The 56,379-nt window shown below is 63.5% G+C and carries 57 protein-coding genes and 2 pseudogenes (2 of these 59 only partly in view); 26 read left to right on the top strand and 33 right to left on the bottom strand.

What is annotated here, in order from left to right:
* Both glpK (JGU71_RS04050) and JGU71_RS04045 read right to left on the bottom strand, forming a co-directional pair.
* Positions 1-1,313, bottom strand: the 5' portion of a protein-coding gene (glpK, locus tag JGU71_RS04050) for a glycerol kinase GlpK (RefSeq protein WP_199702447.1). Its footprint begins 223 nt before the window's first position; 1,313 of the gene's 1,536 nt are visible here — the first part of the coding sequence; the start codon lies at positions 1,311-1,313; its stop codon lies beyond the left edge, outside the window.
* Positions 1,310-2,080 (bottom strand): IclR family transcriptional regulator, encoded by a 771-nt coding sequence (locus JGU71_RS04045; protein ID WP_199702431.1) that lies wholly within the window; start codon positions 2,078-2,080, stop codon positions 1,310-1,312. Before JGU71_RS04045 ends, glpK (JGU71_RS04050) begins: the two co-directional genes overlap by 4 nt.
* 273 nt (positions 2,081-2,353) lie before the next feature.
* On the opposite strand from JGU71_RS04045, the gene JGU71_RS04040 reads away from it, so the two are divergent.
* Genes JGU71_RS04040 through JGU71_RS04030 form a run of 3 tightly spaced genes read left to right on the top strand, consistent with a single transcriptional unit; the run spans position 2,354 to position 6,484 of the window.
* Positions 2,354-3,199, top strand: a complete 846-nt coding sequence (locus JGU71_RS04040) for an MIP/aquaporin family protein (protein WP_199702428.1) — start codon at positions 2,354-2,356, stop codon at positions 3,197-3,199.
* Between the two features lie 23 nt (positions 3,200-3,222).
* Complete coding sequence (gene glpK / locus JGU71_RS04035) at positions 3,223-4,737, top strand: glycerol kinase GlpK (protein ID WP_199702426.1); 1,515 nt, start codon at positions 3,223-3,225, stop codon at positions 4,735-4,737.
* 46 nt (positions 4,738-4,783) lie between these two features.
* Positions 4,784-6,484: a glycerol-3-phosphate dehydrogenase/oxidase gene (locus JGU71_RS04030; RefSeq protein WP_199702424.1), complete on the top strand. Its 1,701-nt coding sequence runs from the start codon at positions 4,784-4,786 to the stop codon at positions 6,482-6,484.
* Here the strand turns inward: JGU71_RS04030 and JGU71_RS04025 are convergent.
* From JGU71_RS04025 to JGU71_RS04010, 4 genes are all read right to left on the bottom strand, one after another.
* Positions 6,481-7,824 carry an MFS transporter gene (locus tag JGU71_RS04025; protein WP_199702422.1) on the bottom strand — a complete coding sequence of 448 codons (1,344 nt, stop codon included), beginning with the start codon at positions 7,822-7,824 and terminating at the stop codon, positions 6,481-6,483. The genes JGU71_RS04030 and JGU71_RS04025 overlap by 4 nt on opposite strands.
* Before the next feature lie 51 nt (positions 7,825-7,875).
* On the bottom strand, positions 7,876-8,394 hold the full coding sequence (locus JGU71_RS04020) for a DUF5698 domain-containing protein (protein ID WP_199702419.1): 519 nt from the start codon (positions 8,392-8,394) through the stop codon (positions 7,876-7,878).
* 95 nt (positions 8,395-8,489) lie between these two features.
* Positions 8,490-9,626: an FAD-dependent oxidoreductase gene (locus tag JGU71_RS04015; protein ID WP_199702416.1), complete on the bottom strand. Its 1,137-nt coding sequence runs from the start codon at positions 9,624-9,626 to the stop codon at positions 8,490-8,492.
* Positions 9,623-10,513 (bottom strand): DUF1295 domain-containing protein, encoded by an 891-nt coding sequence (locus JGU71_RS04010; protein ID WP_372433088.1) that lies wholly within the window; start codon positions 10,511-10,513, stop codon positions 9,623-9,625. The genes JGU71_RS04015 and JGU71_RS04010 overlap by 4 nt, the downstream gene beginning before the upstream one ends.
* A gap of 57 nt (positions 10,514-10,570) precedes the next feature.
* Between JGU71_RS04010 and JGU71_RS04005 the strand changes: the two genes are divergently transcribed.
* The 3 genes and pseudogenes from JGU71_RS04005 to JGU71_RS03995 all read left to right on the top strand — a co-directional run bounded on the left by JGU71_RS04005 (position 10,571) and on the right by JGU71_RS03995 (position 13,375).
* Positions 10,571-12,148 (top strand): HD domain-containing phosphohydrolase, encoded by a 1,578-nt coding sequence (locus JGU71_RS04005; protein ID WP_233528605.1) that lies wholly within the window; start codon positions 10,571-10,573, stop codon positions 12,146-12,148.
* Positions 12,149-12,226: 78 nt separating this feature from the next.
* Positions 12,227-12,593, top strand: a pseudogene (locus tag JGU71_RS04000) (DsrE family protein).
* An 8-nt stretch (positions 12,594-12,601) separates the two neighbouring features.
* On the top strand, positions 12,602-13,375 hold the full coding sequence (locus JGU71_RS03995) for a hypothetical protein (RefSeq protein ID WP_199702407.1): 774 nt from the start codon (positions 12,602-12,604) through the stop codon (positions 13,373-13,375).
* Here JGU71_RS03995 and JGU71_RS03990 read toward each other — a convergent pair.
* From JGU71_RS03990 to JGU71_RS03980, 3 genes are read right to left on the bottom strand one after another with little or no spacing between them, the layout of a single operon-like run.
* Complete coding sequence (locus JGU71_RS03990) at positions 13,331-13,825, bottom strand: glutathione peroxidase (RefSeq protein ID WP_199702404.1); 495 nt, start codon at positions 13,823-13,825, stop codon at positions 13,331-13,333. The two genes, JGU71_RS03995 and JGU71_RS03990, sit on opposite strands and share 45 nt — an antisense overlap.
* A gap of 35 nt (positions 13,826-13,860) precedes the next feature.
* Positions 13,861-14,259 carry a low affinity iron permease family protein gene (locus JGU71_RS03985; protein ID WP_199702401.1) on the bottom strand — a complete coding sequence of 133 codons (399 nt, stop codon included), beginning with the start codon at positions 14,257-14,259 and terminating at the stop codon, positions 13,861-13,863.
* Positions 14,260-14,298: 39 nt separating this feature from the next.
* A complete protein-coding gene (locus JGU71_RS03980; protein WP_233528604.1) occupies positions 14,299-15,039 on the bottom strand; it encodes a HemK2/MTQ2 family protein methyltransferase in 741 nt (246 codons plus the stop codon).
* 227 nt (positions 15,040-15,266) lie between these two features.
* Between JGU71_RS03980 and JGU71_RS03975 the strand changes: the two genes are divergently transcribed.
* A complete protein-coding gene (locus JGU71_RS03975) occupies positions 15,267-16,256 on the top strand; it encodes an iron-containing redox enzyme family protein (RefSeq protein WP_372433097.1) in 990 nt (329 codons plus the stop codon).
* Here the strand turns inward: JGU71_RS03975 and JGU71_RS03970 are convergent.
* Positions 16,253-16,441, bottom strand: coding sequence for a CDGSH iron-sulfur domain-containing protein (locus JGU71_RS03970; protein WP_199702395.1), 189 nt, complete (start codon positions 16,439-16,441; stop codon positions 16,253-16,255). The genes JGU71_RS03975 and JGU71_RS03970 overlap by 4 nt on opposite strands.
* Positions 16,442-16,604: 163 nt before the next feature.
* Positions 16,605-17,024, bottom strand: a complete 420-nt coding sequence (locus JGU71_RS03965) for an Hsp20/alpha crystallin family protein (protein WP_199702392.1) — start codon at positions 17,022-17,024, stop codon at positions 16,605-16,607.
* 200 nt (positions 17,025-17,224) lie between these two features.
* Here JGU71_RS03965 and JGU71_RS03960 point away from each other — a divergent pair, with 200 nt between their 5' ends.
* A complete protein-coding gene (locus tag JGU71_RS03960; protein ID WP_199702376.1) occupies positions 17,225-17,419 on the top strand; it encodes a hypothetical protein in 195 nt (64 codons plus the stop codon).
* Between the two features lie 6 nt (positions 17,420-17,425).
* Here JGU71_RS03960 and JGU71_RS03955 read toward each other — a convergent pair whose 3' ends face one another.
* From JGU71_RS03955 to JGU71_RS03915, 9 genes and pseudogenes are all read right to left on the bottom strand, one after another.
* The gene (locus tag JGU71_RS03955) at positions 17,426-17,974 is read right to left on the bottom strand and encodes a transglycosylase SLT domain-containing protein (RefSeq protein ID WP_199702372.1); all 549 of its coding nucleotides are present in this window, start codon (positions 17,972-17,974) and stop codon (positions 17,426-17,428) included.
* A 431-nt stretch (positions 17,975-18,405) separates the two neighbouring features.
* Positions 18,406-19,780 (bottom strand): annotated as a pseudogene (locus JGU71_RS03950) (FAD-binding oxidoreductase).
* 24 nt (positions 19,781-19,804) lie between these two features.
* A complete protein-coding gene (locus JGU71_RS03945; RefSeq protein WP_199702356.1) occupies positions 19,805-21,208 on the bottom strand; it encodes a lipase family protein in 1,404 nt (467 codons plus the stop codon).
* Positions 21,209-21,268: 60 nt separating this feature from the next.
* Positions 21,269-23,401, bottom strand: coding sequence for an HNH endonuclease signature motif containing protein (locus JGU71_RS03940; RefSeq protein ID WP_199702353.1), 2,133 nt, complete (start codon positions 23,399-23,401; stop codon positions 21,269-21,271).
* 169 nt (positions 23,402-23,570) lie between these two features.
* Positions 23,571-24,074 (bottom strand): L,D-transpeptidase, encoded by a 504-nt coding sequence (locus tag JGU71_RS03935; protein ID WP_199702350.1) that lies wholly within the window; start codon positions 24,072-24,074, stop codon positions 23,571-23,573.
* Between the two features lie 138 nt (positions 24,075-24,212).
* A complete protein-coding gene (gene rffA / locus JGU71_RS03930) occupies positions 24,213-25,352 on the bottom strand; it encodes a dTDP-4-amino-4,6-dideoxygalactose transaminase (RefSeq protein ID WP_199702870.1) in 1,140 nt (379 codons plus the stop codon).
* A complete protein-coding gene (locus JGU71_RS03925; protein WP_372433096.1) occupies positions 25,348-26,325 on the bottom strand; it encodes a glycosyltransferase in 978 nt (325 codons plus the stop codon). Before JGU71_RS03925 ends, rffA begins: the two co-directional genes overlap by 5 nt.
* A gap of 210 nt (positions 26,326-26,535) precedes the next feature.
* Positions 26,536-28,752, bottom strand: a complete 2,217-nt coding sequence (locus tag JGU71_RS03920) for a hypothetical protein (protein WP_307829484.1) — start codon at positions 28,750-28,752, stop codon at positions 26,536-26,538.
* Positions 28,745-29,254, bottom strand: coding sequence for a GtrA family protein (locus tag JGU71_RS03915; protein WP_199702344.1), 510 nt, complete (start codon positions 29,252-29,254; stop codon positions 28,745-28,747). Before JGU71_RS03915 ends, JGU71_RS03920 begins: the two co-directional genes overlap by 8 nt.
* Position 29,255: 1 nt before the next feature.
* Here JGU71_RS03915 and JGU71_RS03910 point away from each other — a divergent pair, with 1 nt between their 5' ends.
* On the top strand, positions 29,256-29,591 hold the full coding sequence (locus tag JGU71_RS03910; protein ID WP_199702341.1) for a hypothetical protein: 336 nt from the start codon (positions 29,256-29,258) through the stop codon (positions 29,589-29,591).
* 9 nt (positions 29,592-29,600) lie between these two features.
* On the opposite strand, the gene JGU71_RS03905 is transcribed toward JGU71_RS03910, so the two are convergent.
* Both JGU71_RS03905 and JGU71_RS03900 read right to left on the bottom strand, forming a co-directional pair.
* A complete protein-coding gene (locus JGU71_RS03905; protein WP_233528602.1) occupies positions 29,601-30,185 on the bottom strand; it encodes a 1-acyl-sn-glycerol-3-phosphate acyltransferase in 585 nt (194 codons plus the stop codon).
* Positions 30,182-30,895 carry a hypothetical protein gene (locus JGU71_RS03900; protein WP_199702338.1) on the bottom strand — a complete coding sequence of 238 codons (714 nt, stop codon included), beginning with the start codon at positions 30,893-30,895 and terminating at the stop codon, positions 30,182-30,184. The genes JGU71_RS03905 and JGU71_RS03900 overlap by 4 nt, the downstream gene beginning before the upstream one ends.
* A 113-nt stretch (positions 30,896-31,008) precedes the next feature.
* Between JGU71_RS03900 and JGU71_RS03895 the strand changes: the two genes are divergently transcribed.
* Both JGU71_RS03895 and JGU71_RS03890 read left to right on the top strand, forming a co-directional pair.
* A complete protein-coding gene (locus tag JGU71_RS03895; protein WP_307829482.1) occupies positions 31,009-31,767 on the top strand; it encodes a DUF2334 domain-containing protein in 759 nt (252 codons plus the stop codon).
* The gene (locus JGU71_RS03890; protein WP_199702335.1) at positions 31,764-32,885 is read left to right on the top strand and encodes a glycosyltransferase; all 1,122 of its coding nucleotides are present in this window, start codon (positions 31,764-31,766) and stop codon (positions 32,883-32,885) included. Before JGU71_RS03895 ends, JGU71_RS03890 begins: the two co-directional genes overlap by 4 nt.
* On the opposite strand, the gene JGU71_RS03885 is transcribed toward JGU71_RS03890, so the two are convergent.
* Positions 32,852-33,739, bottom strand: coding sequence for a DMT family transporter (locus JGU71_RS03885; protein WP_199702332.1), 888 nt, complete (start codon positions 33,737-33,739; stop codon positions 32,852-32,854). The two genes, JGU71_RS03890 and JGU71_RS03885, sit on opposite strands and share 34 nt — an antisense overlap.
* A gap of 124 nt (positions 33,740-33,863) precedes the next feature.
* On the opposite strand from JGU71_RS03885, the gene JGU71_RS03880 reads away from it, so the two are divergent.
* Positions 33,864-35,492, top strand: coding sequence for a D-alanyl-D-alanine carboxypeptidase/D-alanyl-D-alanine-endopeptidase (locus JGU71_RS03880; protein WP_199702330.1), 1,629 nt, complete (start codon positions 33,864-33,866; stop codon positions 35,490-35,492).
* Between the two features lie 17 nt (positions 35,493-35,509).
* Complete coding sequence (locus tag JGU71_RS03875; protein WP_199702327.1) at positions 35,510-36,337, top strand: adenylate/guanylate cyclase domain-containing protein; 828 nt, start codon at positions 35,510-35,512, stop codon at positions 36,335-36,337.
* A gap of 2 nt (positions 36,338-36,339) precedes the next feature.
* On the opposite strand, the gene JGU71_RS03870 is transcribed toward JGU71_RS03875, so the two are convergent.
* The 8 genes from JGU71_RS03870 to uraH form a co-directional block, all read right to left on the bottom strand.
* Positions 36,340-37,575, bottom strand: a complete 1,236-nt coding sequence (locus tag JGU71_RS03870; protein ID WP_233528601.1) for an MFS transporter — start codon at positions 37,573-37,575, stop codon at positions 36,340-36,342.
* A gap of 74 nt (positions 37,576-37,649) precedes the next feature.
* A complete protein-coding gene (locus tag JGU71_RS03865; protein ID WP_199702321.1) occupies positions 37,650-38,384 on the bottom strand; it encodes a L,D-transpeptidase in 735 nt (244 codons plus the stop codon).
* A 114-nt stretch (positions 38,385-38,498) separates the two neighbouring features.
* Positions 38,499-39,464, bottom strand: a complete 966-nt coding sequence (locus tag JGU71_RS03860) for an antibiotic biosynthesis monooxygenase (RefSeq protein ID WP_307829480.1) — start codon at positions 39,462-39,464, stop codon at positions 38,499-38,501.
* Positions 39,465-39,466: 2 nt separating this feature from the next.
* Positions 39,467-40,879, bottom strand: coding sequence for an amidohydrolase family protein (locus JGU71_RS03855; protein WP_199702318.1), 1,413 nt, complete (start codon positions 40,877-40,879; stop codon positions 39,467-39,469).
* Positions 40,876-43,611, bottom strand: coding sequence for a molybdopterin-dependent oxidoreductase (locus tag JGU71_RS03850; protein WP_199702297.1), 2,736 nt, complete (start codon positions 43,609-43,611; stop codon positions 40,876-40,878). Before JGU71_RS03850 ends, JGU71_RS03855 begins: the two co-directional genes overlap by 4 nt.
* Positions 43,608-44,432 (bottom strand): FAD binding domain-containing protein, encoded by an 825-nt coding sequence (locus tag JGU71_RS03845; RefSeq protein WP_199702276.1) that lies wholly within the window; start codon positions 44,430-44,432, stop codon positions 43,608-43,610. The genes JGU71_RS03850 and JGU71_RS03845 overlap by 4 nt, the downstream gene beginning before the upstream one ends.
* Before the next feature lie 19 nt (positions 44,433-44,451).
* The gene (pucL, locus tag JGU71_RS03840) at positions 44,452-45,375 is read right to left on the bottom strand and encodes a factor-independent urate hydroxylase (protein ID WP_199702273.1); all 924 of its coding nucleotides are present in this window, start codon (positions 45,373-45,375) and stop codon (positions 44,452-44,454) included.
* Between the two features lie 16 nt (positions 45,376-45,391).
* Positions 45,392-45,718: a hydroxyisourate hydrolase gene (gene uraH, locus JGU71_RS03835; protein WP_199702270.1), complete on the bottom strand. Its 327-nt coding sequence runs from the start codon at positions 45,716-45,718 to the stop codon at positions 45,392-45,394.
* A 135-nt stretch (positions 45,719-45,853) separates the two neighbouring features.
* Between uraH and JGU71_RS03830 the strand changes: the two genes are divergently transcribed.
* Complete coding sequence (locus JGU71_RS03830; RefSeq protein ID WP_199702254.1) at positions 45,854-46,984, top strand: XdhC family protein; 1,131 nt, start codon at positions 45,854-45,856, stop codon at positions 46,982-46,984.
* The gene (locus tag JGU71_RS03825; RefSeq protein ID WP_307829479.1) at positions 46,981-47,601 is read left to right on the top strand and encodes a nucleotidyltransferase family protein; all 621 of its coding nucleotides are present in this window, start codon (positions 46,981-46,983) and stop codon (positions 47,599-47,601) included. Before JGU71_RS03830 ends, JGU71_RS03825 begins: the two co-directional genes overlap by 4 nt.
* Here JGU71_RS03825 and JGU71_RS03820 read toward each other — a convergent pair.
* Entirely contained in the window at positions 47,588-48,268 is a 681-nt protein-coding gene (locus JGU71_RS03820; protein ID WP_199702251.1) for a DUF998 domain-containing protein, read from the bottom strand. The genes JGU71_RS03825 and JGU71_RS03820 overlap by 14 nt on opposite strands.
* Before the next feature lie 251 nt (positions 48,269-48,519).
* Here JGU71_RS03820 and JGU71_RS03815 point away from each other — a divergent pair, with 251 nt between their 5' ends.
* Positions 48,520-48,897 (top strand): STAS domain-containing protein, encoded by a 378-nt coding sequence (locus tag JGU71_RS03815; RefSeq protein WP_199702247.1) that lies wholly within the window; start codon positions 48,520-48,522, stop codon positions 48,895-48,897.
* A gap of 77 nt (positions 48,898-48,974) precedes the next feature.
* The gene (locus JGU71_RS03810) at positions 48,975-49,433 is read left to right on the top strand and encodes an ATP-binding protein (RefSeq protein ID WP_199702244.1); all 459 of its coding nucleotides are present in this window, start codon (positions 48,975-48,977) and stop codon (positions 49,431-49,433) included.
* Here the strand turns inward: JGU71_RS03810 and JGU71_RS03805 are convergent.
* On the bottom strand, positions 49,421-50,806 hold the full coding sequence (locus JGU71_RS03805) for a DUF2252 domain-containing protein (RefSeq protein WP_372433095.1): 1,386 nt from the start codon (positions 50,804-50,806) through the stop codon (positions 49,421-49,423). The genes JGU71_RS03810 and JGU71_RS03805 overlap by 13 nt on opposite strands.
* Positions 50,807-50,922: 116 nt before the next feature.
* On the opposite strand from JGU71_RS03805, the gene JGU71_RS03800 reads away from it, so the two are divergent.
* The 9 genes from JGU71_RS03800 to JGU71_RS03760 all read left to right on the top strand — a co-directional run.
* Positions 50,923-51,573: an NUDIX hydrolase gene (locus JGU71_RS03800; RefSeq protein ID WP_199702241.1), complete on the top strand. Its 651-nt coding sequence runs from the start codon at positions 50,923-50,925 to the stop codon at positions 51,571-51,573.
* A gap of 56 nt (positions 51,574-51,629) precedes the next feature.
* Positions 51,630-52,223 carry a CDP-alcohol phosphatidyltransferase family protein gene (locus JGU71_RS03795; protein WP_199702238.1) on the top strand — a complete coding sequence of 198 codons (594 nt, stop codon included), beginning with the start codon at positions 51,630-51,632 and terminating at the stop codon, positions 52,221-52,223.
* A 10-nt stretch (positions 52,224-52,233) separates the two neighbouring features.
* On the top strand, positions 52,234-53,019 hold the full coding sequence (locus JGU71_RS03790; protein ID WP_199702235.1) for a DUF881 domain-containing protein: 786 nt from the start codon (positions 52,234-52,236) through the stop codon (positions 53,017-53,019).
* The gene (locus JGU71_RS03785) at positions 53,016-53,366 is read left to right on the top strand and encodes a small basic family protein (protein ID WP_199702232.1); all 351 of its coding nucleotides are present in this window, start codon (positions 53,016-53,018) and stop codon (positions 53,364-53,366) included. Before JGU71_RS03790 ends, JGU71_RS03785 begins: the two co-directional genes overlap by 4 nt.
* 5 nt (positions 53,367-53,371) lie before the next feature.
* Positions 53,372-54,115 (top strand): DUF881 domain-containing protein, encoded by a 744-nt coding sequence (locus JGU71_RS03780; RefSeq protein ID WP_199702863.1) that lies wholly within the window; start codon positions 53,372-53,374, stop codon positions 54,113-54,115.
* A gap of 18 nt (positions 54,116-54,133) precedes the next feature.
* Positions 54,134-54,538 (top strand): glycine cleavage system protein GcvH, encoded by a 405-nt coding sequence (gene gcvH, locus JGU71_RS03775; RefSeq protein ID WP_199702229.1) that lies wholly within the window; start codon positions 54,134-54,136, stop codon positions 54,536-54,538.
* Positions 54,539-54,652: 114 nt separating this feature from the next.
* Positions 54,653-55,117 (top strand): glycogen accumulation regulator GarA, encoded by a 465-nt coding sequence (gene garA, locus JGU71_RS03770; protein WP_199702226.1) that lies wholly within the window; start codon positions 54,653-54,655, stop codon positions 55,115-55,117.
* Positions 55,114-55,848 carry a transcriptional regulator FtsR gene (gene ftsR, locus JGU71_RS03765; RefSeq protein WP_199702223.1) on the top strand — a complete coding sequence of 245 codons (735 nt, stop codon included), beginning with the start codon at positions 55,114-55,116 and terminating at the stop codon, positions 55,846-55,848. The genes garA and ftsR overlap by 4 nt, the downstream gene beginning before the upstream one ends.
* A gap of 78 nt (positions 55,849-55,926) precedes the next feature.
* Positions 55,927-56,379: the 5' portion of a bifunctional nuclease family protein gene (locus tag JGU71_RS03760; RefSeq protein ID WP_199702220.1), read on the top strand. Its footprint extends 21 nt past the window's final position; the window shows 453 of its 474 coding nt (coding positions 1-453); it begins with the start codon at positions 55,927-55,929; its stop codon lies off the right edge, out of view.

Raw genomic sequence — 56,379 nt, 5'->3', positions numbered from 1 at the left:
TCGCTCATCATCGGCCGCAGTACCGGAATGTCGAGCAGATCCGACACCGTCTGCATCAGCAGGTTGTTCGAGGTCATGCCGCCGTCGACCGCGAGCGATCGAACATCCAAGCCTGCATCCGAGTTCATGGCACCTACGACATCGCACGTTTGGAAGGCAGTTGCTTCGAGGATCGCTCGCGCGATATGCCCTCTGCTCGTGTAGCCGGTCAGGCCGACGACCAACCCCTGTGCGGCGTTGTCCCAATGGGGTGACAGCAGCCCCGAGAACGCAGGCACGATGTAGCAGCCGCCGTTGTCGGTGACGGTGCGTGCGACCGTCTCGATCTCGGGCGAGGTTCGAATGAGTCCGAGCGTCGTGCGACACCAATCGACAAGTGCCCCTGCGATAGCGACCGAACCTTCGAGCGCATACACCGGTGGCTCGCCTTCGATGGCGTACGCGACCGTCGTGATCAGTCCGTTGTTCGAGCGCACGGCCTTGGTGCCCGTGTTGAGGAGCAAGAAGCTGCCTGTGCCGAAAGTGCATTTCGCGGCACCGGCGTCGAATGCGGTCTGTCCGAACAGCGCAGCTTGCTGGTCGCCGATCATGGCCGTGATGGCGATGCCGTTCACCGGGTCCTTCGTGGTGCCGAACCTCGCGACGGTGGACCGTATCCGAGGCAGCATCTTTCGAGGAACGTCGAAGGTTGCCAGCAGTTCGTCGTCCCAGTCGAGGGTCGCCACGTTCATGAGCATCGTGCGACTTGCATTGGTCGCGTCGGTGGCATGCACACCCCCGTTCACCCCACCCGTGAGGTTCCACAGCAACCAGGTGTCGATGGTTCCGAACAGGATGTCGCCACGTTCTGCTCGCGGTCGAAGGCTGGGGTCGTTCTCGAACAACCAGCGCAATCGCGGACCCGAGAAGTAGGTCGACAACGGCAGGCCGGTGCGTGCGGTCAGGTCGGCGACGTCGGTCTCTGCTGCGATCGTGTTCACAATGTCTGCGGTGCGTGTGTCCTGCCACACGATGGCGCGGTGCACCGGTCGCCCCGTGTGTCTGTCCCACAGGACGGTTGTCTCGCGCTGGTTGGTGAGTCCGATCCCGACGACCTGACTTGGCTCGATGTCCGCGTCGGCGATCGCCTCGGGCAGGATGGCGCGGACCGTCTGCCAAATCTGCTCGGCGTCGTGCTCGACCCACCCGGGACGCGGGAAGAACTGTTCGTGCGCGCGTTGCGATATCGCGATCATGCGGCCCTGGCGGTCGAAGATCATGCAACGACTCGACGTCGTCCCCTGGTCGAGCGCGGCCACGTAGCGCTGGGTCACCGGCTTCTTCCGTGACCTAGTTCGCGTGAGATCGAGCGTCCGGCGCGAACAACGTGGGCGATCAGTACCTGACGCGGACGGCCGCGGGTGTCACAGATCTGTTCGGGTCTGCCGTGGACGCCGACCGCGGCGACTACCGATCCACCCTTGTCGCGGATGGGAGCTGCAATGGCAGCCCTGTCGGGTTCGCATTCGTCGACCTCGGTTGCCCAGCCTTCGTCGCGCACCCTCGCGAGTTCGCGGTCGAGCTGAACCCTGTTCGTGATGGTGTGAAAGGTCAAGCTGTCCAAGTTGATCGCATCGATACTGCGGTATGCACCCGGGTCGTGTGCGAGCAGAATCTTGCCGAGGGCGGTCGTGTGCAGGGGGACTTCCGAGTCGTCCGTGGTGACCGTTGCGGGTCCGTCCGGCCTGAAGACGTCGTGGACTGTCACCACTCGACCGTCGCGGTACGCCACAACCCTGGTCGCCGCGCCGGACCGCGCTGCCAACGCGTCCGTCCAGTTGATTGCCCGCGAACGAAGTTCGTTGAGGTCGATCCGCGACGCGCCGAGTCTGAAGAGCGCAGGAGCTATGCGATAGCCCGTGGATTGGGGCGCTTGTTCGGCGAATCCCACCGACACCAGAGTCTGCAGCAGACCGTGCGCAGTTCCTTTCGCGAGACCGAGAGTTTCCGCGATGCGGCTCAGTGCGACAGGCTCCGCGTCTTCGGCCAACAGGCGCAGGATGGCAGCCGCGCGTTCCACAGATTGCACCGATCCCGGCATTTTCCCAGGCTACATGGGCCGCTCGCATCGTTCGGCATTGTCGAACGGCACGGTGTTCGACAATGCCGAACGCGGGCGGTTGGCGGGTGAGCCGCGAGCCAATAACGTCCGGTTCACGTCCTATTGGAGACCCAGGTCACACCGGCAGGGCGATCGCGACTCGATTCACAACTATCGGGTCGACCGTTTCTCGCAACCAAGGGGACAGACCATGGCCGACAACATCGGCGGCAAAGATCGACATCTCACCAGCCCACAGGCTGGGGGCACCAAATGACCGCAACCGTCGTCGACCCGACAGATGTCGACCTGCCGTCGACGAAGAGGCGAATTCCTCCGATCGCGGGTGAAGTCGCGGCCGAATTCTTCGGCACCTTGATCCTCGTGTTGTTCGGCGTCGGTGTCGTCGCGCAGGTCGTCGCAGGCGGACTCGGTGATCACGACAGCATCGCGTGGGCATGGGGATTCGGAGTGACGCTGGGCATCTACGTTGCGGCGCGTGTCAGCGGAGCACACCTCAACCCCGCGGTAACTGTTGCGCTCGCACTGTTTCAAGGGTTCTCCTGGCGAAAGGTGGCGCCGTACATCGCCGCGCAGACTGCCGGCGCATTCATCGCGGCCCTGCTGGTCAGATGGAACTATTCGGAAGCTCTCGCGCTTGTGGACCCTGGACACACCATCAAGAGTCAGAGTGTGTTTTCCACACTTCCCGGCAACGGCTTGCTGCCGGTGAGTGAGTTCGGCGCGCTCCGCGATCAGATCATCGGTACCGCGATCCTGGTCTTTCTCATCTTCGTGATCACCGACGCACGCAATTCTGTGGAGTTCGCGAACCTCACCCCGTTGATCATCGGGCTTGTCGTCGTGGGTATCGGAATGGCATGGGGTACGGACGCCGGATACGCAATCAACCCCGCTCGCGATTTCGGGCCTCGGCTGGCGTCGTACCTGACGGGGTACGGGACTGCGTGGCGAGACCAGTACGGGAACTTCTATTTCTGGGTTCCGATCATCGGCCCGCTCATCGGTGGTGTGATCGGTGGCGCCATGTACAAATTCGGTATCGCCCGCTTCCTGCCGAAACCGTCGAAGTCGGACGAGCCCGCTCAATCCCGTTAGACCACAGACCTTTAGGAGTAGTCATGGCTGATTACGTAGGTGCCATCGATCAAGGTACGACGAGCACACGATTTATGATCTTCGACCACGCGGGGAACGAGGTGAGCAAACACCAACTCGAACACGAGCAGATCATGCCGAGGCCGGGCTGGGTCGAACACAACCCCGTCGAGATCTGGGAACGGTCGACCTCGGTCGTGCAGACCGCGCTCAACAGCGCGCTGCTGCAGCCGAGCGACCTCGCCGCGATGGGTGTCACCAACCAGCGTGAGACGACCGTCGTGTGGAACCGAAAAACCGGTCGCCCGTACTACAACGCGATCGTGTGGCAGGACACGAGGACCGACAAGATCGCGAGCGCGCTCGACCGCGACGGTCGAGGAGATGTCATCCGTGAGAAGGCAGGACTGCCACCCGCGACCTACTTCTCCGGCGGCAAGATCCAATGGATCTTGGAGAACGTTCCCGGCGCCCGTGCGGATGCCGACAGCGGTGACGCCCTCTTCGGCAACACGGACTCGTGGCTGCTGTGGAACCTCACCGGCGGACCGGACGGCGGCGTCCACGTCACCGATGTCACCAATGCCAGTCGAACCATGTTGATGAACCTGGAGACGCTCGACTGGGACGACGAGTTGCTCGGCTTCTTCGATATCCCGCGCCAGATGTTGCCGCAGATCCGGCCGTCGTCGGATCCCTCGGGGTACGGAGTGACCTCGAAGTCCTTGGCGTACGGCGGAATTCCGCTGACCGGCGATCTCGGGGATCAGCAGGCAGCCATGTTCGGGCAGGTCTGCTTCGCACCGGGCGAAGCGAAGAACACCTACGGGACCGGAAACTTCCTGCTGCTCAACACCGGTACCGAACTGGTCCGAAGCAAAAATGGCCTGCTGACCACGGTTTGCTATCAATTCGGCACGGACGCACCGGTTTACGCGCTCGAAGGATCGATCGCGGTCACCGGATCGGCCGTGCAGTGGTTGCGCGATCAGTTGGGCATCATCGCCGGCGCTGCCGAGGTCGAATCGTTGGCTCGGCGAGTCGACGACAACGGCGGCGTCTATTTCGTGCCCGCGTTCTCGGGCTTGTTCGCACCCTATTGGCGTAGTGACGCACGCGGTGCCATCGTCGGACTGAGTCGCTACAACTCCAACGCTCATATCGCTCGTGCGACCCTCGAGGCGATCTGCTATCAGAGTCGCGACGTCTCCGAGGCGATGGAAGCCGACTCCGGCGTCCATGTCGAAGTATTGAAGGTCGACGGCGGAGTCACCGCCAACAACCTCTGCATGCAGATGCAGGCCGACATCCTCGGTGTTCCGGTCAGTCGTCCGATCGTCGCAGAGACCACCGCGCTCGGAGCCGCCTATGCGGCAGGCCTGGCAGTCGGCTTCTGGAAGAACACCGACGAACTGCGCGAGAACTGGAACGAGTCCCATCGATGGACTCCCGAGTGGACCGAAGAGCAGCGCACAGCCGCGTACGCAGGCTGGAAGAAGGCCGTCACACGCTCGCTCGACTGGGTCGACGTCGAATGATCGATCTACGAAATCCTGACCGCACGAACCGAAGGGCCGTTGAATCATGAGCACAGCACAACCGTTGAGTCCGTCCGAACGCTCGACTGCCCTGCGGCGGCTCGCCTCCGAGGAACTCGACATCCTGGTCATCGGCGGCGGTGTGGTCGGTGCAGGGGCGGCGCTCGATGCCGCTACGCGAGGTTTGAAGGTCGGCCTTGTCGAAGCCCGTGACTACGCGTCCGGGACGTCGAGCCGGTCGAGCAAACTCTTTCACGGTGGACTGCGGTACCTCGAGCAGTTCAACTTCGCCCTCGTGTTCGAGGCTTTGCGGGAGCGCTCGCTGGTGCTGAACACGCTGTGTCCGCACCTCGCCCGCCCGGTGCCTTTCATCTATCCGTTGCAGAAGGTGGTCGATCGCGCCTATGTCGGGCTCGGCATCGGGGTGTACGACGCGATGGGTGCCGGTCGCGGCGTTCCCGGCCATCACAAGCACCTCAGCAGGCGCAAAACCTTGGAATCGTTCCCGTCCGGGAAGCGGTCGGCGATCCGCGGCGCGGTCCGGTTCTACGAGGGACAGGTCGACGACGCTCGGCACACGATGATGCTCAGTCGGACGGCGGCGGACTTCGGTGCGTTGTGCGCCAACAGCACTCGCGTGGTCGGCTTCCTACGCTCGGAAGACCGAGTTGTCGGAGCCACGGTGACAGACCTGGAGACCGGGCAGACGTTCGATATTCGGGCGGCTCAGGTCATCAACGCCGCAGGCGTCTGGACGGACGAAATTCAGGAAATGGTCGGTGGCCGTGGTCAATTCCAGGTGCGCGCGTCGAAGGGCGTGCATCTGGTGGTTCCGCGCAATCGGATCAATTCCGCGACCGGCATCATCACCCAGACCGAAAAGAGCCTGCTGTTCATCATTCCGTGGGGCAGCCACTGGATCATCGGTACGACCGACACCGACTGGGCGTTGGACCTTGCGCATCCGGCGGCGAGCGAGACCGATATCGACTATCTGCTCACGCATGCCAACGCGTTGCTTGCCGATCCGCTGACCCGTGACGACGTTGTCGGCGTCTACGCCGGTCTGCGGCCGTTGCTCGCAGGTGAGTCCGATTCGACGAGCAAGTTGTCACGTGAACACGCCGTCTCCAGCCCGGTGCGCGGGCTCACCGTTATTGCCGGTGGCAAGTACACGACCTATCGGGTGATGGCGAAAGACGCGGTCGACTCCGCTGTGCATGGCCTGGAACGCAACGTTGCGAAGTCGTGCACCGAGCGGGTGCCGTTGGTCGGCGCCGATGGCTATCTCGGCGCATGGAACTCTCGTCAACTCACGGCCGAGCGGACCGGGTTGCACGTGTCGACGATCGAGCATCTGCTCGGACGATACGGAACGTTGATGTCCGAAGTGCTCGCCTTGATCGCCGAACGTCCAGAATTGAGCGCACCGCTTGCTGCCGCGCCCGAGTACCTGCGGGCGGAAGCGTATTACGCAGCTAGCCACGAAGGAGCGCGGCACCTCGAGGACGTGCTGACACGGCGAACCAGAATCTCGATCGAGGTGCCCGATCGCGGAATCGGTGCCGCGCGTGAGATCGCCGACTTGATCGCCCCTGTATTGGGTTGGGACGCAGCCGATATCGCTCGCGAACTCGAGCACTACGGTGCGCGTGTCGCTGCGGAGATCGATTCCCAACACCAGGCAGACGATCTGACGGCGGACGCATCGCGATTGGGGGCACCCGACGTCCGAATGGGCGCCTAGCGATCTCGATCGTGGTTGAGGTTCAGCAGGTGGCCGCGGAGCATGCCGTCGAAAAGCCCGAAGCGGGCGTTCTGGGGTCGGATCGCGACGGGTTCGACCCGGCTTCGGCGCTGTCGTACGACGAACATCGCGATGCTCGCGATCGTCACCATGACCCCGGCAACCTTCAATGAGCCCCATACGTCATGTTGATCGGCGAATCGACCGAGGAAGATCCCGCCGACAGGTGCACACAACGTGTAGATGATGGCGTAAACCGCGAACACCGGACCTTCCATCGAAGGGTCGACACGCGTCTGGACGATCGCCGTCAATACGGCCTGGGCAAGGGAGAACAGCAGACCGAAGGGGACGAGCGCCAGCAAGACGACGAACCACAGCGGCGCGCCGTCGAGCACGTCACCGAACAACCCGAGCAGAAAGAGCACGAGACCCGCCGTCACGAACGTGCCGTAGAGAATCGTCAACCGGCTGAACCGTTTTCGCAGCCTACCGACCACGGCCGCAAGGCCGATGGCGCCGACCGCGACAGCACCGGTGACGATTCCAAGGTTGGTGCCGCCGGACAGCGCGTCGGCGATGGCGGGAAGAAGTTGCGCGATCGGCGCGACGAACAGCCCCAACAGTGCGGTCTGCACGAATGCGATGGCAATGGCCGGCTTGCCCTTGACGTAGCGAACGACCGCCCGGATTCCGACGCGGTCCGCTGGGGTCGTATCCCGTTCGGGCGGGCGGGCGTTGTGCAGCACACCGATGAACGCGACGTAGCTGAGTGCGTTGAGCAGGAGCAGAGCCCACGGTCCGGTGAACCCGAGAATCACGCCACCGACGATGCCGCCCACGAACGTCGCGCCACTCGCGTAGGCGCTCAGCGAGCCGTTCGCCTGGTCGAGTTGATCGGTCGGAACTATGTCTCGTTCGTACTGCATCCATGCCGGATAGTCGAAGGCCGCGACCGCGCCGAGCAGAACGCTGGCGGCGAGCAATAGCGGGATCGACAACTCGTCGACGAAGGCCAACCCGGCAAGGACGACGTACAGGACGAGCTTGACCAGGGTGCACAGCAACAGGATTCGACTGTGACCCGATTTGGCGGCCACTCGACCGGCGAAGGTGCCGAGCAATGCGGTCGGCAAGCTGAACGCAGCCGATACGAGCACGGTGTGGATGACGGACTTCGAATCGTTGTACGACAGGAACGCGACTGCGAGCACGGCCATCGTCGAGCCGACCGCGGAGCACACCTCTGCGGCAATGAGGCTGCGCACGTGGGGGAGTCGACGGAACGGCGTGACGTTCGTATCGGACGAAACCGCAGACCCGTCGTGTTCAGCGGCCATGACGAAACACGGTATCCGGCGCGGGCTCCGGACGGGGCGGTTTGCCGAGCGTCACGCCGCGAGCAGCGCCGTCGGAGAGCCTGCCTCGGCGGATGGTCGGACGTCTTCTATGGTCCAGAACGCGCGCGGCGCCAGTTCCTCGAGATCGCCGAGCAGCGCCGCGCGGCGGCGTCCGGGCACGATGATCTGAAGTACCTGCACCGCACCGGCATTGCCCTGTCCGTCGTAGGTGATCACAGGCCAGCCTCGCAGTCGCAGTGCAGCTCCGAGCTGCGCTTTCGTCGTCACCAGCTTCACTTCGACGACCTCGGACGAGAACTTGGTTCCTGCAGTGACGCCGATGAGGACACCGCCGCCGACGCCGATTGCGTAGGCGCCGACGGTCAGTGGGTCGTCGAGGTTGGTGACGACTTGCGCGATCGCAGTGACTTGCAGCAGGGATCCGAGCACGCCCAGTGCAGCTGGAAAGCTTTTGTGGCCCCGACCGGTGAGGATCACGCGCCACTGCCACAGGGCGACTTCGGTCAGCACCAGCATCATGATGACGAATGGGCGGAGAATCTCGGGCATGGCGCTCGTTGTTCCTTCGTGTCGGCCCGGCACACCTTTTGCCGGTTACTTTCACTGTGGCGCAACGGCACTGCGGCGACATCGGCAGCGGCCACCTATGTTGTGGCGTGCGGCTCCCTAGGGAATCTGCGGACTCCTAGGTAGATGCCGCGCCGAACGATCAGCGGCCGCAAGATGCGCTGGACCGCCCACGGCGGGATCCGAAATGCGCGGCCGTTCGGGGCGAACACCTGCAGACCATCCGGCTGTGTGCCGAGCACCGAACCCCAGCGCCGCCGCGGCGGACGGTAATCGCGCAACGGTCGTCCGGCGAGTTCTGCGCGAATGTTGTGTGCCAGCAGCCGATCCGCTCTGTTGCGCGCCGAGGAGCGCAGCGGATCGGTTGCTGCGACATCACCGATCGCGAATACCCGAGGGTTCCCCGGCAGGTGCAGGTCGGGTGCCACGCGAACGAACCCGCCGTCGTCCAACAATTCGGCGGGCAGCCAATCGGTGTTCGGCCGCACCCGACCGATCGCCCAGAGCACAGCGTCGGCGGTAACGGCAGGCTGACCGCCGACCCATTCGATGGTTTCGTCGGTGATTCGATCGAAGGTGAATCCTGCAGGGACCACAGCGCGATGGTTCGGGTGCACGCCGACGCCGAGTACACGTAGGCGACGTTCGACGGTGCGCCACACTCGCGGATGATGAAGGGGGAGTGCACGAGCGCCTGGAAAGTAGAGATCGACGCGAGTGGCCGGCGAGGCTCCGGCGATGTTGGCGGCACTGCTCACCGCCGCCGCCCCACCGCCGACGATCACGACCGACGACGCCGATGCGAGACGCTCGTGCGCGACCCGCAGATCCGCGTCGATGTCGGCAGTGGTTTGCAGGTCGGAGGTACGCCAGAACCCGTTGGTCACGCCGGTCGAAACGACAAGAACGTCGAAGGGCTCGTCGACGAGCTTCCCATCCGAAAGCTGAACGGTAACAGTGTGTCCGACGAGATCGACACCGATGAGCATGCCGTGGAGCGTCCGAACCGAATCCAGCCGGCGGAATCTGTCGAACGCGATCCGATAGTCGACGGACCACACGTCGGGTCGGCTCAGCCGACTACCGAGTTCCTGCCCGCTCACCAAGCCCGGCTTCGAAGAGATGCCGACGACGTCGGCGTGCCGAGCCAGCCGGATTGCCGTCAGCAGACCGCTGTCGCCGAGACCGGCGACGACCACCCGTGGTCGGCTCACACCTGAACTCGGCGTGGCGGACGAGGCACGAAGCGCGGTACTCGGTCGATGACAGCCTGATAGTCGGGCCGTCGTTCGAGGCTACGTTTTTCCATCAGAGGGATGCTCGCGCCGAGGAACATGGCCAGCATGGCGGCGACGCCGACGAGAAGCCACCACCAGCCGGAAGGCGATGCGGCAATCCCGAACAGTGCCAAGGCAAACCAGAAGCCGACCTCGCCGAAGTAGTTCGGGTGCCGCGACCAACTCCACAATCCACTCGCCATGACCTGGCCCGGCTCACGCTGCCGCGTGAAGCGGTGCATTTGCAGATCCGCGACGAGTTCGATCGTCACTGCGACGAGGCCGACGACGAAGGCCACGAGGTCGAGCCAGCCGAATGCCCGCCCGGATGTCGTCACCGCCACGTACGCAGGCACGAGACCGAGGAACACCTGCCCGGTCGGTACGAGGTGAATTGCGGAGAGGTCGACGAGCAACTCGCCGCGACCTGCACGCTCCCGGAGCAGCCGGTATCGCCAATCTTCATGGTGCAGACCGGGAAACGCGTATGCCCAGTTGCCGGTCAGCCGAATGGACCAGAGCAGCACGATCGCGGTGACCAGGGCGTTGCGAACCTGGTCGGTGTCGGCGCCCGCGGTTACCCACCAATACACGGTCAGCAGCGGCGGTAGGACACTCCAATACGCGTCGTAGCAGCTCGAGTTGCGGAAGTAGCGACTGGCTGCGAACACGACGAGCGTGGCGAGCACGTCGGCGATCAGCGAGTCGAGCCACAGGTGAGCGGTGTTCGGCCCCCACACGAGCCACGCGAGCCCGACTGCGAACGCGACGATGTATACGACCACGATGCGTGCCAGCGACGCTGCTTTGCCCACAGCGCTCACACTAGAACTCGTAGCAAGTCGTGTGTTGTGCGGGACCGACGCTCGTAGGCTGATCGGATGGACCGAGGCGACAAGGATCGAGGCGACAGAGATTCCGGCGTCTCGCTCGCCGAGTTGCTTGCGGCCTTCTCCCTGGCGACCGATCTCGGATTGGGCCAGCCGATGGAACATCTCCTTCGGTCCTGGCAGATTGCTGCCCGGACCGGCAAGTACGTCGGACTTGCCGATGATCAGTACGAGTCTCTGTTCTATCTCGCGATGCTGTCCTGGGTCGGATGCGTTGCCGATGCTCCCGAAGTCTCGGCATTGTTCGGCGACGACATCGAATTCCGTTCCGATGCATACGGAGTGGACCTGGCCGGTGCATCGGGTTTGCGGTTCTTCACCGGTCACGCAGGCTCCGGCGCATCCGTGTCGCGGCGGCTCGTCGCGACTGCATCGCTCATCGCTACGGGCGGTCGCGGTGTCGTGGAGGGCATGCAGTCGCACTGCACCACGGTGTCGACGATGGCGCACCAACTCGGACTGCCGGATGCTGTCGGCGACGGGTTGCGTCAGTTCTTCACCCGGTGGGACGGGCGTGGTGTTCCGAACGGCGTCGGTGGCACCGATATTGCCTTGCCGGTCAGGTTGTTTCATCTCGCGGATGTGGTCGAGGTCCATCATCGGCTCGGCGGAGTCGCGGGCGCTGTCGACGTCGCCGGAGCCCGTCGCGGCAAGCAGTTCGATCCGACCATCGTCGATGCCTTCTGTGAGATCGCGCCCGCGGTGCTCCCGGAAATCGGCAGGCAGGCGGAACTGCACGAGCTGATTGCGGACGATCGAACTTTGCGCCGGTCACTGTCGGAAGCGGAACTCGACGTTGCGCTCGAAGCGGTTGCCGATTTCACCGATCTGCGCAGCTTGCACAGAGCGGGTCATTCGCGCGGCGTAGCGGATCTGGCTGCTGCCGCGGCGACGTCGATGCGGCTTCCCGAAGATCGAGTCCGCGACGTCCGACGCGCGGGGTTGCTCCACGACATCGGTCTACACGGTCTGCCCGCGACCGTTCTCGACAAGCCTGGACCTTTGGCGGCGACGGAATGGGAGCGGGTGCGGCTCAGCGCGTATTACACCGAGCGTGTACTTGCCAGGCCTTCTGCGCTCGCACGCCTCGGGGCGATCGCCGCCCAGGCACACGAGCGGATGGACGGTAGCGGATATCATCGCGGTTCGAGTGGCTCGACGATCCCGGTCACGGGCCGAATTCTGGCTGCGTCCTGCATGTTTCGCGCACTGACCGAAGAACGTGCACATCGTCGGCGACGCTCCGTCAAGGAGGCGGCGACGCTGCTGCGCACCGAGGTCCGGGCGGGGCGGCTGGACGCCGAAGCGGCGGACGCCGTCCTCGCCACAGCGGGGGTGGGCGGCAAACGGCGGACCGGGCCTGCCGGTCTCACGCCGCGTGAAATAGAGGTGCTCCGGATGATCGCGCACGGTGCATCCACCGTCGACGTTGCACGCGGTCTCGGCATCGCCAAAAAGACTGCGGGCACGCATATCGAGCGTATTTACGTGAAGACGGGATCGTCGTCGCGTTCCACGGCGACGCTGTTCGCGCTGCGCAACGGTTTGCTCGACGCGCTCGATTTGTAGGGAGTTCACCCGACGACGCCGACCAGCTGCCGTTCGTACCGTTCTTCTACATCCACTACAGATGAGAAGGACGTAGCCATGGCAACCAAAGCAGTCATCAGTCTGACGACAGGGCTGGAAGATCCGGAAAAGGTGACCGTTGCGTTTCTGGGTTGCGGTCGGTGCCGCCGAGACGGGCCGCGAGACGCTGATGTTCTTGGCCAAGGAGGCGGTGCGGCTCGCTGTGCAGGGTACTGCGGCGGGAGTCGCGTGCGACGGGTGTCCATCCATTCCCGATCTCTTGCAAAGAAACGAGGCCGCAGGCGGGAAGTACTACGTGTGTCCGCTCTGCTTCAACGCCAAGCAACTCGATGCCGATGCGCTGATCGGTGGCGCCGAGATCCAAGGGACGATCCCGATGTGGAAGTGGATCGGCGACGACGCCGCAACCACTTTCAGTTACTGAGGTCCGCCATGATCACCATCGCTGATCGCTGCTCGTCGATCGTCGCGGAACGAGGCGAAGCACGTTGGCCCGGTTACGAATACGTACGAGGCTGGGGCATTTTCGGTCTGCCTTTCGACAGCGGGCACGTGCTGGCGCTGCGGGTATTCCCGCAAAATCCGTTTGCGCCCTATGCGACTGTGTGGCACCGCGATCCGGCTGGCAGCTGGTCGATCTACGTCGACGGGCCACGTCTCGACATCGCATGTCCGCGCTACTACGCTCCCGCGTGCGATCACATTGCGCACGCGAAGATCCAACTCACCTGGACAGGTCCGTCGACACTTCGTGTGAGGCTGGACAATCCGCGGTTGGACTGGACGGTCACCGCGTCGCAGTCCAGGACGTTGAAAATGCTCAACGCTACCGGCGCAACGATGCCGCTCTGGACGTGGAAGCCAGCTTCGATGCTCAAAATGCGGGAGGCGCTTGCACGCGGCCTCGGCATGGGCAGACTGGAACTCGCCGGCGAAATGCCCAGCGGGCACCAAGGAATCCTGATGCCGCACCGTATGTTTCACATCAACGATGCTCACGCGGTACTCGACGGCACCGAGCTCGGCAACCCGACCCGCCTCACCGAGAATCCTGATCTCGGTGGCGTGCCGTTGCCTGCCCGCGGCGTACTCGCGATAGGCGAGGCGATGTGGCGAATCACCGACCCGGACGAGTACGCGCGGACGCGTGCGGAAACCGACTCAGTCAGGCAGGTTGGCTTCGATCGCGGCTACGACCTCGGGTGAATCGGGTGTGACGGTCGGTCCGAATCTGTTGGCAACCGTGCCGTCGGGAGCGATGAGGAACTTCTCGAAGTTCCAGCCGATCTTGTCGGCCGACTTACCGTCCGCAAAGGCCGTCTTGGTGAGCTCGGCGTACAAGGGGTGACGGTTGGCGCCGTTGACGTCGGTCTTCGCCAGCAACGGGAACGTCACGCCGTATTGCGTCGAGCAGAAAGTCTGTATCTCCTCAGCGCTGCCCGGTTCCTGACCGCCGAACTGGTTGGACGGCACACCGATCACGGTCAGTCCGCGGTCGGCGTACTTCTCCGCGATCGCTTCCAGCGCCGTGTACTGCGGCGTCAAGCCACACCGCGACGCCACATTGACGATCATCACCGCCTGGCCCTCGTACTCGCGCAACGTTGTGGTGGTGCCGTCCAATCGGGTCAGCTCGATGTCTCTGATATCGGTCATGGGTCCGACGGTACCGGGGCCGATCGATGCGAGTGCTAGTGACGCTCCTCGAGGCCGACCGCATCACGGAGTCGTTCTGCGGCAGCGCGCAATTCGGGATCGTCTCGCGCCGACGACTCCAACAGTGCGGCGATCGCCTCGGCCATGACGTTGAGCTTTTCGTGTGACGACTCGCTTGCGCGGCGACTCGCGTTTTCGAGCAACACAACGACCAGTAGCGTGAAAACGCTGCCGACGGTGTGTATTGCCGCCTGCCAGGTTTTGAGGTCCGTCCAGAGCGGAACACTGATCAACCACAGGGCGACGATCCCAGCGCACACGACGAAGAATGGTGCTCTGCTCACTGTGTGATGGGCGAACTCGACGAATCGGTCGAACACGGATCGCCCGTCGCCGCCAGTTCGATGTTTCGCAGCTTCGCTACGCTGCTCCATCGGACCGAGTTTAGTCCGATTTACCGCACCCGGTATGTCTTATTTCAGAGTCTTCTTTCCGCGGATGACGATCAGTTCTTCATCGTCGCAGTTCGGCTCGCAGAGCCCCAGTTCCCGTAGGTAGGGGCGTCGACTGGACAGCACGGGACCGAAGGGAATGCGGGTCCGCTGCACAGTTTTCGCGTCGAAACCTCTGTCCTGCAACCGTTCCAGGGTCCGAGCTTCGCCGCTGAACTCGGATTGCACGACCAGCAACGTGCCGCCGGGGCGGAGCAGGTCGAAGGCTCGGTCGCAGAGCGGATCGAGGACGGAACGACCGTCGTCGCCCGCGTCCCAACGCTGGGCGCCAACTGCGCTCGGTGTTGCGGATGACGACGGAACGTACGGCGGGTTGGACACAATGATGTCGAACGACTCGGTCGCGGGCAGGCAATCGAAATTGCCCCGATGCACCGTGACCGAAAGTCTGTTGCGCCACGCGTTCAGTCGAGCGGTCAGAACAGCGGCCCGCGAGATGTCGACGGCCACGACCCGCGCCGCGCCCAAGGTCGCGGCGGTCATGGCCAGCACACCGCTTCCCGTGCACAGATCGAGTACGTCGCGACCGGCGACGCCTTCGTGGAGAAGTGCCGTTGCGATGAGTGCGGAATCCTGCTGCGGGCGATAAACAGTGGGCGGCACCCAGGTTCGGGGCAGTTGCGCAACGGTGACGCCGCCGATCTCGACAGACATCGTTTCGTTTTCGAGCATCGACCAGCCGCCTTCGTCGTCGTGGATCATCGTCCGCAGAGAATTTCGAAAGGACCGCATCGAACACGACTGCTCTGTCCGGCGCTGCGCGAGAGCGAGTGTCTGGACTGTCGACGCGAATCGGTCTGGCCCTCAAATCGATTCGGGGCTCAAATACCCGCAGGGCAATGCGACGAAACATGATCGCAACAGTTTGGCGATCGGCGTGCGGGGTATTCGCCGTTCAACGCCGAATTTTAGGTAGGTACCCGACCTTGCTGACATCTGCCATCACCGCTGCGCTGCCCACTGCGCGGGGGCCGCTGTCGTTGGCCGTGCTAGAGGCTCTGACAACGGATCCGTCGCAGTCGACGCCGTTCAGCGTGGCTGTCGATGATGCACATCCCTACGGTGCGGACCTTCACCTTGCCCTCTACGTCTGTTACGAACTGCACTATCGGGGTTTCGCGGGCGTCGCCGGCGATTGGGAGTGGAACGTCGACCTTCTGCGCTTGCGGGCTGCGATGGAAAGGGTCTTCCTCGGCTATGTGCGCGACAACGTAGAACCCGGTGAGGACGCTGTCGCGGAAATGGACGCACTCTCGCGCGAACCTGTCGATGGCTCCGGCGCGTCGTACTACTTGAGGGACCACGGATCCTGGGAACAGATGCGCGAGTACTTCGCACTGCGGTCCCTCTATCACCTGAAGGAGGCCGACCCACACGCGTGGGCGATTCCACGGCTGACCGGTCAAGCAAAAGCATCTTTCGTAGCAGTGGAATTCGACGAGTACGGCGGCGGTCGAGGGGATCGAGTGCATCAGGCGTTGTTCGCCGACCTGCTTGCTGCGGCAGACCTCGACTCGGCCTATCTCGGCTATATCGATCACGTGCCCGCCGAGGCCCTTGCCACAGTGAACCTGATGTCGCTCTTCGGTTTGCGACGTTCGTTGCGTGGTGCCGTTGTCGGTCACTTCGCGGCGACGGAGATTACGTCGTCTCCTGGGTCCAAACGGCTGGTCGGTGCGCTGGAGAGAATGGCGGCTCCGGAGCCGTGTATCGCATTCTATGCGGAGCATGTCGAGGCGGATGCGGTGCACGAGCAGGTCCTGCGGCACGACGTCGTCGGAGATCTCATCGCTCGTGAGCCGGAATTGGCAGCCGACGTCGTCTTCGGTATCCGCGCAGGCGGTTTCGTCGAGGACAAACTGAGTGACTACTTGCTTTCGGCTTGGGAACACGGCCGAACCGCACTCGTCACCAGCTAAGCCGAAGGCCCTTTGCGGCGGTGGCTCGTGTCGCACAACGGGTAGGACGCGCTGCGCCGACACGTACAGATCGCGACCACGAACCGATCCGACTGCACGTGGGAACCGTCCGGCAAGGTTATGTCCACCGGGCCGTCGGCCAGAATCGGACCGTTCTTGACTATTCGAATATTGTTGACACCCATTGGTTTTCGATGCCGATCGATTGTGGACCACGCGGTCGTGTTGGCATAGAGACGCTTCGGGAATAGCCCGTCTCGACCTTCGTCAAACGTGTGTCGATGAAACCGAAATGGGCGCACCCACCGACGAAACGGTGGGTGCGCCCAGTTGGCTTGCGGATGTCGATCAGGCGTTGATCTCTTGTCGGCTGGAACTGTGACCGATCTTGATCTTTCTCGGCTTCGCCTTCTCGGCTACCGGAATTCGCAGTTGTAATACGCCGTCCGTGTAGTCGGCGTCGATGTGTTCGGTGTCGAGGTTCTCGCCGAGGAAGAGCTGCCGACTGAACACTCCGCGGGGTCGTTCCGCAGCGATCATTTCCCGGTCCGCATCGAAGCCTCGACGTTCGGCACGCACCGTAATCACGTTGCGCTCGATGTCGAGGTCGAGTGAGTCCGGGTTCATGCCCGGAAGATCCAATTGGACGACGAACTGGTCACCATCTCGCCAGGCGTCCATGGGCATTATCGCGGGCCGTGCCGGCGTACCGAGCGCCTGTTGGGTCAGGCGGTCGAGATCTCGGAACGGATCGGTGCGCATCAACATCGTGGCCACCTCCAACTCTCCAATCTGATTCGGTGTGTGCCGGTTTTCTGCTTCAACCGGCATAGATTTGTTGTATCACCGTCGGGAGATATAGGCAAGGGGCGATTCGAACTTTTCGACGATCGTTTGGCAGCCATCACAAACGGGAAATCGGCAACTGTCACACGGCACCGCGCCGGTCGAGCGAAGAGGGAGTTTCAATGGCGAAGTACAGGGTCCTGAATCCATCCGAGGAAGTCATCGACACCAAGGAGTTCACGAGTTCGCAGGACGCGTACGAATGGTTCTCCAACATCGAGGTGCCATCGAACGAACTCGGCTACCGGATGGAAGTCGATCACGACGGCGAGTGGGCCATGTTCGACCAGACCGACGGTGCCGACTCGACGAGCTAGTAGACCTCAGTAAGCAGAGTTGACGTTGTCCATCGAGCCGTAGCGGTGTGCCGCGTAGTTGCAGGCTGCGACGATGTTTGCGACAGGGTCGTAGATATCGAGTGAGGTGCCCTCGACGTGGTACGCCGCGAACGTCGGATCGATCACCTGCAGCAGTCCCTTGGAGGGAATGCCTGCCGCCGCGTTCGAGTCGTAGAGGTTGATGGCACGCGGGTTGCCGGTCGATTCGCGCATGATGTTGCGCATGATTGCGTCGTAGCTGCCCGGGATGTTGTGGGCACGGAGGATGTCCAGCGCCTGGCGGATCCAGCCGTCGAGGTTGTTTGCGTAGACCGGTGCGGGCGGCGGCGGCGGAACGATGGGTGCAGGTTCCGGCACGGGCTGGGTGATCGGGGCAACGATCGCGACCAGCTCGACGGGATCGGCGTCGGCATTGGTGGCGCTGCCGGTGGTTGCCAGTGCGGCAACTGCAGCAAGCGCCAACACGGCGGCGCTGCCGGTGTGTGCGATCGACGCGGTGCGTTTACGCGAAACAAGGGAAGTGGTGACACGCATGATGAAGTGGTTCCTTACAAGTTCGGCCGTGATCGGCTAGCACTTGGCAGCGTGCACTCGAAGCGAAAGACGTCGGGTCGGTCGCTGGTGCACTACGTGCTATTCGTGGATGTACTAGTCAGAAGCGGGAACGCTTCACGGTCGTCATGGCGCAACTTGGGGAACTTCGGGTTGGTGACGTTTCTGTCTGTTGACGACAGATCACAGAATGGTCGCGGAAGGTTAACGGAAGATGAACAGACCAAAAACGTGGCTCGTAGTAGGACTCAGATTTCGTCGGTCTGGATCGCAGAAAAGCAGCTAGAGCTGCGGTTATGCCGAAATTACGTGCAGTGATCCGACTCACATAAATAAAAGGGGCACAGTTGGTTTATCGAAGCATTTCGCAACCGAATCGACACCGAATCCAATCGTGATTGGTCCGTGATCAACTAGATCGTTCTCGAGAAGACCTTTCCCGGATTGAGGATATTGGTTGGGTCCAACGCCCTCTTGATGTTGTGGGGCATGTCGAGAACTGCGGGCGGCAGTTCTTTCACCAGACCGCCCATCTTCAGTAGTCCGATGCCGTGCTCGCCGGACACGGTTCCGCCGAGGTTCAGCGCAGCATCGATGATGTCGTCGAACGCAGCTTGCGCTCGTTGGCGGGCTGCGTCGTCGTCGTGCGGCGCGATCAACAGCGGATGGAGGTTGCCGTCGCCTGCGTGAGCAATGTTCGCAATCCTTGTATCCCATTGTGTCGCAATGCTTTCGATTCTGGACAGCATCTCGGGGACAGCGCGGATCGGCACGCAGATGTCCTCGGTCAACACCGGACCGAGACGCTCCAATGCCGGGTACGCAAGCCTGCGGGCGGCGAACAGCGCATCGGCTTCGGCCTGGTCGGACGACTGCGCGCTCCAACTGGCCCCGGATTTGTCGAAGGCAGTACGCATCGTGGCAGCCTCGTCGTCACCCAGCGAGCCGGGTGTGTCGATTCGACCGAGGAGGACTACGTTGGCGTCGACCGACAGTCCCATGTCCTTCCACGCGTCGACGGCCAGCAGGCACTGCCTGTCGATCAGTTCCAGCGCCGACGGCGTGATCCCCGCGGCGGCGACTGCATCGACAGCCCGGCCGGCATCGACGATCGAATCGAAGTAACCGGCGACGGTGCGTTCGGGTGCGCGAGTCGGTCGAAGCCTGACGGTGACCTCGGTGATCACGCCGAGCGTTCCCTCCGAACCGACAAGCAGTGCGGCAAGGTCGTAGCCGGCCACACCCTTCGCTGTGCGGCGGCCGAGCCGCACCAGCTCGCCCGTCCCTGTCACAATCTGGAGGCCTAGTACGTAATCCTTTGTGACGCCGTACTTTACGCAGCAGACTCCACCCGCGTCGGTGGCGACGTTGCCGCCGATGGTCGACCACGGTGAGCTTGCCGGCTGGCGGATACCACAATCCCTCTGCGGCACAGGCATTTCGGAGGTCGTCGTTGACCACACCCGGTTCGACGACGGCCAGGCGCTCGAGCGGGTCGACTTCTTTGATCGCCGTCATCGAATCGAATGCAACGACAAGGCTGTCGCGTATCGCATTCGCTCCGCCCGACAGGCCTGTGCCGGCACCGCGTGGTACGACCGGCGTGCCGTACCGCACGCACAGTTGCACCGCGATCTGGACTTCCTCGGCGGTTCGAGGTCGGAGCACCGCGAGCGGGCGTTCGTAGGGTGCCCACTCGGCCTCGTCGTGCAGATAGCGATCGACTACGTCGGGATCGACGATCAACCGTCCCTCAGGTAGTGCGGCGCTGAGATCGGCAAGAAACATCAACCAAATGTAGTGCCGCGCAACTTATTCTCCGACAGGTTTTCCGAAGAGATCGGCAACGAGTGGTCCTACCGCGCCGGCGAACAGTGGCCACGACGACTGATCCAACGCTATGGACCCGACATCGGTTGTGCTGCAACCTGGTTCGGCAGGGATTCCGTCGAGACGGTCTTTCAGCCACATGATTACGCTCGGCACAGCGAGAAACGGTAGCGTCGCGTGCTCGCTGAAGTGATCGCGTGTGTACCGAACCTGAGCAGTCGGTGACTGGCAGTAGGTGTTCACAAGATTGTTGACCGGCCCGACGGGGATGAGCCAATCCGGATTTGCCTGATACATGTACATCGGCACATCCGGCACCGCATGTCCCATACGAATTCTGTCCAACACCGCGGCGGGAACGGGCTCGTTGAGTGGTTCCGGGGTGTCGAAGAGGCCCTTCATATTCAAGAACGGGAAACTCGCCGCTTGATAGGCCAGGCAAAGGTTGTCTTTTGCCTGAGTAAGCCCTTTGCCGAAATCGTTGATGTGCTCGGCGAAATATTGTGCAAGTTCCGGGTATTCGCGGGACACTCCGACAGCTCCGGCCCAGACAATGCCCGCGCCGGCATTGTTGTTGGCCATATTGAGCGCGGCACTGAGGTCGGCGGGAATGCCACCTTCGGCCGCACCGACAATGTTGAGGTCGGGCGCGTAGGAGGCATGCAGTTCTGCTGCGTGGCCGGTTGCGATTGCTCCTCCCGAGTATCCAGCCAGTGCAACTTTGGTGGAGGTGCCTGCCAATCCGGCTTCGGCGAAATTCTCCGTAGCCCGAATGCCGTCCAAGGTGATCCGTCCAGCCAGTGGACCAGCGGCGAACGCAGCATTCGGCCCTTGGTGGTCCGGCATGGAGACCGTCCAACCCAGCTCGGCCGCAGCGATCGGTATGAGCAGTTCGATGGGTATGCCGGGTTGACCGGTCAGTGCTCCCGGGATCGAGGCAAGTTGCAGAACATACGACGGATCGCAGTAGTGGGCCAGCGAGTCGATCGGGAATTGGTAGGACAGCAACTTGTCCCGAACTGGACCTTTCGGTTTGCGCGGCTGCAGCACCGTCGTGACGGCAGGAATCGGCTCACCGCGGGTGTTGGTGGATCTATACGACAACTGCCAGGACGCCGCGTTGATCGGAAGCACAGAACTGAAGCCAAGATTTACTTGCCGAGCGGCGATAATTTCGCCGGGCTGCTTATCCTCATACGCTGCGAGTGGCGGATTGTAGAAACTCGGATCGAATTCCGGTGGCAGCGGGGGAATTGGGAACGGTAGGGCAGGCTGGGTCGCTGCCGGATCCGCGCTTGCTACGGTCGAGGAGGTCGTCGCCGCACATGCGACCATGACCGCACTGATGACAAGTAGTGCTCGCCGAGACCGCTGACTGCACGCCATTGTTACAGCTCCTTGAATCGAGTTGTTCTCGGTGCCCCAAGGCGCCGAACAGTTCGCTATTTATAGACGGCCGATCTGACGTCGGTCAACCTGGCGAAGTAGTTGTTCCGTTATGGCACAACATTTTTGGTAAATTGCATAGACCTTTCTGACTGCCGTTGTCGAGATGCCCAACAGTGCGTTGGATCCCACCGAATGTGAGTCTGAAATCGCTTTCTCCGCCGTCGGCTCCGGGATTTGGTCCCACGGAGCTTTGCCGTCGCCGACTCGTTTGTAGACGATGGCGAGGTGTTCGCGGTAGCGGTCTCGGAGGTAGGGGTCGTGGTCGGCGAAGGTTGCGGTGGCGTCGGTACCGGCGAAGGTCTCCCACCAGGTGGGTTCGTAGAGCAGTTCGTTGGCTTCGTACGCGGTGAGTGGGTCGGCGTAGCTGGGTGTCGGGATCGTTTTCGTCGCTTCCGGTTCGGGTTGTGGTGCGCCGACGATGTTGTGGTGGCTGGGCAGGCTGATGTGCGGGGTGTGGGTGGGGCTGGTCCAGAGGATGGCGCCGCCGGCGAGGGCGGTGCAGGTCCAGAGTTGCCAGGTTTTGATGTCGTGATGCTTCTTGCACAGGGGTTGGAGGTTGTCGAAGATGGTCCAGCCACCCGTGGTGGGGTTGGGATGGTGGAACGGGACGCGGTGGTCGAGTTCGCATGTGCGCGACGGCACGGTGCAGTTCGGAAATACGCACGTGGGGTAGGCGGCGCGGACCAACTCGGCGACTTCGGCGCGGGGTCGGTAGATCAACGCCCCGGGTGGAGGTTCGAGGTGTCCGCCGTGGCCGTCGGGATGGACTCCGCGGCGTAGGGATGCGTCGTCGGCGATGGCGGTGAGGATGTCGTCGATGACTGTTCCGGCACTGCGGACCCGTTTCAGGCAGGGCGGTGCCGTCGTAGTGGGGTGGGCTATGGTGCCGGGTCGGTGTTTGCGTCCGCGGCGGAGGTAGTGCAGGTATTCGACCTCTGCGGGTGAATCCGGTTCGGGGTCAACAGGTTCGGGGTCAACGTCTGCGGAGTCGGGAACGGTCTCGTCGTGGAAGTCTGATTCGTGGTCGACTGAATTTTCGTGGGTGGTCGGATCGGTTGTCTGCGGAGGTGCGGATTCTTCGGCTCGGTTCCCGCGGACGGCATCGTCGGTGCAGTTACTCGAATCGTGTTCGGCTGCAGTGGTTCCCTGTCCGGCCGCTGCCATCGCCGCGGACCGTAGTTCGACGAGGATGGCTTGCCAGGTCGCGTCGGCGGCGAGGATGCGGGCCAGTTCCGGGTCGATCGGTGTTCCGTCACCGAGGTGTGCGGGGTCTGCGCTCAGGCCGAGGAGGGTTTTCGCGTCGATGACGATCTGGGCGAGATGTCCTCGCCGCGGGGCCAATTCGATGTCGCGGGTCGGGCAATCAGCCGATCGGCAGTCACACCGCAACGACCGTTCGCCGTGCAGCAGGGCCATCGGTCCGTCGGCGCGGCGGGCGTTGCGGCTGCGGGAGTCTTCGGGGCAGACGGTGTCGGCGATTTCGTCGAGCAGTTGATCGGCTTCGACACCTTCGAGGTCGGTGATGGCTGCACTGAGCCACGACAACCCCGCAGTCCCTTTCCACACATAGGCCGTGCGATCAGTCTTCGTCAACTGCTCTCGAGCCTCGGCGGCCTCTTTCGGGTCGGCCTCGATCCACAGTCGCCAGATCTCACGTCGCAACCGGCCGGGGGTGAGGATTTTCGCTGCACACAGTGCGAGGAACTCGATCTTCTCGATCGTCGTCGTGCTGGCTTCTTTGAGCGTGGTGCAGACGACTGTGACGCGGGCGTAGTCGAGTCGGCCGTCGTCGAACGCGGTGTAAAACAAGGGGAATCGGGAGTTGAGTTCGATGCCGACGTCGACCATGGTGTGTGCGGTGGTGGCCGAGCAGCCCAGGGCGGCGCCGATTTCGGCGAAGACGGAGTTGCCGACGGCGACCTTCTTGCCGGCGGCGACGAGGTCGGATTCGGTGCGCATCCGGGTCCACCAGATGTCGGTTGCGGCGATCACTTTGGAGCAGGCGTTGACGTTTTCGTTGACGCGGTAGCGCTCCAAGAGTGCGAACTCGTCAGCGACGCTGATCTGGAGTGGGTAGGTCCGGACCTCCTCCGGACCTTCGGTTTCTGCACTTCCCCCTGAGTAGAACATACATTCGACACTATCGGACCCCACCGACAAAAAGGCGGCTCCGCCGCTCGTGAGTCCTTCCGGAGCGCCCGACCTCCGAAAAGACTCACGAGCCGCGGAGCGGCCACAACGCGAAAACGGGCGCGGATCCGAAGATCCGCGCCCGTATCGGCTACTGCTGGGAGTCAGGTCACCTGATGACCTGAACGATGTCGCCTGGGTTGAGGTGTTCGTAGAACGCCTTCGCGCCCGGCTCGGTCATACGGATGCAGCCGTGGGACTTGAGGTCGACCGGTCCGACGTGGAACGCGATGTCGCCGTCGAAGAAGATCGCGTAGTACATGTCGGCGTGGTGCATCGTGGACCAGTGGTACGGCTTCTTGAAGTCGACGTCGAAGACTCCGACGTTCGTCTCGTAGCCCGGCTGGCCGTGGGAGATCGGGGTCGGCCCGAACACGGTGCGGCCGTTGTCCATCAGCCACGCTTCGTTGGTCGACAGGCGCAGGCAGGCGCGCGCTCCGGGCGCGTCACACGGCGCGGGAGGCGGCGGAATGACCGCCGGTGTACCGAAGTCGGGTCCGCCGGGCCAGAGCGGCTCGGCCGTTGCGGTGGCCGTCGTGAAGAGTCCCGCTGTCGCTACGGCGACGAGCACGCCGAATCCTGCCGCGTACTTACGTAAACGCTGGCTCCTCATATAAATCCGCCCTTCTGCCGTTGCCGGCAACACTTTAATGCTCATTTGCCTGAGTGATAGGAACACGATTCCGTACGAAAAGGGAACCGCGTAAATGCTTTAGTGATCATATTGGGACCGTTTTGTCCGGCTAACGAGTTATGCAACGAAGGCAGTGACCCCGTCCAGCACCCGGGCAATGTGGTCGTCGGTCATGGCGGGCCAGATCGGTAGCCGGACAACGGTCTCCGAGAATTCGGCGCTTCGAACGCACGGTTTCGGGGTTCTACCCATCTTGGATCCGGCGGGGCTCGTGCCGAGCGGTACGTAGTGGAACGGGGTTGCGATACCGCGTTGACGCATGTGACCGATGAAGCTGTCGCGGGTCTCTTCGGTCGGCATTCGAAGGTAGAAAAGGTGTGCTGTGTGTTCCCGATCGGCCGGAACGTTCATCTGCCGCACGCCGTTTCGCTGGGCCCAGGCAGGCAGCGCACGCGCATAGGAATCCCAGACGCGGTGCCTGCCCGCTTGGATGACGTCGAAGGACGCGAGCTGCGCATCGAGCACGGCGGCATTCAATTCGCTTGGGAGATAACTCGATCCGATGTCCTGCCAGCCGTACTTGTCGACCTCGCCGCGCAGGAAGCGAGCCCTGTCGGTGCCTTTCTCCCGCATGATCTCCGCACGCATCATCAGAATGTCGTCGGAAAGCAGCAGCGCACCGCCCTCGCCCGCATGGACGTTCTTCGTGTCGTGGAAGCTCAGCGCACCGATCGTCCCGATGGTGCCGAGTGGGCGGCCCTGCCAGCTGCCGCCGAGTCCGTGCGCGTTGTCTTCGACGATGGCGAAGCAATGCTCGGCAGCGAGGTCGAGCAGCGGACCCATGTCTGCCGCGACGCCGCCGTAGTGCATGACGACGACGGCCTTGGTCTTCTCGGTGATCGCCTCGGCAACCGCGGCCGGATCGATGTTGCCGGTCGAATCGTCGATGTCGACGAATACACACGTCGCGCCGCGCAGAGCGACCGACGAGGCGGGGGAGGGAAAGGTGAAGCTGGGCAGGATCACTTCGTCACCGGGCTGGAGCTCGAGGAGCAGCCCACCGAGCTCGAGAGCATGTGTGCACGACGTTGTCAGAAGCGCGTGCGGTGCGTGGGTGATCTGCTTCAACTTGGCCGTCGCAGCGTTCGTGAACCGGCCGTCGCCATGGACGTGGGAGGACGCAAGCACCTCGCCGAGGTTGTCGAGTTCGCCAGGCGCGCGGAAGGGCTTGTTGAACGGAATCGCATCGGTGTTAATGGCTTTTGTCCTCTCCGTCGGGACGCGGAGTCGGGGAATCCACCGTCAAAAATAGCGGTCTGCCAGCCAAAACGTGCAGTGCCACGCCGAGGTACTCGGCGATCATTCCGAGCGAAAACAGAATCGCTCCCGAGCACAGCAGAATGGCGACGATGATCGACGCCCAGCCGTCGGGGTCCGTCGTGCCGTCGATCGTCTGGACCACGACGACTCCGGCAAGGACGATGCCGGCCAAGCCGAGCGCGGCGCCGAGCACGCTCACGATGCGCAGACCGCGGGTTCCGCTGCAGAGGACCATCTTCCAGAACAGCGAGAACAGGCTGCGGTAGGTGTACCCGGACTCCTCGCGGCCCTCCGAACGTAGTTCGATGGGTGCGGTGGCGGTACGCCCGACGACCCAGGTCAACGCGACGTCGAGGTATACCCCGGCGGCGGCGACCTCGGACAACTTGCGGCTGATGTCCCCGCGAATCAGTCGGTAGCTTTCGAAATGGGTTCCCGACGGAAAGCGGAACAGCGACGTCAGAACGAACTTCGATCCCATCGACGCGACATTGCGAACGAATCCGTGCGGACGGGTGTTGGTCGGCCGCGAGTAGACCAGATCGGCACGCTGCGACAGTGCCTCGTCGAGAAAGCGCCCGATGTAGTCGGGATCGTGCTGACCGTCCTCGTCGAGAGTCGCAACCCAATCGCCTCTGGACGCGGCCATCCCTGCGATGGTGGCGGCGTCCTGCCCGAAGTTTCGGCTCAGCCAGACGACCTTGACGTTCTCGTTGGACTCGGCCAATTCGGCGAGGACGACGTCGGACCGGTCGGGGCCGTTGTCGTGGACGAGAACGATTTCCTCGATCGCGAACAGCGCGCCCCTCGGCGACTTCGACGGCGTCGCGTATCGATCGAGTTCGGCAACGAGATTCGCGATGGTGAGTTCGCCCCGATATACGGGAACCACCACCGAAACCGTGTGGATCCGCTCGTTCGCCGACGGCACCGGTTGTGTGCGGTGCTCGGTGTGCGTATCGGAGCGATCCGTACGCGCGGCGGACAACTGCGGCATCGTTGGAGGCGACCTTCTCAGTGGCGGATCTTCATATGGACATTCTTCGCACGTCGACGGCGACGCTGCAGGAAGCAATGCAACAGGGACGATAACACGCAGATAACGACAACGTGGCACGCGTCACGAGGCACTGACGGGCTCGGGTACGGCCTCGTCGACCGGTCGCCGACGCCCGCGAACGTAGAGCAACTGCAGGACGGCGACCCCTGCGAGCCCGAGGACAGCAGTCGCGGAGCCGAGCTGCCAGCCAGGTGGACTCCAGGTCACCTCGAGGTCGGCGTCGGTCGTACCAGCGGGGATGTCGACACTGAGGAAGGTGTCCATAACCGTGTCGTAGCCGATGTCCTCGCCGTTGAGGGTGACGTGATAGCCCGGCCATGCCAGCCGCGCGAAGACGACGCGGCCACCCTGTGCAGACGTCACCGTGACCTTGGAGCTGTCGTCGGACTCGGAGACCGACGTCGCCGTCACGTTGTCGGTGGCTGCGACGCGACCGTTGACGGTCGAGATCGGTCCACCTTCTCGTTCGAGCACGTAGATCCAGCGCTCGTGACCCGGATACTGCACCCATTTCCAGCCGTCGGGCGCGGGCTCGGAGTCGGCGTTCGGATACATCGCGGCCTGGAGTACGACGCGATCGACCTTCATAAGATCGGCGAGGGTCTTGCCTGTCGTCGGCTCCTTCTCGAAGACACGCCGTTTGGCATCCGGACACACACTGCCGTCCCAACGCATGCACAAGTGCTGCGAGAACCAGTAGTGGCCGATGGGGGTGTACCCGTTGACGTAGTTCAGATCGAGGTCTTTGGCGTAGTAGCCGACGACGAGCGAGCTGTAGACGCCGCCGAGGAACTTCTCCGGGATCGGGAACAGCTGGCTATCGGCCAGTTGGAGGGTGAGTCCGTCGAAGTCGGGGAACACGTCCTGAGCCTGCTTGCGCTTCTCGGGCAGGTTCCACGACATCGGGTGATGCGGCACCTGATCGACCTGGTAGTACGCGATCGGCACAACCGAGGCGATGAGCAACGCGCACGCCGTCGCCTGGTTGCGTTTCGCCGCGACGAGCAGGACGACCGCACCCATCAGGCCCACGACCACTGCCGCGGCAACATGCGTTTTCAGCTTTCCGCTCGGCGCCGACGAGATCGTCCTCATCAGCAGGAGAAGCAGGAGGAATGCCGAGACACCGACGCGAGTCCGCCACGACTTCAAAGTCCCGTGCTTGCTGAACAACACACACACCAGAACGAGAAGGCCCAGAGCGAGCATCGGCATCACACGCGCCGGCCAGCGCAGCGGACCGATGACGGCTGGTCCTGCGGTCCACATGAGTGCGGCGAGCGCGAAGATCGCCGCACCGCTGACGTTGCGCGCCGACCGAGACGCGGCCTTCCAGTCGATGAACGCGAGTCCGGGGATGAGGAACCAGGCGATGTAGACGATGGGGAACGGCTGGATGAGCCCGAACCACGAGTTGAACGAGGGCAGCGTCGTCGGGAGGCTCGAGTTGAGCGATTCCGACCACGGGATGGTCATGAACCCGTCGTTCTTGATGACCACTTCGGCGTCTCGCCACGTGACATGCGACGACAGGAAGCTCGGCAGGTACGTCATCAGTCCGGCGAGACCTGCGAACCCTGCAACGGCAAGGAGGCGAACGGGTGCGAGCCAATTGCGCTGATAGATCAACTCGCCGAGCGCGACCGCGCAGATCATCATCGCGGTCTCGATGCCTGGCCACATGTAGCCGACGGTGATGGCGAAGAAGATGAACACGAATACGGGAATCGGTCCGCCGCGCCCACGTGCGTAGCGAATGCCAGACGCCCAGGCGTGCGTCAGCCAGGCCGTGCCCGCAAGTGCGAGCACCCAGGTCGCTTGGTCCAGGAACAGGACCCAGCCGGAGAACGTGAACGCGACACCGGCGACCGCGGCCCACGGGGCCAGCGCGCCATAGGCGCGACAGACGCGGAAGACGCCGAGTACGAGGACGATCGAGTAGGCAAGCTTGACCAGGGTCGCGAGTACAAGCAGATTGTCGAACGACGGTGCGATCAGACTGACCAGCATCTGCGGCGGATTGAGCAGGCTGCCCTGGCCTTCGACCGAGTAGTTGCCCGTCATCCATTCGTCGGTGACCAGGCCGGGGAACTGACCGTTGCGCAGATGCTGACCGATGGTGATCCACAGCGGCACGTACTGCGACTCGGTGTCGTCGGTATAAAAATGTCGCACGTTGACGAGCAGTACCGCGATGTAGCCTGCGACGACTCCGACGACCGCTGCGCCCGCCCACAGCAGCACGGTTTTTCTGGATTCCCGCGTTTCGTCACCCACGAGTTCGTGACAGTACAACCTCGGCGTCGCCGGGCGGTGCAGGTGCCCGCCGGAACGAAACGTGGCGATGGCCGAAGTAGCTTGTTGCCGCGACGATGCCCGTTACGACGAACTGTGACGGAATCGGGGCAAAACGGAACACGCTGACGGCAAGTGCCATCAGAGCCAAATTCAGCACGAACCCGCCGGCGTTGACGCCGACGAAGCCGACGAAATCGCGAAACAGATGGCCGCGAACACGAAAGACAAGCGTGCGGTGCAGGACGAACGCGATGACGATGCTCATGGAATACGCGGCTGCGACAGCGACCGCATACAGGTCGTTGTCGCCGAGAACGGTCATCCACACGATGAAGAGTCCGAAGCCGATTGCTGTGTTCACACATCCGACTACGACATAAGCGGCAGATTGACTGCGCACCACCCGTGCGAGGAGCCCGGGAGGCGGGGTTGCTGCACCGCTTCCCGTCGGCACGCCGGCGTCGTCGCTCACGTTTCGCATTGTGCCAGGTACCCCGGTCGTGCTGGCGACAGAATTGGGGGCTCGCAGCGACTGGCTGGGAGCAATACGTTCGAAACGTGCCGGATCAGGCACGAACGTCTATCCAGCGCCCGCGCCTTCGATCGGAGTTCTCGTGTTCAAACGAACCGCTGCCACCGCAATGTTCGCGCTGGTGCTTGCTCTGCCGCTCACCGCTGCCTCGGCGACGGCTGCACCACTCGACAGCGGTTCTGCTGACAGCGGTTCGGCGCAGGGCGCGTCCAGAGCCATTCAGGTGCTGATCTGTGAGGTGCAAAGCTTTCTTGCCATCGGGCCTATGTGCGGTTTTCCCTCCTGAGCAGGAGGCCTACTCCGACGCGCCTTCTTCTCGGAGCCTCGGCTCGGTGCCCATCTCCGGGTTGATGCCACGTTTGTCCGAATAGAAGGCGCGCACCACGTCCATGTCCGCGGTGATGTCGCCCGTGGGTACGAACGTCGGACCGACGCCTACCGTCTTGGACGGACCATCGATGTAACCGAAGAGGATCGGTATTCCCGTTTGCTGGGAGATTCGGTAGAAACCTGACTTCCAGTAGTCGCCCTTGCTGCGAGTGCCTTCCGCAGCGAGCGCGAGCAGGAAGTGTTCGCTGCCCTCCGCGCGTTCCAGCAACTCGCGGACGGTCTCACCCGGGTTGTTGCGATCGAGGGGGATGCCGCCGGTTGCGCGCAGCAGTGGACCGAAGGGTGCCTTGAAGAACTCCTTCTTGACCAGAATCATCGGCTGCACACTCTGACTCCAACTCATCAGGATCGTCGCGACCCAGTCCCAGTTCGAGGTGTGCGGCGCTCCGACCAGGATCCCTTTGGGCGCCAACTCGCCGGCAACCTTCCAGCGGCTCAGCCGTAGGGCGGTTCGAGCAAGGGTTCTACGCACGAGAAAGCGACGAGTCATGCCGCGAACCGTAGCAACAACGGGAGCGTTGCGATGGCGGCGCCGAAGAGCAATGGTGCTGCGGTCGCGAAGATCAGTCGGCGAGTCAGCAGTGTGGACGTCGCAGGTCGTGGTTGTGGAGGCATCGGTTGGGTGGTCCGCACGGTCGTATCGGTGGCCGCAAGTGACTTCCAGTACTCGTCTGGTGCACGCACAAGTCCGACGTGCCCGCCGATCGTGAGCTCCATCGCGACGACGACGATCGCGTCGACCTCGACCGTCTTCGCGAGCACCGGGTCGATCGCGACGGACTCCGTTGTGGCATAGGGCGTTCCGACTCTGGGCGACACGACATAGGAGACCTTGTACCTGGGTCCGGTGCTCTCGCTGTGGTAGTCGAAGACAACGTCGGTCACTCGGGCAAGTGCGAGTCGCCCCTCGGCGGCGGCCTTCGCGAGCTGCTTGTCGGTGACGATCGACGAGATCGGCCTCGGCACAGCGGCTGGGTCGGTCGGGTGGTCGGGTTGCAGCGCAACAAAAAGCAGCAGGCATCCCGCAACGAGTCCACCCACGAGCAGACCGACCGAGACCGACCGTGGGAAGGCGTGCGGACCGCCGATGACGAGTGACGCCAGTGCTCCGCACGACAACCCGAATGCGAGGTGGCTCGCCATGAAGGTGAGCCTGCTGCCGAACTTCGCGATGTCGGTCTCCGAGTATGTGTCAGACATGTCGCGAAAGCTAACAACGAGTGATGAACGGCGGGTGTATGTAGCTGGTTGGCATCTTGCCGTTCAGCGGGCGTCAACGTCACCGGGTTACCGTCGCGGTCGATCGTGACGACGTGCAGGGGAGAACGAACATGGTTCACGGCTGCTCGCAGCTGGTGGTGAGTGTGCACGATGTCGCGCCTGCGACAGCCGACGAGACCGCTCGTTGGTGCGCCGACGCCGATGCACTTGGTATTCCGCTGTCGTTGTTGGTGATTCCCGGGCCGTGGCGCGGTGCGGCACTGAGCGATGCGCCCGACTTCGCAGAGGTGCTCCGCGCGCGGCGAAACATCGGTGACGAGATCGTCCTGCACGGCTGGTCCCATGTCGCAGGTCCCGAGGGTCCGTCGTATCGACGCGCCATCGGCAGAGTGGTCGCTCGCGGCGCAGCGGAGTTCGCAGCATTGAACGAACAGCAAGCCGCGGAACGCATTGCGGCGGGCACACAGGTCCTCGCCGACCTCGGACTGGCAACGCGGGGATTCACCCCGCCGGGATGGCTCGCGTCGCCCGCTGCGAACCGCGCGCTGACCCGAGCCGGATTCACGCACACGACAAGTCATTTCGGTGTCACGAACTTGCGGACCAGTCGCCTTCGCCGTGGTTTCGCACTCTCACACCGACCTGGCGGCGGTTGGAGCGAACGTGCCGCGGCAGCGCTGGTCGTCGGTCTGGCGCGCAGACGGGCAAGCGGTGGCGGGCTCGTTCGAATCGCCCTGCATCCCGACGATCTGCATCGCCCTGGTTTGCGCGACGCGTCCCTGCGCGCAATCGAAGCCGTCGTAGCTGCAGGCGCAATCGCAACGACCTACGCAGAGGTGGTCGGGCATTGAGGATCGTCCAGATCGCCAACTTCTACACACCGGCTTCGGGTGGGCTGCGCACGTGTGTAGACGAAATCGGACGTGGCTACGGCAAAGCTGGGCACGACAGGATTCTGATCGTGCCGGGGACATCCGACACCGACGAATCGACATCGGCAGGCCGACGGGTCACGCTGCCCAGCCCGAAGTTGTTCGGCTCGAACAGCTATCACATGCTGACTGCGAATCGGACCTGTGCGCTACTCGACTCGCTGGCGCCGGACGTGCTCGAGGTGAGTGACAAATTGAGCGTTCGATGGTTGTCGCCGTGGGCGCGTCGCAACGACGTTCCGCTTGTGCTGTTCTCCCACGAGCGCATCGACGCGATCCTTCGGTCCCGCGTGCCCCGCGGATTTCCGTTGGTCTCCCTCGCGAACGCTGCGAACGGCATGCTGAGTGTGCGCGCGGAAAACATCGTTGTCACATCCGATTTCGCGGCAGCGGAGTTCGCCAGAATCGGAGCAGACAATGTTCGCAAGATCCCGCTCGGCTGCGATCTGGAGCAGTTTCGTCCGTTGCCGCGCAGCCAGACTCCAAGCGACGGCGTGGTGCGCCTCGTCACCGTCAGCAGGTTGTCGAAGGAAAAACGCGTCGATCGGTCGGTAGCGGCGTTGCGACTGTTGGTGGACAACGGCGTGAACGCAGAACTGACGATCCTCGGCGACGGACCTTTACGTGGGCAGATCGCACGACAGGCCGCGCGACTACCTGTGCGGTTCGCCGGCCATGTTTCGGATCGCGGTGAACTTGCACACCTTGTTGCCACCGCCGACATCGCTCTATGCCCCTCTCCGGTAGAGACTTTCGGGCTTGCTGCCCTCGAAGCGCTCGCCTGCGGAACATCGGTCGTCGTTCCGCGCGACGGCGCAGCACACGAATCGCTCGGCGCACCCGGGTCGGGCGTTGTCACGGACGGAACGCCGACGGGGCTCGCCGGGGGAGTGGAGGCACTGCTTTCGGTGCCTGCGCTACAGCGCCGGAGTGCGGCAAGGGTTGCCGCGGAACGGTTTCCGTGGTCGGCGACGGTCGCCGGACTGCTGGGCCTCTACGAAAGCTACAGCTGCCTTACCAAGGCGTCGGTGGGCTGAGGGAGTACTTGCGGATGTTCGTCGTGCAGGGTGGGCGAATTCGCGAGCATCGCAACCCCGGCGATCACGAGTACGGCTGCTCCGATCAGCACGATCGGATCAGGATGTGCGACAACGACGAACAATGTGGTGCCCGCGACGTAGCTGAGGATCGGATCGGTTGTCGTCATCGACGTCAACGCGGTCGGCAGCGACCCGCTCGCGAAGGCCTCTTGCGCAAGGACGCCGCCGACGACCGTCGACACGGCGATACCCGGAAGTGCCCAGCTGAATCCCGGAAGCTCGTCGGTCGCCGACACGACGAGCACGGCCGTCGTGCAGAAGCAGAAGCCGGCCGCGATGCCGATCAACGCGGACCTCGCCTGCGCGCGCTCGCCCACCCGACGTGCGGCAACGACGAGCAACGCGACGGCACCGACGGCGATTGCAACCGCGACATCAAGTTGGTCGGAGCGGACGGCTCCGCGTGGTGGGCATTGCGATACGACGGCGACCAGTCCCGTGCACACCAGACCTGTGCCGAGCCAGTCGCGACGCAGCGGCCGCTGCCGTCGACGCAGGGCGGAGAGCGGCAGTGCGAAAAGCAACTGCACGACCAACACGGCTTGGACAACTTGAATGGAACCGAAATGTAGTGCGCAGGCATGCAATCCGAAGCCAACGACGTTGGCGGCAAGCCCGATCAGCCAGCGCGGACTGCGAATCAAGGTGGCGAGCAGCCCGATTGCCGGCAGCAGCCGCTCCGTCGTCGGCCTGGCGAGCGCAGCGGTTCGCGCGGTCGATTGTTGCAACGCAGCGGAAACGGCAAACACAAGCGCTGCCAGGATCGCGAGTGTGACTCCGACGGCAGACATGGGTACATGCTGATCGATCGAGTTGAACGACAGGTTGCTTCCAGTTGTGTCTTCTCCTCACCGATCATGCGTGCAACGATCTCTGCGTGGGGGTCAGTGCTCCGTCACCCGCAGAGGAGTTTTCGTGCCTGGTTCTGGTTCGGTCAAGATCGGTGCCGTCGTAGCGACAGCGCTTGTACTTGCCTCCGCGTGTTCGAGTTCCGACAACGGTTCCAGTGACGATTCGGTTGCGCCCGCGGGCATCTCCGCCGAGATCGGTGCATTGCCCGACGCCGCGAAGAAAGTTATGGAAAAGCCCGAATATGCCACCGCACGTTGGATCTACTACGTGTCGAACGCGGACACAGGGGAGGTGCTGCTCGCCAATCGACCCGACGAAATGATCTACACGGGTTCGACGGCCAAGAACTTTACGGTTGCCTCCGTCTACGACACGGTCGGCGCGGACACCCGCTTCACGACGCCCGTCTATACAACTGCGCCGGCGGATGCAGGAGTCGTTCCCGGCAACCTGGTGCTGGTCGCATCGGGTGATCTTGCCCTCGGCGGGCGCGGCGGCCTCGACGGCAAGATGGATCACACCTTCTACAGCGACACCGTCGACCATCAGTACGGCAACCTCGCGCCCAACGCGCGGCCGTCGACCGACGTGGGTGACCCCCTCGCCGGCGTGAACGAACTTGCTCGTCAGGTCGCTGCAAAAGGCGTGACGCGGATCGACGGAGACGTCGTCATCGACACCAGATTATGGGACACCTACCAATCCAACGACGGACCTGTCACACCGATCTTCGTCAACGACAACATCCTCGACGTGATGGTGACGGCAGCGGCGGTCGACGGGACGGCGACCATCGTGTCGTCGCCCCAGACCGGCGCGTACACCGTTGTGTCGCAAGTACAGACCGTCGCAGGTGACGGCGACACGGCACTGAGCATCGAACCCGACCCCGCCGATCCGACGAAGCTGATCGTCTCCGGCACGATCGCGGCGGGCAAGTCGCAACTGAGCGTGTACAACGTGCCGGACGCGGCGGACTGGGCGCGGATCCTTTTCATCGAGGCACTCGGACGAGCAGGCGTCACAGTCACAGCGCCGGTTCGTGCTGCGAACAACGAGTCGATCCTGCCCGCGAGCGGCACCTTCACCGAGGACCGCACAGTGGCTTCGATCGAGTCTCCGCCAGTAGCTGCGATGGGAGCGATGATTCTCGAGACCAGTTACAACGCGGGCGCGAACGCGTTTCTCTGCATGCTTGCGGTCAAGGCAGGCAAGACGGATTGTCTTGCCGGGATCGAGACGATCTACGGCTTGGTCGACAAGGCGGGGTTGAACAGGGACGCGGTGTTCGTCACCGACGGCCAAGGAGGCGACCCAGCATCGGCGACGCCGCGGCAGCTGGCGAAGTGGATGGAATGGGCGAGGAAGCAGCCTTGGGGTGACGCAATCGTTGCGGGCCAACCGGTCCTCGCGGAGTCGGGCTCGCTTGCGCCCTACGGCGCAGGCACTCCGGCGGCGGGCAAGGTCGCGGCCAAGGCAGGCACAGGTGTGGCGTTGAATCCGACCACAGGTCGGCTGCTCGCCAACGTACAAAGCTTGGCCGGCTATCTGACGCTCGACGACGGCACCGTTCTTGCCTTCGACCTGGCAATGGGTGGTGCGACGTACCCGCAGCTCTACGACGGACTCGTCCAAGCCGGTGCCGATGTGGCAGAGGTTGCAGCCGCGTTCCAGCAGGGGTTGTCGAACTAGGCCGGGCGTCTGGCAGCATGACGCCCGTGCTGGAATTTGTGCTCGGCGGAATCGTCGTGGTCGAGACGTTCGGTCTCGTCGCGCTCACCGCGCTGCAAATTCGCAATCAGCATCGAATCCGGGATTTGCGCCGGCAACTTGCCGGTAGGGAGCGAACGTGGATCTCGAGTAGCAAGGGCGCTGTGAAGGCCGTGTGGGAGACGGCGAACCTGATGCGGGAGAAAGGGATCGGGGGAGCGCTACGCAACTCGATCGAAGAACTCGCTGGGTGGGCACAGGTCGAGCAACCAGACCTCGCTCGACTGGCAGCGCGTGACGGCACGGTCACCATCTTCTTCTCCGACATCGAAGGCTCGACGGCATTGAACGAACACTTCGGCGATCAGGCGTGGGTGAAGATGCTCGGCCGACACGACAACGTTGTTCGAGACTGCGTGCAGTTGCACGAGGGTCAGGTCGTGAAGAGTCAGGGCGATGGATTTATGGTCGCGTTCGGGCATCCCGAACAAGCCGTGCGGTGCGGTATCGACGTGCAACGAGCACTCGTCGGAGCGGCGTGGACCGAACGGGCGCGAGTTCGGGTCCGCATCGGAATCCACCGCGGCGACGCGGTGCGCAGGGGCGACGATCTGTTCGGCAGAAACGTCGCGATGGCCGCTCGCGTCGCAGCTGAAGCGGCAGGTGGCGAGGTGCTGGTCAGTGCTGCCGTGCGGGATGCGGTCGACAGCCCGGACCTGACGTTCGGCCCGGAACGCAACGTCGAATTGAAAGGCTTTCGCGGCGTTCACAAGATCTACCCGCTGGTACTGGGTCACGCTCGACCCGACCGTGCGCTGCGTGCCTGACCCTACGCCGCCGCCAAGCATTCTTCGCGTGCGAGAGCTTGTGCTTCGCGCCGCGCCAGCAGTGTAAATGCCAGTGCCGCAAGCAGTGCGAACGCGATCACAGCGGCTGAGTACACCTCGGCGGTGGTCAGCAAACCGGCCGATCCGATGGCGAACCCGGCGATCACCGCAGGCACGCTGAAGGCGGTGTAGCTGACCGCGAACACGGTCGCGAAAACCTGACCGCGCTCGTGCGGAAGCGTGAGTGCGCCGAGGGTCTTCATCGCGCCGAGGAATGCGGTACCGAAACCGAAGCCGGACACTGCAGCTCCGACGAAGAACACGGCAATCGATTCGACGAGTAGCGACGTGACGGTGATGCCCACTCCCGCTGCGAGCGTGACGGATCCGCCGACCATGACTATTCGCGGCGCAGTGTTGCGGGCCACGTAGGCGCCGAACGCACCGGCGCCGAACAGGGTGAAGATTTCGGCGCCGCCGATCACGTGATTACGGACGTCGAAGACGCTTGCCGTGATGGACGGGCTGAGCGACAGATACAGACCGCCTAGCGACCACGATGCGATCAGGCACGGCACGATCGTGGTGAACGTGCGCCGAATTGCCGGTGGCACCGACACCTTCGGGCGCAGGGCCGCGAACAGGTGTGCGCGTGAGGCGAATCCGTCGGCGGGTGTGGGTTCGGGCATGGCCGCTATCAACGCGGCGAAGGCCAGATAGGCGATTGCCAATACGACGTAGACGAGTGTCATCGGCGCAGGCGCGAATTGCACGAGCAGCCCGGATCCCAGCGCGCCGGTGGCGAGACCTGCGGTCGGGGCAATGCTGTTCAGCAGAGGACCGCGTGATTCGTCGGGTTGTAGATCGATAACCGTTGCGGTGAACGCGCCGGTTGCTGCGCCGGTCGCAAGTCCCTGGAGGATCCGCGCCGCGATCAGCCACGGGACGCTGTCGGCGAGGACGAAGACGACCATGGCGACCGCCAATGTCACAAGGGAGGCCGCGAGAACGGGCTTGCGGCCGATGTGATCGGACAGTGCGCCGACCGTGAGCAACGACGTCAGCAGCGCGACGACATACACAGCGAAGATCACGGTGAGTGTGATCGACGAAAAGCCCCATTGCTCCTGGTAAACCGAATACAGGGGTGACGGTGCTGCCGCGCCGGACATCAGCACGAAGAACGCGGTCGCGACGATCCAGAAGGCGACGGCGCGCGGGATTTGTCGAGCTCGCATGGTGGTCATCACTAGTGGACCAACACGAGGTGCCGCGAATCTCTTCCATGGGCTCGATCGCTACGCCGATACTGTCACCGCACGATGACCGGATCGCCTCGTTTGGCGTTGTTGTAGAACCAGGCCGCGTTGCCGGTGCTGAGGTTGATGCAGCCATGGCTGACGTTCGCGTACCCCTGCGAATCCGCCGACCATGGTGCGGCATGAACGAAGATGCCACCCCACGTGATCCGGACCGCGTACTCGACGTCGAGTTTGTACCCCTCCTTGGAGTTGATCGGTACCCCGTACGTCGACGAATCCATCACGATGTCCCGGAACTTCTCGATCACCGGAAAGGTCCCTGCGGGGGTCTCGTAGCCGGGTTTGCCCAACGAGGCAGGCATCCACTGCACTACTTCGCCGTCGATACTGACGGTGAACTCGTGCGTCGAACGGTTGGCGACCGCTACCAGCGCACTACCGACCTGAAACTGTGTCCTGAAACCGACGGCGTCGACCGTGACGTCGCTGTACGCGGGCCAGAATTCGGCAGGAGACCACTGCACGACCGAGTCGTCGAGCCAACGGAACCGGCCCGCCACAGGCGTGGACGTAGTGATCGTGATCGTGCGCTCGGCGGCGGTGCGATCGGAAATCTCCGTGGGAAATCGGACGGTGATCGGTTGTGCGATTCCGACGATCTCACCGTTCGGCGGGTCGAGCAGCGGTGGGCCGTGTGTGCCCGCCTGAGCCGTCGCCGACGCCCCGAACATGGGTGCTGCAGCGAAAAGTACGACCAGAACGACACGTGCAATCGGCTTGCGCATGGTCCGTTTCGCCCCTCTTGACACGACCCCAACCGCTCATTCAATGAGAGCACATCAAGATCGAAGGGGCTAGGCTCGAGACCAACTATTTACCCAGCTCAGAGCGGTGCTCGGCTACGTGTTGTAGTCCCAGAACTGCAGCCACTTGACGCTGGCGAACAACGTCAACGTGACGATGTAGACACCGATCACGACCGCTGCGCCGATCATGCTGACTCGACGGCCTGCGCCGTCGATCGGATCGAGCCAGCGAGCAAACGGCTTGGACACCCACGGCATCAAGAAGTACGTCATGACGCCGACACTGCAGATCTGACTCAGCCACAATGCAAGCCAGGGTTCGGCGCCCATCCTGTCGAGTGTCGGTCCGAGGAAACGGGAAAGCACCATCACCGTCGGATACAACACCAGCAGCACGATCATCGCCGCTTTCCAGTTCGGCGTGACCTTGGTTTCACCGTTTTCGATACGCATGGTCGAACCGAAAGCTGTGGTGTGTGCGATCTGGGAGAAGTCCTCGGTGAGATTGGCGCGCAACTCGGGCAACGCCGCTGCTCGCTCACGCGAGGTGAGCCACCTGTCGAGGTGCGCACCCGTTCGGAAACGAACCATCGACAGCCAGCGCCCTGTGACGTCCGGCGGAAAAACCAGCGTGCCTTCGAAGCCGGAGAAGTCCGCGGTCGTCGGATAGAGCCCGACCTGACTCTGCGCGAACTCGGCTTCCTTGCCTGCCGCCACGCTGTGCCGAAAGACGCTGATGCCTGCGGCGGGCAAGCTGCCTTCGACGACGATCAGGTCCGAGGTCTTGCGTCGAAATCCTTGCGCTTCACCGCCGTCGAGCACCCGTCTCCGGTCGGGCGAGTCCAGCCAGGTGTGCAGTTGTTGTTCGGAGTCGAACGCTGCCGCGAAGGCCCAGTCGAGTTGGCCGTCGCGCAACGACTGTGTGGTCCCGGCCGAGCCGTCCGCGGCACTCGCGCTTGCCGCCAATGCGCCGAGCCACGTGTCGAACGCCGGGTCGCCGGTGCTGTGGAAGACCGTGATTGCCGATGCGATCGGTCCGGTCGGTCCTGTGGCGGCCACGACTAACTCAGTTCTGCTCGACGGCCCCGCACGTAGACCTCGGTGACAGCAGGCTCGCGGATACCCATCAGCAGTACGAACAACGTCTGCTCGCGCGCCAATTGTGCGTCGTCCGATCGGATTCCGTACTTCAGTGCTGCCTCGAGCGGCGGGTGCCTGCTCGGTTCGACGACGATGAAGTCCGCTTCCTTGCCGAGATCGAAGTTACCGAAGCGGTCCTCCATGTCGAGAGCCCGCGCACCCGCAAGTGTTCCGGTGAAGAGCATCTCGGCGGGGTGCATGGAGACGCCCGCGTCACCCGGTTCGGAGATGTGCACCTTGAATGCATCCGACAGCACCTTCGAGATCAGCCATTCGTCGCCTCCGCCGAAGTCGGTCCCCGCAGCAACGTTGACGCCGGCCGCGATCGTGCGCTTCCACGGCATGGTCCCGGATCCCAGAAACTGTTGCGACACAGGACAATGCGCGATCGAGGTGCCTGTCTCGGCCATCCGTTCCAATTCCGAATCCTGACAATGGACACAATGGGCAAGGATGCTCCGCTTGCCGAGCAGACTCTTGCCGCCGACGGTGGATCCCGGCAGGAACTTGCCGTCGTAGGTATCGAGGTAGGAGTCGACCTGATAGACCTGCTTGGTCGTGTCGACCTCGCCGGTGCCGGGCCTGGCGTTCTCGTTGAGGTGGCTGTGGAAGTAGACGCCCCGTTCTCGCACCGAATCGTACAGTTCACCAAGGTTTCTCAGCGTTTCGGTGGTGACCGACAGGGAGAACCGCGGCACGATCGCCACGTGCAGCAATGCGGTTGCCACATCTCCTGTGTCGGCTCCGTGCCACTTCTCGATCTCTTCGGTCGTCAGCCGGATGGCGTCTTCCTCCGACGTCAGCAACGGTTGCGCCGTGTCGCCACCGACGGTCTGTATCCCACGGCCGCTGACGATCCGCAGTCCTGCGCGTTTGGTCGTCGCGAAGAGCGCATCCTGAGCGTGCGGGAATGCCGAGCCGAACACCATTGCCGCCGTAGTTCCGGCAGCGATTCGCCTGGTGCAGAACTCCACGGCCGCGCGCTCGGCGTACTCGGGATCGGCGAACCGCGACTCCGACGGGAAGATGCAGAGGGTGAGCCACTCGAGCAGTTGTCCGCCGCCGTAGGCATCGCCTGCGAAGGTTTGCGGAAAGTGAATATGTGTATCGACGAAACCCGGCAGCAGAAAACCGGGGCGATGATCGAACACGGTCGGATCGGCACCGCTCGGTAGCGCGCCGTCGTGATCGACTCTGTTGCCGCAGAATACGATTCGACCGTCGTCGTCGATCACCAGAGCGCCGTCTTCGATCGAAACCAACGACGCCGCGGCGTCGGCGACGGTACCGCTTCCCGCCACGTGGAAGATATGTCCGAAATGCACCTGGCTCACTTCATGAGCAGACCACAATTTGCCATAGCGCGCCAGACTCGGATCGCATTCATCGGCAACTGATGCACCCGCGCCCCGGTCGCACGGGCGATTGCGTTGGCGAGTGCGGGCGCGACGGGGTTGTAGGGGGACTCGCTCATGGACTTTGCACCGAGTGGGCCGAGCGAGTCGTGTGTGTCTGCGAAGTAGACCTCGGTTCGCGGTAGATCGGCCAGTTGCGGAATGTGGTAGTTGCGCAACGCACTAGCGGTGATCGTGCCGTTGCCGTCGTCGATCATGTCCTCGTAGAGCGCCGATCCGATACCTTGTGCGACACCGCCTTCGACCTGCCCGCGACACTGCTCGGGGTTCATGACGTAGCCGGCATCGGCAGCGTGGACGGACTGCAGTATCCGCACCTCGCCGGTCCGGCGGTCGACCGCGACCCGAAAAGCTTGCACGTTGAAGGCAACCGATCGCGGTAAGCCGTCGTGGTCACCGCGAGCAGCGAAGGGTCCGTCGTTGGCGGCGACGAGTTCTGCGAAGGTGACCAGCCGACCGCCGCAGCCGACCCCATCGGGTCCGATCTCGCAGTCTTCCGCGGATACCCCGGTGAGAGTTGCTGCAGTCGCCACGACCTGCTCGCGCAACAGTTCCGCGGCCTTCGCGACCGCCTTTCCCGCGACGGTGGTGCCGGCCGACCCGAAGGCGCCGGTGTCGAAAACCGCCGAGTCCGTATCGGATTGGCGGGTACTAACGTTGTCGACGGTCGTCCGCAAGATGGTGGCCACGATCTGGCGATGCACGGTGGTGGTCCCGTTGCCGAATTCGGATGTGCCGACACAGACGATGTAGCAGCCGGATTCGTCGAGTGTCACCGAGGTCTGCGAGAAGTGGCCGCGCGGTGGAATCGTCGCGATCATCGCGACTGCCATGCCCTCACCGATTGCCCAGTGCTCACCGACAGGCGCAGCGCTGCCGTTTCCGTTGCGCAACGCCGTCTCCGCGAGATCGAGGCACTGATCGAGACCGTAACTGCCGTACTGCAAGTCGGGCTCGACGGGATGTGCTTCGACAAACGGATCACCGGGGTTGATGACGTTGCGACGGCGAAACTCGAAGGGGTCGATAGCGAGGCGCGCCGCAAGCTCGTCGAGCGCGGACTCGACTGCGAAGCTCACCTGTCCGAGTCCGTAGCCGCGAAACGCGCCGGACGGAATGTTGTTCGTGTAGACGGACATCGCATCGACTCGCTTGTTCGCACACCGATAGACCGCGATCGATTCACCGCAACTGTGGAACATGACACCGGGTCCGTGATTGCCGTACGCGCCTGTGTCGGTGAGAACATCGACAGCGAGGGCGGTCAGTACGCCGTCGGCCGTGGCGGCTGCGACGACGTCGACGCGGAAGGGATGCCGACACGGTGCCATAGTGAATTCGTCGGATCGCGAGAACTCGTACTGCACGGGACGACCCGTTCGTAAGACGGCGGCAGCGACCAGGTCCTCGGTCAGCATCTCCTGTTTGCCGCCGAAGCCGCCGCCGACCCGACCCGTGAAGACACGTACTTTGTCACGCTCGAGCCCGAACACGTGGCACAACTCGTCGCGCACCAGATACGGCACCTGCGAACTCGTCCGGATGACGAGACGGCCGTCGTCGTCGAGCCAGCCGATCGAGCAGTGCGTTTCCAGATGGACGTGCTGGACCCGCTGCGTTCGCCAACGCCCACGCACCACTGCGCCTCCACCTGCCTGTGTTTCGGCTGCGGCAGCGTCCACATCGCCGGTGGCGCCATGTAATTCGGCAACGAGGTTGTGACTCGGATCTGCGATACGTGAAGTTTCGGCGACCTTGTCGGAATGTACGAGCGGTGCACCGGGTGCGGTGGCAGCCTCGGGGTCGAAGAGGGCAGGCAGGACCTCGTAGTCGACTGTGATTGCGCGACAGGCTGCTTCGGCCTGTGCCACCGACTCGGCGACGACCGCGGCGACCCGCTGCCCGCGGAACCGCACCACCGTGTCCAGCAGAACGGTGTCGTCGGGATCGTCGGTGCGGTGCTGGTGTCTGCCGGTCGAATACAGCACCGCCGGACTGTCGTCGTTGGTGAGGACCGCCACCACTCCCGGCATCGATTCTGCTGCTGTGGAATCGATTCCGATGATTCGGGCGTGCGCGTGTGGGCTCTGAACGACTGCGATGTGCGTCGTTCCCGCGACGGTGACGTCGAGCGTGTACCGCTCGGTCCCGGTGACGATTGCCTGCCCGGCAGGAGCGGGTAGTGAACGTCCCGATGCTGGACCCGTTGTGGGTCGTTCGACGTTGCCGACTCCGCTCAACGCATCGTCGATCGCACGATAGCCGGTGCAGCGACACAGATTTCCTTTGAGTCGCTCGGATCGTTCTCGGTGGTCGTCCGGCCCGAACGTCGATGCCGTCACGATCATCCCCGCCGTGCAGAAGCCGCACTGAAAGCCGGCTGCCTCGACGAAACGGCGTTGCAGCGGATGGAGATCGTCCGGAGTCCCGAGTCCGGCCACCGTCGAGACAGCCCTACCCTCGGCGCGAAAGGCAGGGGTGACGCAGGAATGTATCGGTGTGCCGTCGAGAAGTACCGAGCACGCACCACAATCGCCGGAATCGCAACCCTTTTTGACCTCGAAGTGCGCCTGCTCGCGGAGGAAGGTGCGCAGGCATTGGCCAGGTCGCGCTGCGGCGTCGTACTCGTGGCCGTTGATCTCGAGCTTCATGAGAGTTCCTGCCGGATCTCGTGTGCGAGCACTCGCGACACGGCCTTTCGCCAGTCCGGTGCACCGTGGGCGTCTTCGTGCCACACGTCGTCGGGGATGTCGTCGAGCGCGGCGTCGAGTGCGTCCGGGGTGGGTACCGTGTCGAAGCGCAGGCTAAGCGGTCGTGTCGTGCTGCCGGTGACCGCCAGTGCGAACGCGCCACCATCGGTCGGGAGATCCAGCCGGCCGACCAACACCGCGCCCGACCGGCCGAGCGGTGCCAACGCGATCTTGCGAAAGGCCGTACGAGCGCGCAGCGCCGCCGCAGGCAGAAACACAGACCGGACGACGTCGCCCGTCTCGAGCACGTTTGTCGCAGCCCCGGTGACGAATTCGGTGATTGCGACCGACCGATCCGAGCCGTCCGCCCGCCATATCGTCACGGTTGCATCCAGCGCCGTTGCCAGTGAGATCATCGCTCCCGCAGGGAAAGACAGACAAAGATTGCCGCCGACGGTTGCGCTGCCCCAGATCTTGTACGACGCGAGCAGGGCGGTGCAGCACTGGTGCAGCAGCGGTGCCGCGATCCAGTCGGGCGGCAGTTCGCGAGACAGCGCGGAAACTCGCTCGACCGTGCACGTCGCAGCGAGTTCCAGTCCCGAAGTTTCGACAGTGACCGGTTCCCAGCCGAGCCCCGTGATGTCGAAGAGGCGTCGGATACCGGGCTGTGGCTCGGAGAACAACCACGTTCCACCTGCGATGACGGCGTCCGAGGTGCCGAGTTGCGCGAGATCGTTGCGCGCACCCACAACGGCGATATCGACTATTTCGTTCAGATCCATTGCGCACCTGATTCGTTCACTACGCGAGCCAACCGAATTGTTGTTCCCATGCCGGTCCGGCAGGTGGCGCGTCGTCGCGGGTCACCGCGGCCTGGATCAGGCCGTACGGACGATCGGAGACGTTGAATACTTCGTTCGGATTGTCGAGTCCGAACGGCGCCAAGTTGTGCACGAAATGATGCCGATTCGGTGCGGACAGCCTGATTTCGGCGATCGATCCGAAGTGTTCCAGCACAGCCTCGCCCATCCGAAATAGAGTTTGCTGCAGCGCACGTGACTGCACGACGGCGAACTGTTCGATCAACAGTTGCTTCACCTGTGAGTAGACATCGTCCCAGTCGACGTCGGTGCCGACGAAGCGCCATTTGGCAACGATCGACGTGGCCATCATGCGATCGTTCGTCGGTTCGAGCACCGTGTAGTCGTCGATGAGGAAGCCTGCGAATTCCGATCCGGTCGACTTGAGAATGATCAGGTCCTTCAGTCCGCCAACGACCCAGACCTTGCGATCGGCACCTTGTCCTTCGACAGTGATTGTCGCAGTGCGGATTTCCTGACCTTTGCGGATCCACGTGTGGTCGTGTGGCGTGCAGTCGGCGCTAGCGCGCTCCCAGAGGTATTCGTCGATTTCGATTCGCGCGAGGTGGACGGGTTCGATCTTGTCGACGAAATGTTCGGCGAGACGGATGCCGTACTCCTCGATCGTCGGTATGCCGAACTGCTTCGCGAAGGCGTATGCCGTCTGCTTCTGGGAGTCGGTCGGCAACACGTTGCTTTGGTCACCGTCGGTGTAGGCAGCGGCGAAATCTCCACGCAGGCAGGTGGATACGTTGACGTCCTTGATCTCGTGGCGGGGGGAGTCGCGATAGATGCGGACGACACGGCTCTCCGCCTTGCCGTATTGGTCGGCGCCGAGCACGATCTTGCCGGTCAGGTCGGACATCGGCGTACCTCCTCGTTCAGCTACCCAGATAGGTGGAGTAGGCGTAGGGCGACAGCAGCACAGGTACGTGATGATGCCGGTCAGCGTCGATCACGTCGAACGTTATCGAAATCTCGGGATAGAAGCCCTGGGTTCCGATCGACGCGAAGTAGCGGCCGGTATCGAAGTTCAGACGATAGGTCCCTACCTCCAACCGGGCGTAGAGCTCGACGATCCGACCGTCGGAATCGGTTTGCGCGGAGGCCAATTGCGAACCGTCCCGCGCCTGCAGGACAACGGGCACACCTGCTGCGGGCGAACCCGTCGCGGCATCGAGAACGTGGGTACTGAGCGTGCCCCTCATGGGACCTCCTGTTCGTCGAAGCAGTCAGGTGCCGACCGTGCACTGACGTCGAGTGTCGTGCCGGTGGCCGAGTTGCGCAAACGCTGTTGTTCTATGCGCTGCCGAAAGACCCGCGCAGACCTAAAGTTGACTGCTATGCGCGACATACTTCGACAACTCGTCGAGTGGACGGACGCCGACCGGGCGTTCGCGCTTGCCGTGATCGTCGGTACGTCGGGAAGCGCACCGAATCTTGTTGGTACCGCGATGGCGGTTGCCGACGACGGCGTGATCGTCGGAGGTATTTCGGGTGGCTGCGTCGAGGCGTCGATCCTCGACACGGCCGCCGAGGTCCTCGCCTCGGGGGAGTCCCGCCGCCGCACCTTCAGCGCCGCGGATCCGGCCGACCCCTTTTCCGTCGGTCTGACCTGCGGCGGCACCATGGACGTGCTCGTCACCCATTCCGCCGGTCTCGCAGCACAATTGGCTGTTCTGACGAGCGCTGTCGCTTCCCGTCGACGGGCACTACTGCTCACCGTCGTTGCTGGAGATCGCGCCGTGGTCGGTGCTCAGTCGGCGTGGGACGGCTGCCTGGACGGGTCGGCAGCAGTGGCTCGGCCGATCTTCGATGCCGTGATCGCGGACCTGCCGACCGATACCGGCCTGGTCACCGTCGCAGGCGACACGGGCGAGGCGACCGTGTTCGTGCACTGTTTCGCTCCACCACCGCTGCTGATCGTCTGTGGGGCGATCGACGGCGCGCGACCGCTCGCTGCGGTGGGAAAGCTGTTGGGATACAGGGTCGTACTGTGCGACGCACGCGCCGCATTCGCGACCCGGGCTCGATTTCCCGATGTCGACGACGTGATCGTCGACTGGCCGCATCGCTACCTCGACCGGATCACCGTGGACCGTACGACGGTGCTCTGCGTGCTGACCCACGATCTCAAGTTCAGCGTCCCGCTGCTCGTGAAGGCACTCGGGCTGCCGTTCGGGTACATCGGTGCGATGGGCTCACGTGCCACCTGCGCCGAGCAGGAGCGTCAACTGCGCGCACACGGTGTGTCGTCGGAGGCACTACGTCGACTTCGTGCGCCGATCGGACTCGACCTCGGTGGCCGAACGCCCGCCGAAACTGCAATCTCCATCGCGGCCGAAATCGTTGCTGCCCGCGAGCAGCGTTCGGGTACCGCCCTGTCACACGGTTCGACGCCGATCCATCCGACCGACTCGGTCGCCCCGAGTGGGTCGGCCTGGTGTGAGGCGCTCGCTGTCGGCGACACGTGACCGAGCCTTTCGACGGCCGATGTGCCGGATTGCTGCTTGCCGCCGGGAGCGGATCCCGATTCGGGGGTCCGAAGGCCTTGGCTCTGGTGGAGAATCGTCCGCTCGTCGCACGAGCCGTCGACGTGCTCCGCGGCGGCGGCTGCAGGCCGGTCCATGTTGTCGTCGGTGCGTATGCGGACGAGGTGTCGGCGGTGGTGCCGTCAGCCGCTGTCACGGTCCACGCCGCCGACTGGGAGCGTGGAATGGGCGAGTCGCTTCGGGTCGGTCTGACATCGCTGACCGACACCAGCGTTTCTGCTGTGTTGATTCATCTGGTCGACCTTCCCGATGTCGGCGCCGACCTCGTCGCGAGATTCGTCGCTGCGGCCTGCCCTGATGCACTGATCCGAGCGACGTTCGCCGACGCGATCGGCCACCCCGTCCTCGTCGGGAGAACGTGGTGGCCGACGTTGCTTGCGAATTTGTCGGACAGTGACCCTCGAACAGGCGCCCGAAGCTTCCTGAACGATCACCGAGCGCTCACCCTGCTCGAGTGCTCCGACCTGGCCACTGGTCGCGACGTCGACTACGCCGCGGATCTTGCCCACTTCTTGGACGGGACTCTCAGGGGGCAGTGACCGGCGTCGACCGCAGCAGCCGGACACCGAGTGCCGACGTCCATGCGAACGCGACACCGACGCCGATCGCCATCCGCACGCCGATGCCATCCGTGGACGGGTTGGCGAGCAACGCAAGAAGTCCGGCACCGACGACGCCGCTCACAACCGCGAACACGCGTGAACCTTCCGCCCAGAACCGCTTCGCGAACACGAAGCACACGATGTAGAACGCAGTGAACGCCACAGCCGGACCGATGCCGTGCACGATGCCGTGCCAGCTCACCTCGGCGGGCGGACCGTCGGGGGTCCCGATCGGGAAGCCGTCCTCCGGGTCCGCGCGAAAAAGCCCGCCGACGACGAAACCGCTGCCGAAGACGAACAGCAGGCGCGGACCCCACTTGCCTGCGCGTTCGCGCCCGATGGCGCGTCGTACGCCGACGGCGAACGCAATCAGTGCGATGCCGGTCAGAGTGAAGTTGAGGATCTGCAGCCAGCCCAACATGCCGTTGCTCAGCAGACTGATCGGGTGGCGACCCAGGTCGAAGCCGTCCCGGGTGAGGATCTGTGCTCCGGCGACGATCGCGAACACAGGCCCGGCGACGATTCCGCACAGCAGAAGTCTGCGGACGCCGATCGGGGTGTGCGCTGGTGCGCCGAACTCGGTGGGTGTGCGTGTCGATGTCATGACGTGCCTCTCGCAGGTTCGGGGTCGGGGTTGACATCGATACCTCGAAGCGCGTCGTGCAATTTCGACACAACACGCCGAACCGGGTTCAGGTCGAGCCGCGTTGGCAGATGTGGGCAACGTCTCGTAGGCTCGTCGGGCAGGGTTGAGACAGCAGCCTCGGGTGGAGTTGTCGCCTGTCCCAATACTGGCGCCTCCACGATCATGTTCATTGTGCAGATGCGAGGTAGACAGTGGTCGACGGAAAAAGTGTGCCTGAGCAGTCGTATTTGTCCATGGGTCCGGACGCGTTCGAAGTCGGGGTGAGCTGGCACGGTTCGACCGTCGTCCTCGAGGTATCCGGAACCGTCGATCTCGTTACGGCACCTCAGCTTTCGGAATCCATCCTCACCGCGATGTCCAACGAGCCGGAGGCCGTGATCGTCGATCTGACGGACGTCCTGTTCCTCGCATCGGCGGGTATGACGGTTCTGATCGCGGCGCACGAACAGGTGATGGCCTCGGCTCGGTTCGCAGTCGTCGCCGAGGGTCCGGCAACCGGGAGACCCATGAAGTTGGTCGGCGTCGACCAGCTCGTGAGGATCTATCCGACTCTGGAATCGGCGCTCGCTGATCTCACCGCTGCATAGCCGGCGCAAAAGTGGGTATGTGACTCGCATAGGTATCCGAAGGGGGGTACGAGCAAGCACATCAGGAGGGAGCGCGCATGACGGACATACAACCTTTGCGATGTGAGGGCTTTGCCGCCGAACCCTCGTCCGCTGTCGCGGTTCGTGGCAATTTCCACACGTGGCTGGACGACAACTTTCGACTCGATGCCGACCGCTCGAGTGCCCTCACACTGGCCGTCAACGAAGCGCTCGCAAATGCGGTCGAGCACGCGTACTTCGACTACGCGATGCCTGGCACGTTCGACCTCGTCGCCAGCTACGACGCGGCGAACGACCGCTTGCTCGTGACGATCGCCGATCACGGCCATTGGCGGGCACCGCTCCCGGATCCGATGCACCTACGCGGGCGCGGAATTCCGCTGATGAACGCGCTCGCCGAACACGCCGAAATCGAGAAGGGTGTGTTGGGGACCATCGTGTCGCTCTCCTGGAGTACACGGTCGAACAATCGTGCCGCAGAACACCTGCACGACACGCGCCGTCACGCGAGTTGAGCCTGCATCCGTCCTGAGTCGACAGCCTCGACGAGTTCGGCATGGTCGCTGATCGTCTGATCGGCGTACCGAACCGCAAATCGGCCGATCGACTTGTGCAGATCCTTGTCGCCGTCGAAGTAGCCGGCCAACAGCCGCGGATCGAGAGACCGAGTGTGGGCCCGAGCGAGCAGCGCTCCCGCCAGGCGGCCGTAGTCGTCGAGGTGGTTACGCTCCAGCACCGTCGGATCGATATCGCCCTTCATATTTCTGAACTGCCGGACCATGTACGGTCGTTCGCCGATCGTCGTCCAGCCGAAGAGAATGTCGGGACCGGACTGGACGAGCCTCGCGCCCTGCACGATGCGTTTACCTTCGTGTTTGACCGTCGCGGCAGGCAGATAGGGCGACAGCGCCGACGCTCGCGCTTCTTTCAGTTGCAGCACAAGCGATTCGCCGCGGTTGCCGTGTAGCAGCGCCACATAGCTTCGCAAGCCGACACTTCCGGTTCCAACGATGCGGAATGCGACGTCCCGCACCGCAAACCTGGTGATCAGATTCTTGCGGGTTTCCCGGAGGGTGTCGACATAGGACTCGAGGCCGTCGGTGATCGCCTCGACCTCTGTTGGATCGATGTGGGTCAGAATCGGCGGGTCGTCGATGAAGCGGTGACGTCTCACACCTGTTTCGTGGTCGTCGAGTTGCGTCGTCCACTTTGCAACGACCTTGTCACTTGTGTTCGTGCGAGCCTTGGTTGCTGCCCTGGCGAAATCGTCGATCAGTTCGTCGGCCTTGGCAGCGTCGAGGACCGATGCGTCGGGCAGCGCCGTCCAGGACTTGAGGAACGGCGCGTCGGCGAGATCCCGGATCGTGCGGCGATAGGACTTGACCGCGTCCTCTGCCGCGTCGATGCAGCCCTTGCTCGGCACGCCACCCTCGCGGCCCGCGAGCACGAGACTCGCGGCGAGGCGCTTGACGTCCCACTCCCACGGGCCAGGGATGGTCTCGTCGAAATCGTTGATGTCCATGATGATTTCGCCTGCGGGGGAGCCGTACAGGCCGAAGTTGGCGGCGTGCGCATCGCCGCACAGCTGGGCGTTCACCCCGTTGGCGGGGGAGTCGACAAGGTCGGCGGCCATCAGACCCGCTGCGCCGCGGAAGAATGCGAACGGTGACGCGATCATGCGACCGATTCGCAGTGGAAGCAGGTGTTCCAACCTGCCCTCGTTGCTCTTGTCGATGTAGGCGAGCACGCTCGGGCGGTGAGGATGCGCAGGCTCGTGATCATGCGCCGACGTGGGTACCGACTCGGCCAGCGCGCGGCCTCGGTCGTAGACCTCGTTGGCCGGTGTGAACGATCGCAAGTCCACCTTGTCCGCATCTTTCGCCACGATGTGCTCCCTTCGGCGTCACTCGACCCGACGCGAGTGTGAATCCTATCGCCGCAGCCCGTGTCGGGGTCCGGTGTCGGTAACAGTGTGTCGGGTCCGGTTGGCCTAGTGTCGAGGCGATGAACAGCGACGACGTCGAGGGGGTCACCCGCGAGCGGATCGAGGCGGCCCTTGCGGCGTTCGAGCCGCGCGCCGCCGGGGACGACCTCGATGCCGTTGGCAACTCGACTGCTCGGCCGCACCGGGCCGCGGTGGCGATCGCGGTCGGGCGGCGACGGGACGGGGTGACCGCATTCCTGCTCACGGTGCGCCCGGATCGGATGCGTGCACATCCTGGCCAGTTCGCCTTGCCAGGCGGTCGCGTCGACAGCGGTGAAAGTGCAGCGCAAGGGGCGTTGCGGGAGCTACACGAAGAACTCGGCATCGAGGTCGACGAAGCGGCGGTGCTCGGCCGCCTCGACGACTATGTGACGAGGTCCGGCTATGTGATCTCACCGTTCGTGGTCTGGGTCGGTGATCTGCTGGACGCCACGATCCCGAATCCCGACGAGGTCGCGATCGTTCTGACCCCGACGATGGCCGAACTCGACGTCGAACCCCGGTTCGTCACCATTCCCGAATCCGACCGACCCGTCGTGCAGTGGCCGTACGCCGGATCGCTGATACACGCGCCGACCGGCGCGATCATCTATCAATTCCGCGAGGTTGTGTTGCATGGGCGTCCGACGCGGGTGGATCACCTCGAGCAACCCGTGTTCGCGTGGCGTTAGCGCCGTGAATGGGGTAAGGACTCACACATGAGTTTTCTGGATATTCGGTCGGCCGCATGAGCGGGCCTCTCGACGAGCGGGTTGTGTCGGACCGAATCTTCACCGTTCCGAACGTTCTCAGCATGATCAGGTTGCTCGGCGTCCCGGTGTTCCTCTATCTACTGCTCGTCCTCGAGGCCGACTGGTGGGCATTCGCCCTGCTTGTGCTCAGCGGCGTCACCGATTGGCTCGACGGCAAGCTGGCCCGGTTGCTCGACCAATCGTCGCGTCTCGGTGCGCTCCTCGATCCGCTCGTGGATCGCCTGTACACGCTTGCGACGCTGATCGGGTTCGTGATCAGGGGCATCATCCCGTGGTGGGTCGCGGTAGTTCTCATCGGTCGCGACGCCATCCTTGCTTTGACGTTGTCGGTGTACAAGAAGCGCGGTCTCCCACCCCCGGAGGTCATCTATCTCGGTAAAGCCGCGACGTTCGCTCTGATGTCGGCTTTCCCGTGGATCCTTGCAGCGCAGATCGATTGGGTCGGCGCGGGCGCTGCCGGCGCATTCGGGTACGCGTTCCTGGTCTGGGGTACCGCGGTATACGTGTGGACCGGTGGGTTATACGTCTGGAAGGCCGTCGCGGTAGCGCGCGCAATCCCTGCATCATGAATTTGCCTGCATGAATTCGTTGCTGCGATCGCTGCTGACCGACCACGTCGACCCCGGATATGCGATCGCCGCCGACAACGCAGAACTCCAACCTGGACGTCGCGCCCAGTTCGCTGCAGGTGCCTGGTTGGTCGGCGGGCTCGCTGTGATCGGGCTCGTACTGGGGGTCGCGGTCGCAAAGAACCTGGATCATTCGGGCCGCGACGCCGACCGCGACCAGATCCTGTCGCAGGTGCAGGTATCACGAGAGCGTGGCTCGATCCTGGCAGCCGAGCGGGACGAGCTTGCGGTGCAGGCGGATTCGGCACGGGCGGCCGCGCTGGCAGGCACCGCGGAGGGTGCACCGCTGCTGGATCGGATCGACGATCTCGAAGCCGCGAGCGCAGCCAGCGCCGTGCACGGTCCCGGTGTGACGATCACGCTGGCCGACGGCGGTTCGGAAGGCCGGTCGATCGTGCTGGACCGTGATTTGCGTGCGGTTGTGAACGCGTTGTGGGCCAGTGGCGCGGAAGCGATATCGATCGGTGACAAACGCATCGGCCCGGCGGTAGCTGTTCGGCAAGCAGGTGGCGCGATACTCGTCGACAACGTCGCTGTGTCGTCGCCGTACCGAATATCGGCGATCGGTCCGCCGAGCAAGCTGCAGACGGGGTTCGTCGTCAGTGACGCGTACCTCCGAATGTCGGGGCTTGCGCAGCTCTACGGCGTCGGGTTCGACATCGGGGTTGCCGACGACCTGGAGTTGCCCGCGGCGACGCTGCCCGAGGTCCGGTCGGCACGAGAGGGTGGGGGATGAAGGGAAAGTTCGCATTTGCCGGACTCGTCGCCCTCGTTGTCGGCATCGGCATCGGGGTCGCCACCAGTCCCGAGGTTCCGGACAGCGCCGCGCCCTACCTGCCGATCGCTGTGGTTGCCGCGCTCGACACCGTGTTCGGTGGAATGCGTGCCTTCTTCGACGAGATCTTCGATTCGAAGGTGTTCGTCGTGTCGTTCGTCTTCAACGTGGCGGTGGCAGCCTTCATCGTGTGGCTCGGTGATCAACTCGGCGTCGGCACGCAGCTGTCCACAGCGATCATCGTCGTGCTCGGCATTCGAATCTTCGGCAACGCGGCCGCCCTGCGGCGGCATCTGCTTGGGGCGTGAGCGCGATGTCGGAGCAGGTGGAACCGGGTAAACACGAGTTCCGTGAGGCCCCGCGTCCACGTCGAACGCAGCTTGTGTTCACGATCCTGGCATTCCTGCTCGTTGCCGCCCTCGGTGTCGCGATTGCCACGCAGGTACGTGGGACCGGATCGGGTGACTCGCTCGATTCGGCACGCCCGGCAGATCTGCTCGTCGTCCTCGACACGCTGAATCGTCGCGAAGCGTCACTGCGACAGGAGATCGCCGAACTGCAACGGACGGTCGATGCCGTGCAGAACAGCGGCTCGAGCGCTGCGTTGGAAGAGGCGAGGGCACGTTTGCGAGCGCTGACGATTGCTGTCGGTACGGTCGGGGCGGTCGGGCCGGGTCTCGAGCTTCGCATCGAAGATCCGCAGGGACGCGTCGATGCCGACGTTCTTCTCGCGACCGTTCAGGAGTTGCGTGGCGCAGGCGCAGAGGCCCTGCAGATAGGCGACAGCGCCGGTGTTCTGATCCGGGTCGGCATCGACACCTGGGTATCGGGCACGCCGGGAAACATCGTCGTCGACGGTCGAGCGCTGTCAGCGCCCTACAATTTGATTGCAATCGGAGATGCACCGACGTTGGCGGCCGCAGTGAACATTCCGGGGGGCGTCGCAGATACGGTGTCGCGCAACGGTGGAAAGCTCCAGGTCCGGCAGTCCGACGAGGTGACTGTCACCGCGTTGCGTGAACCGAAGCCGCGCCAATACTCTCAGCCCGGAAACTAAGCGAAAGGAACTCACACGGTGAGCGATTCCGAGACCCCAGCAGATCTGCGCTATACCGAAGAACACGAATGGGTCAAACGAACCGGCCCGACGACCGTCCGCATCGGCATCACCGACTACGCCCAGTCACAATTGGGTGACGTCGTATTCGTTCAGCTGCCTGCCATCGACGACGAGGTCGTCGGCGGCGATTCGTTCGGCGAGATCGAGTCGACCAAGAGCGTTTCCGACATCTTCGCGCCGATGACGGCGAAAGTTGTTGCCGTGAACGAAGATCTGGAGTCCGCGCCGGAAACGGTGAACTCGGACCCGTACGGAGACGGCTGGTTGGCGGAGTTGGAAGTCGCCGACGAGAAGACTTTGGACATCGCATTGAAGGACACGTTGGACGCAGAAGGCTACCTTGCTGTTGTCGGCGACTGAATCGGCTACGCGACCTCGACGGTCTGCCCACACGCACTACGATCGGCAGGGTACGGTCATGGGAAACGTGTGTGCCGACAGTCGGGGCTACGTGCCCACTGAGGAGGAGAAACGGTGAGCGAGAACGACAATGACTCGGCATATGGAGAGAGCGCTGCGGAGACCACATCGGTCTTCCGCGCAGATTTCCTGAACGAAGTCGATACTTCGGCGGTGCAAACCGGTGAGGCGCCGGTTTCGGGAGTCGAGGGCCTACCCGTCGGGTCGGCTCTGCTAGTCGTGAAGCGCGGCCCGAACGCAGGCTCGAGGTTCTTGCTCGATCAGCCGACGACCTCGGCGGGCCGGCACCCGGACAGCGACATTTTCCTCGACGACGTCACGGTCAGCCGTCGGCACGCCGAGTTCCGTCAGGAAGACGACGAGTTCCAGGTCGTCGATGTCGGCAGCCTCAACGGCACGTACGTCAATCGTGAGCCGGTCGATTCTGCCGTGCTTGCCAACGGCGACGAGGTGCAGATCGGGAAGTTCCGGCTCGTGTTCCTCACGGGTCCGCGTTCGCAGGGCGATTCGGCTAAATGACGGCTGTCGGGGAACGCGCGCAGGGCGGAATGTCGATCGGGTCCGTTCTCGATCAGCTACGCCCCGACTTCCCCGACATCACCATTTCGAAGATCCGATTCCTCGAATCGGAAGGCTTGATCAGTCCAGAACGGACTCCGTCGGGTTACCGGCGGTTTTCGATTCTGGACTGCGAGCGCCTCAAGTTCGTTCTCACCGCGCAGCGTGATCAGTACCTGCCGTTGAAGGTGATCAAAGAACAACTCGAGGCCATCGACAGTGGCGTTGCGACGCTGGGTGGCGATCGTCCGGCGTCGCGGCCACGTCGACTGGGTGTTGTGCCCGGCGAGGTATCGCCGGACGAATTTCAGGCCGATCGCGATGTGCGGATCAGCCGCGAGGATCTGCTAGAGCGTGCGGACATCGACGACAAGTTCTTGACCGAACTCATCCGCGCAGGCTTGGTCACCCCTGGCCCCGCCGGGTTCTTCGACGACGTCGCCGTGATGCTGGCTGTGACGGCCAAGTCGATGTCGGAGTTCGGTTTGGAAGCCAGGCACCTGCGGGCTTTCAAGTTGGCCGCCGATCGCGAAGCAGGCCTCATCGCACAAATAGCAGGTCCGATCGCGAAGGGTCGCGATGCAGGCGCACGTGATCGCGCCGAGGAGGTAGTCCGCGAGTTGGCGGCGCTATCCCTCACGCTGCACACTTGTCTGGTGAAAGCCGCAGTGCGCGGCGCTATCGATCATTGAGCCGTTTCGCCCCTTGGGCGTCGGATCACTAACTCGCATAGACTCTTTGTAAGGGCTTCGAGCTGGGAGGCGGACGCAATGAGCGAGATGCGAGTGATCGGTATCCGTGTCGAGCAGCCACAGAATCAACCCGTCCTCCTCCTTCGTGAGGCCGACGGTGATCGTTATCTACCGATTTGGATCGGGCAGACCGAAGCGACTGCGATCGTCCTCGAGCAGCAGGGCGTCGAGCCGGCGCGACCACTCACACACGATCTGATCAAGAACCTGATCACGGCGCTCGGTCGCACGTTGAAGGAAGTTCGAATCGTCGATCTGCAAGAGGGCACGTTCTACGCCGACCTTGTGTTCGATCAGGACCTGCGGGTGTCTGCGCGACCGTCCGATTCCGTCGCGATCGCACTGCGGGCCGGTGTCCCGATCTATGCCGAGGAACCGGTGCTCGCGGAGGCTGGGCTGGTCATGCCGGACGAGCGCGAGGACGAGGTCGAGAAGTTCAAGGAGTTCCTCGAATCCGTGTCACCGGACGAC

This window comes from Antrihabitans stalagmiti (assembly GCF_016482825.1).
GTDB lineage: Bacteria > Actinomycetota > Actinomycetes > Mycobacteriales > Mycobacteriaceae > Antrihabitans > Antrihabitans stalagmiti.
The sequence above is the reverse complement of the archived record's forward strand: the minus strand, read 5'-3'. Positions and strand labels throughout refer to the sequence as shown.

Bases quoted from the DNA above. Each gene is read 5' to 3' on its own strand.
- JGU71_RS03795 (WP_199702238.1), top strand. From the start codon at position 51,630: ATGAGCGGGCCTCTCGACGAGCGGGTTGTGTCGGACCGAATCTTCACC.
- JGU71_RS04030 (WP_199702424.1), top strand. From the start codon at position 4,784: ATGAGCACAGCACAACCGTTGAGTCCGTCCGAACGCTCGACTGCCCTG.
- JGU71_RS04025 (WP_199702422.1), bottom strand. From the start codon at position 7,824: ATGGCCGCTGAACACGACGGGTCTGCGGTTTCGTCCGATACGAACGTC.
- JGU71_RS04005 (WP_233528605.1), top strand. From the start codon at position 10,571: ATGGACCGAGGCGACAAGGATCGAGGCGACAGAGATTCCGGCGTCTCG.
- JGU71_RS03865 (WP_199702321.1), bottom strand. From the start codon at position 38,384: ATGCGCAAGCCGATTGCACGTGTCGTTCTGGTCGTACTTTTCGCTGCA.
- JGU71_RS03810 (WP_199702244.1), top strand. From the start codon at position 48,975: ATGACGGACATACAACCTTTGCGATGTGAGGGCTTTGCCGCCGAACCC.
- JGU71_RS03830 (WP_199702254.1), top strand. From the start codon at position 45,854: ATGCGCGACATACTTCGACAACTCGTCGAGTGGACGGACGCCGACCGG.
- JGU71_RS03870 (WP_233528601.1), bottom strand. From the start codon at position 37,575: ATGCGAGCTCGACAAATCCCGCGCGCCGTCGCCTTCTGGATCGTCGCG.
- JGU71_RS04040 (WP_199702428.1), top strand. From the start codon at position 2,354: ATGACCGCAACCGTCGTCGACCCGACAGATGTCGACCTGCCGTCGACG.
- JGU71_RS03960 (WP_199702376.1), top strand. From the start codon at position 17,225: ATGGCGAAGTACAGGGTCCTGAATCCATCCGAGGAAGTCATCGACACC.
- JGU71_RS03905 (WP_233528602.1), bottom strand. From the start codon at position 30,185: ATGACTCGTCGCTTTCTCGTGCGTAGAACCCTTGCTCGAACCGCCCTA.
- JGU71_RS03850 (WP_199702297.1), bottom strand. From the start codon at position 43,611: ATGAAGCTCGAGATCAACGGCCACGAGTACGACGCCGCAGCGCGACCT.
- JGU71_RS03980 (WP_233528604.1), bottom strand. From the start codon at position 15,039: ATGATCCACGACGACGAAGGCGGCTGGTCGATGCTCGAAAACGAAACG.
- JGU71_RS03875 (WP_199702327.1), top strand. From the start codon at position 35,510: ATGACGCCCGTGCTGGAATTTGTGCTCGGCGGAATCGTCGTGGTCGAG.
- JGU71_RS03780 (WP_199702863.1), top strand. From the start codon at position 53,372: ATGTCGGAGCAGGTGGAACCGGGTAAACACGAGTTCCGTGAGGCCCCG.
- JGU71_RS03940 (WP_199702353.1), bottom strand. From the start codon at position 23,401: ATGTTCTACTCAGGGGGAAGTGCAGAAACCGAAGGTCCGGAGGAGGTC.
- JGU71_RS03790 (WP_199702235.1), top strand. From the start codon at position 52,234: ATGAATTCGTTGCTGCGATCGCTGCTGACCGACCACGTCGACCCCGGA.
- JGU71_RS03970 (WP_199702395.1), bottom strand. From the start codon at position 16,441: ATGGGTGTCAACAATATTCGAATAGTCAAGAACGGTCCGATTCTGGCC.
- JGU71_RS03990 (WP_199702404.1), bottom strand. From the start codon at position 13,825: ATGACCGATATCAGAGACATCGAGCTGACCCGATTGGACGGCACCACC.
- JGU71_RS03900 (WP_199702338.1), bottom strand. From the start codon at position 30,895: ATGTCTGACACATACTCGGAGACCGACATCGCGAAGTTCGGCAGCAGG.
- JGU71_RS03995 (WP_199702407.1), top strand. From the start codon at position 12,602: ATGATCACCATCGCTGATCGCTGCTCGTCGATCGTCGCGGAACGAGGC.
- JGU71_RS03955 (WP_199702372.1), bottom strand. From the start codon at position 17,974: ATGCGTGTCACCACTTCCCTTGTTTCGCGTAAACGCACCGCGTCGATC.
- JGU71_RS04045 (WP_199702431.1), bottom strand. From the start codon at position 2,080: ATGCCGGGATCGGTGCAATCTGTGGAACGCGCGGCTGCCATCCTGCGC.
- JGU71_RS03845 (WP_199702276.1), bottom strand. From the start codon at position 44,432: ATGGATCTGAACGAAATAGTCGATATCGCCGTTGTGGGTGCGCGCAAC.
- JGU71_RS03800 (WP_199702241.1), top strand. From the start codon at position 50,923: ATGAACAGCGACGACGTCGAGGGGGTCACCCGCGAGCGGATCGAGGCG.
- pucL (WP_199702273.1), bottom strand. From the start codon at position 45,375: ATGTCCGACCTGACCGGCAAGATCGTGCTCGGCGCCGACCAATACGGC.
- ftsR (WP_199702223.1), top strand. From the start codon at position 55,114: ATGACGGCTGTCGGGGAACGCGCGCAGGGCGGAATGTCGATCGGGTCC.
- JGU71_RS04020 (WP_199702419.1), bottom strand. From the start codon at position 8,394: ATGCCCGAGATTCTCCGCCCATTCGTCATCATGATGCTGGTGCTGACC.
- glpK (WP_199702426.1), top strand. From the start codon at position 3,223: ATGGCTGATTACGTAGGTGCCATCGATCAAGGTACGACGAGCACACGA.
- uraH (WP_199702270.1), bottom strand. From the start codon at position 45,718: ATGAGGGGCACGCTCAGTACCCACGTTCTCGATGCCGCGACGGGTTCG.
- JGU71_RS03985 (WP_199702401.1), bottom strand. From the start codon at position 14,259: ATGGAGCAGCGTAGCGAAGCTGCGAAACATCGAACTGGCGGCGACGGG.
- JGU71_RS03935 (WP_199702350.1), bottom strand. From the start codon at position 24,074: ATGAGGAGCCAGCGTTTACGTAAGTACGCGGCAGGATTCGGCGTGCTC.
- JGU71_RS03885 (WP_199702332.1), bottom strand. From the start codon at position 33,739: ATGTCTGCCGTCGGAGTCACACTCGCGATCCTGGCAGCGCTTGTGTTT.
- JGU71_RS03785 (WP_199702232.1), top strand. From the start codon at position 53,016: ATGAAGGGAAAGTTCGCATTTGCCGGACTCGTCGCCCTCGTTGTCGGC.
- JGU71_RS03945 (WP_199702356.1), bottom strand. From the start codon at position 21,208: ATGGCGTGCAGTCAGCGGTCTCGGCGAGCACTACTTGTCATCAGTGCG.
- JGU71_RS03915 (WP_199702344.1), bottom strand. From the start codon at position 29,254: ATGCGAAACGTGAGCGACGACGCCGGCGTGCCGACGGGAAGCGGTGCA.
- JGU71_RS03965 (WP_199702392.1), bottom strand. From the start codon at position 17,024: ATGTTGATGCGCACCGATCCGTTCCGAGATCTCGACCGCCTGACCCAA.
- JGU71_RS03820 (WP_199702251.1), bottom strand. From the start codon at position 48,268: ATGACATCGACACGCACACCCACCGAGTTCGGCGCACCAGCGCACACC.